Source organism: Clostridium sp. YIM B02555 (assembly GCF_022320955.1).
GTDB classification, from domain to species: domain Bacteria; phylum Bacillota; class Clostridia; order Clostridiales; family Clostridiaceae; genus Clostridium; species Clostridium saccharoperbutylacetonicum.
Map to the genome: position 1 here is coordinate 1 of NZ_JAKJJY010000026.1, position 57671 is coordinate 57671.

The window sequence follows — 57671 nt, forward strand, 5'->3', positions numbered from 1 at the left end:
ATACATTAGCAAATGGAAGTGGAACAGATTATGCAGCAGGAAGTGGAACGTTCAGTATAGCAGCAAATACTACATTATATGCGAAGTGGACACCAGTCTCTACATATACAGCAACATTATCTCAAACTGGAACTCATACATTTACAGGAGCAACAGTGGGATATACATCAATATCACCACGAACTATAACTGTAACTAACACAGGAACAGGAAGTTTAACAGGGTTGGGAGTAGCATTAAGTGGAACAAATGCAAGTAGCTTTACATTAGGATCACTTTTAGCAACAACAGTGAGTACAGAAAATACAACGACCTTTTCAGTAAAGCCAAATGATAACTTAGCAGCAGGAACTTACACGGCTACAGTAACCTTAACAGGAAATAATGGAATTAGTGAAAGTTTTAATGTTAGCTTTACTGTAAGTGCAGTACCAATAGCAACATACACACTTAACTATACAGCAGAAGCAGGTGGAAGGATTGAAGGGAATGCATCACAAACAGTAAATAGTGGAGAAAACGGAACTACAGTAACAGCAGTGCCGAATTCAGGATATCATTTTACAAGTTGGAGTGATGGAAATTCTAATGCAAGTAGACAAGATACTAATGTAGATATAAACATAAATGTAAGTGCAGGTTTTGGACTTAATTTACCTAGTAACACTGATACAACACCTGTGGCAGTAAGAATTATTGGGACTGGACAAGTAAATAATATTTTAGAGGCTCAATTAATTGATGTGAATGGTGCAGATGTTACTACCTCCGCAGCAGTAACCTATAGGTGGTATAGAATTCCAAGTGAAGATTCTGAAGGTGGAACATTAATAGGTGAAGATAAAACCTATAGATTAGTTAGTGCTGATGCAGGGAGTTACATTAAATTAGTAGTATCTTATATAGATGAACACTTTAGAAGAATTACATCTAAGATATTAGGAAATTCCTCAAGTAGTAATACAAATTCATCAGGTAGCAAGAATTCTAATAGCTCATCAACTCAACAAATTACAGTAAAAGTCACAGATGGAAGTAATGACACTCCGGTTTCACAAACTGTAATAGAGAGAATAACTGCAAGTGATGGAACTAAGAAAGACACAATAACTTATACAGCTGATAAAGCAAAAGAAACAATAGCAGCATTAACTAGTGCTGGAAAGGATACTGCAAGAATAGTTGCAGCAGATTCAGATCCTTCTGTATCAGAAACTAAGGTTAATATACCAAAAGAAACATTAAGTGCACTTTCAAGTGGAAGTGTAAATTTACAAATAGAAACAGGTGGTGCAATAGTTTCATTACCAAAAGAATCTGTACAAGGTCTAGCTGGAAGCGGACAATTAAATGGAGATTTATATTTTAGATTAGTTCCAATAAATGATACAGTTAAGCAGACAGAAATTAAAACAACTGCAGATAAAGAAGCAACAATAAAACTAATTACAGGAAATAAGGGAGTACAAGTATTAGGAACACCAATGACTATAGAAACAAATATGAGTCAAAGAGCTGTAGATATTGTATTACCATTAAAAGGGGTTATAATTCCAACAAATCCAAATGAAAGACAAGCTTTTTTAAATGATCTTGGAGTATTCATTGAACATAGTGACGGTGAAAAAGTGCTTGAAAAAGGTCAGGTAGTTGAATATTCACCAGGTGTCTTTGGAATCAAATTTACAGTAAAGAAGTTCAGTGATTTTACAATAGTAAAATTAAATAAGAGCAATCAAATTGGTTGGAAAAAAGACAATGGCTATTGGTATTTCTTTGACAAAACTGGAACTATGATAACTGGATGGTATAAGTCAGAGACTGGCGATTGGACCTTCGATGGTAAAGATACAGTAGGACAATGGTTCCATTTAGGTAAAGATGGAAAGATGGATATGGGCTGGTTTAAAGATACTGATGGTTCATGGTACTTCCTATGTGATGGCAAGGATTATGGTGCTTTAGGTTACATGGAAACTGGATGGAAATTCATAGATGGTAAGTGGTATTTCTTGAAAGGAAATGGAGCTATGGCAACAGGTTGGACATATGTCGATGGCAATTGGTACTATCTACAAGCAAATGGAAGTATGGTAAGCAACACAGTAGTTGATGGCTATACATTAAATGCGAGTGGAGCATGGGTTCAATAAAGTAATAATGTAATAAGGGAGAACTAAATCCAGATGATAATGGAGGAGGTTCTCTTTTTTTTATTTTGTTTAAAGAATATATTTATAATAAATTATGTGAATATAGAAATTGTAAAATAATGTTTAAATGTATGATGGAGACTATTTACAATAACAGACAATTATGTTATTATTTTTTATGAACGTATGTTCTGTGGGCGAAATTTAAATATATAATAATATATTTATTAGTATAACTTTATATTACTTACTAATAACTCTAAATTATTAAAAAATATAGGAGATCTTATAACTATTGGAGGCTAAATACTATGAAAAAAGGCGATAAGTTATTTGTAAGAATTGATTATAAAAATAATGAATTAGAAACTACTTCACAGGATTTTCAAGATCACGTAGAATATTTAAAGGGTGTAGCAGCTGAAAGATACTTTGTTGGGGGTGGCTTCAACAATGCTACAAGTGGTATGATTATATTTGAAGCCAAGGATTTGGAAGATGCAAAGTTGATTGCTCAAAAAGATCCTATAATTGAACGAAATCTTTATACAACTGAAGTGTACGAATGGGAGTTGCTGATATTATCAGATTTTTAATGGCAGAAAGTCAGTAAAACATAAGTTTAATAAAGAGGTGATATCGAGAAATGTTATATGATAGTTTATACATAAAAGAAATTCGTCTCAAGCAGGAAATTAATAAAGAAGAAAGTTACATTAAAGATTTGCCTGTAGTTAATAATTTAAATAGTGTAGCTTTATCTAGCAATGTAACCTTTTTTGTTGGTGAAAATGGTAGTGGAAAATCAACCTTATTAGAGGCCATTGCTGTTAATAGTGGGTTTAATGCAGAAGGTGGAACTAGAAACTTTTGTTTTTCATCACGGGAAACTCATTCTGATTTATATAAGTATATAACTGTAGTGAAAAGTGTTAATAGACCTAAGGATGGATTTTTTCTAAGGGCAGAAAGTTTTTACAATGTAGCAACTGAAATAGAACGGCTCGATTCAGAAAGTTCTATGGGCAATCCTGTTATATATAGTTATGGAGGGACATCCTTACATAAGATGTCTCATGGTGAAAGTTTTATTACACTCATGACTAATCGTTTTAGTGGACATGGACTGTATATTTTAGATGAACCAGAAGCAGCATTGTCACCATTAAAGCAAATGGCTATGCTTACTATAATTAATGAACTAGTTAAGAAAAAATCTCAGTTTATTATTGCAACTCATTCACCTATATTAATGGCTTATCCAGATGCGGATATATTTGTTATAGATGATGATGGAATCACTAAAACTCCTTATAAAAAAACTGATAACTATATGATGACAAGAAAGTTTTTAGAGAATCCTGAAAAAATGATGAAGTATTTGTTTGAATAGATTAGCATTGAAAATTGGTTTAGTGGTATTTTTCTATTTAATAATCAGATCAAGAAAATTTAATTTGAAGATTTTAAAATAAAAAACACGATTATGATTTTACACGTTCTCCAAAGCATAATAGCAAGAAAAATGTTAAGCAATGGATACAATATGCCAAGTGCATGATAAATGGCTATTCCATAAGGAGATGTGCAAAGGAAGTTGGAATAAGCATACCTACATAATTTTATTGGAGGCACAAAATTTTAGACGCTATTAGAACATATATGGGAATTGGTAGCGTTGGTGGAGTTGTAGAAGTTGACGAGGCTTTCTTTAGAGAATCATTTAAAGGAAATCATAAAAAAAGCACAACCTTTATTATGCCTCGTAAAGCACATAAGAGTGGTGTTAAAGGTAGCAAAAGAAGCAAAACTGAAAAGAGAAAAAGAGGTATTTCAAAGGAGCAGGTTTGTGTTTTATGTGCTATAGATAGAGTTGGAAATGTTGTTACTGAACTTTTGTGTAAAGGAATAATGAAGCATACAGATTTAGAAAGGCTTTTTAGGGACAGGATTGAGGATGAAGCCATTCTTTGTACGGACTCCCATAAGAGTTATATTAAGTTCGCACAAAATTTAGGTATTAAACTTCAGCAGATTAAGCGTGGTAAACATAAAGAAGGTATATACCATATACAGCATATTAATGCTTTCCATAGCAAATTAAAGAAGTGGATGGATAGGTTTAATGGCGTTGCAACGAAATATCTTACTAATTATATGTATTGGTTTAAATGGCTTGAAATATTCAATACAGAGAAGGATACTATAAAGAGCAAGAATTTATTGGTACAATCTCATACCTCTCATATTGATACAAAGTTAAAGGATTTTAGAAGTAGAGAAGCAATTTATGTATAATATAAGTGCTAAATGTTTGAATATTTTGAATTATATGATGTATAATTTAGTAAACGTCTAATTATTTTGGCTGTGCGTTAGCTGGATCTAATAAATAGGATTGGGATGATGTATATGGGAAAAAGAAATAAAAAGATAACCACCGTAATGCTATTAATTTTCTGCATTCTATTTATCTTTATGACTGGCTGTATAAAAGGTGGCACACCTAAAAATATCTCAGAGAATGAAATATATCCAAAAGGAGATATAAGTAACGCAAAGGTGTTTGATACCTCTCATAATGAAAAATTAGTTTCATTAAATAAAGAAGATACCGAATATATATTACAAACATTAAAGAACTCTAAAAAAGATTTAGTTACTGAATATGAAGGTGGCTTGGTGGAACTGAACATTGCATTTACAGATTCGGTTATTCAATTAGTTAGAAAAGATGATGAAACAATATACTACGCTTTCCATAATAACAAGATTAATGGTATATGTTATAAAATCAATTCTAAAGACTTATCGAAGTTTATATTAAAAGTCAGTTCGTAATGACTGTATAATCCAAATTAAGGGGACTCTTCAAGTTCCCTTAAAATATAGTATATTATCAGCATTATTCTTTAACATAGCCATTTTTTAAAAGTGAATAATTTATCAAAATACTTATAATTTATTCGTAATATGACATATAGCTGTCTTATTAATCTGAGTATAATAGTATTATCAAATAATATTAGAAAGGAGTTACGATTATATGCATGAGGTGATATCAAAGGGGATACTATCTAGTAATAATGGAATTAATATTTATAGAGGATGTACTCATGGCTGTATATATTGTGATGCCAGAAGTCATTGTTATGGAATGGATCATATTTTTGAAGACATAGAGATTAAGTCTAATGTGCTGCAGCTATTAGAAGATACACTTGGAAAAAAACGGAAAAAGTGTATGATTGGAACAGGTGCAATGAGTGATCCATACATTCATCTAGATGAAAAGCTACAAAACACAAGAAGATGTTTAGAGATAATTGAAAAATATGGATTTGGATTAGCAATACAAACTAAATCAAATAGAATATTAAGAGATTTGGACTTGCTAAAAAGTATAAATAATAAGGCAAAGTGTGTTGTACAGATGACATTAACTACTTATGATGAAGAATTATGCAAAATTATTGAGCCAAATGTTTCTACAACAAAAGAACGCTTTGAAGTGTTAAAGATAATGAGGGATAACAAAATTCCTACAGTAGTTTGGATAACTCCTATTTTACCGTATATAAATGATACAGAAGAAAATATAAGAGGAATTTTAGATTATTGTATAGAAGCTAAAGTTAAAGGAATTATAGTATTTGGTATTGGCTTAACCTTAAGAAATGGGAATAGGGAATATTATTATGAAAATTTAGATAAGCATTTTAAAGGTTTGAAAGAAAAATACATAAGAGAATATGGAAATAGTTATGAAGTAATAAGTAGAAATCATAAAGAAATTATGAAAATTATTAAAGAAACCTGTGATAAGCATAATATTATTTATGATGTTAGAGAAGTTTTTGATTATATGAGAGTTTTTGAAGAGAAAAATAATGAAGTTCAAATAGGGTTTGATATATAGTAATTGCACTAATCAATGGAAGATTGGTGCTTTTTCTTATTAAAAAAGCATAAGTTCTTGAAAATAAAATCATATTATGTAAAAATGTACTATGTAGTCTAATTTTAATTAAAATTAGATATAACTTATAGGGGAGGATAAATAATGAATAACTGTTTTTATTGCGGTAAGGAATTAACCGAAGAAGGCGATTTCTGCGGGAATTGTGGGTTGATTAAATTTTATGATGAGGAGGGTGCTGAAAAAAGATTATTAAAACAATTTAAGTATTTGTTTACTAATCCAATAGCATTTATTCGTACAAGCAAACTTGTAAATCCAATATTTACAGGCGCTGTAGCAATCATAATTATTTTAATTCAATTAATAATAATAAAAGGTATGGGAAGGAAGCTTCACTTAAATTTTGAAGCGCTAGATGCTATCTTAACTACATTGGGAATAACTGCTGTTGAAGCTGCATTTATGTGGATAATAGTTAATGGTATTTTTAAAAAGAAAGTTAACTTCATGTCATTTCTGAATTTAACCTTATCAATACAATTAATTTCCATAATTATAAACATAATTGGTGCAATATTAGGGGTAGCCATAACACCATACTTGTATACAATTGTTTCAGCTTTTGGAGGTATTGTTTCTTTATTATTAATGTATCAAGGAATTAAAGATTTTGTACAAGCTGATTTATTTGTATATTTAATTACTATAGTTGGAAGTTTTTCAGGCACAGCTTTAGTAATATCTATCGTATTAAAATCATTAATGAGAAATGCATTAAGATCAATTTTTTAGGGGGAAGTTTATGAGAATAGTAGAAATATTAAAATCGCCTTTCAAAGGGGTTTTTAGTAATAGTCAATTAAAAATGAAAGAATCGCTTATAGTTAATCTTATATTAGCATGTGTTTCTTCACTAGCTGTGATTATAAGTGCAAAAACTTTAGTTAGTGATTTTGTTTCAGGCATAGTTATGTTGGGATTAGGTAGTATCATTGATCAGATGATGTTGAGAATGTTTATTTTACTTGTAATTAATTTCATACTAATAATCTTAGTTTTTTCAGGAATTATTTTTATAATTAGTAACATGATATTTAAATTAAAAATTTCTTATGAGGAATATGTGTCTATTTGTACATATGCTAATATTATTCCAACCGTCATAATGATAGCTGGATTAATCTGTTCATTATTTAGTGTAACTTTATTTTCAATAGTAGTAATGATTCAAATGTGTGTATTAATAATTTTAACTTATGAAGGTTTATCTTCAATAATTATGGCAGGAAAAGGTAAAGTTGTATATTCTATTGCAATTACATATGTGATAAATGCAATTTTGTTTGTAGCAGCTAATTATTATATTATTGAATCTATGATTGAATCTAGATTTAGAAGTATATTGTAATTAAGTGAGGTGTTATAAATGAAGTGTATTAATTGTAAAAAAGATATAATAGATGGAAGTAGCTTTTGCATATACTGTGGGGAAAAGTTATCAAATAATGATAATTTTAATAATGAAAATAATAATACTGTAGATAATCAAGGGATTTATGATGGGGTTAGTAGTACAGTAGCAGAATGTGGAACAGCAGTTAAGAATAATTTACCTGGATATTATGAAAAAATTAAGACTTTTGTTGCAAAAAATAAGCTTGCTTCAATTATTGGAGCTATTGTTATGGCAGCTATTATTTTAGGCGTAGGTATATTTAGCTTTATGGAGGGAAGACCTGTTAAAGAGGATCAACTCAAAAATTATTTGGTTGGTCAGAATTTAATGTTAGATGGAGCTCCATTTGAAATCAAAAGTGAACAAATAAAGGCCTTAACAATCACATCAAGAAATTCAGTAAAAAAACAAAGTGATAAAGTTGAAGGTTCAATAACCTTAGACTTTGATAATGCAACAGTTGAGGCTAATGTGAAATTTGATCTTTTTTATGATAAAAACAATAATAAATGGATTTTTAATGGATTAAAGAGTTCAGATATTAAAAGTGTTGAACCTAAAGTAGAGTTAAAAGATAACATTAATGATTTGATAAAGAATTCAACAGTTAATTATGATTTTAAGAGTATTGATTTGAAAAAAGGTTTGTTAAAAGAAATAGGAAATGTTGAAATTAAAGGTTCTGGCTTAAATCGAACTGGAACTGCTGCATTAACCTTATCTAATGGAGTTGTTGAAGCAAAGGTTTCTACAGATTTTGATGTTCGTTTTAGTTTAAAAGATGGTAAGTGGCTTTTAAAATCAGATTATTTAAGGGGTAAAGTTATTGACAAGGAAAAGATTTCTAGCAACTTAAGTGATGATGATAAAAAGAAATTTGTACTTACAGCCTTTGATAATGATAGAAGTTATAATTATAAATATAAAATTGAAAGTTTTGATTATGTTGAGAGTATTTATTTAAATAAAGATAACATATCTGATTTAAAAATAAATAATTTTATGGAAGATAAAGATGATTCTATTAGGGTGGAAATTGAAGGACAGGCAGCAAGTGGTGATATAAGCAAAATTAAATTTTCAGGTGTTGCTTATTTAAGTTTATCGTTAGACAAAAATTATAATAATAATATTGAGGTGACTGTAGATTCTGTAGAAGTAGCTAATATTAATCTTGACGCTATTAAGAAAAATTTGCTCGATTTTAAGTTAGATAGTAAACAAATCACAGTTGCAGTTGCAGATACATTTACTCTTGGGACTGAAAATAAAGACAGTAGGATTTTTGATAAGGTTTATGACGGCACAATTACTAGTAATGGGGAAGTAAAAAACATAAAGACTTATATTGATCTTGCTTATAATAGAAAAACAAAGAAATATGAATGGAAAGTAGATAATATGGATATAGTTAAAAAATAATATATACATGACTTTTGAAGCATCTTCTAAATTAAAGAAGATGCTTCTGTATTTTATTAATTCTAAAACAACATAATATATTGAAAATATTGTAAGAAATAAAGTATAATGTTAAAAGATGATTGTTTTGAAAATTAGCTTTTTATTAAGAATTATGTAGAAGTTAATTATAGTTTGGGTTCTGTTGAGAAATTTCGATAGAATTTTTTAGATGAGGATGAGATAGTAAATGAAGAAAAAGTATAGTTTTGATATTTTTCCATTAATTGTAATAATTATATATTCAATATATTTTTATATATTTACAAAAATAGTAGTTGTTAATGGATGGGAGATATCGCTTAGGAATATAACAAATAATAATATAGGAATAAAAATTAGTATTGACTTTGCTACTATGTTGATATTTCCTGGAATACTTTGTGCCATTTATAGAAAAAAACTGAGTGAATTAGGGCTAATTAAATCTAAATTAAGTTTAATGCTATTAGTTGTATATTTGATCTTTTTCATTATGCACGGGGATTTTTCCTTAAGTGGGTGCTATAAGGCTTTTTTCTATATTTTTGCTGTTGCTGCGCCAGAAGAAATAATATATAGAGGATATCTTTATTCAAAGTTAAAAGTATCAAATCGATTAATTGCTATCATAATAAGTGGAAGCTTATGGGGAATAATGCATTCAATATTGCCAGGACTATTAGCAGGACATGGCTTATCAACTATAATGATGTCGATGCTTAATGAAATTGGTGGAGGAATAATTGCAGGTTTATTTTTTATTTGCTTGTTTGAATATAGTGGGTCACTTTTAGTTCCAATTATGGTTCATGCATTATTCGATTACTCTTATAAATGGTGGGGAATTATTATTGGTTTAGTAGTATTTTTCTATTTAATAATTACATCAAGGAAATTTAATTTGAAGATATTAAAATAACAAACGCAATTATAGTGCTTAATTATAAGTTGCCCAAGCACGCATTTATTTCTTAAAAGTGAATAATTTATCTTAGAAATATAAAGGAAAAAGCACTATAGGAAGTGCTTTTTATGAGAAATTTAAACGAACATTATTATATATTATAAATTTATAATCATTTTTGAGTGGAATTAAAGTATTTTCGGTAGAGTTAGGTGCTATTCGTATAAGTTGTTGTATTTTTCTATCAGAGTCAACTATTATTAATAAGCCTTCAACATAAGGTTCATTATTACGAACCTTATAAAGTGTATTTTCATTTAAGCCTAAATCATTCATTGTATAAAAACCTTGTGAGTAAGTTTTAGGTTGAGCTATTGCTGTAACAGTATTTATGCTAAATAATAAGAATAAAGAGATAGAAAAAACAGTTATAAATTTTTTCATTTGTAATACCACCTTTGAATTTAAATTTTATCTCAAAATATATTGTTATTATGTGAAAATAATAAATTAATATTCAAATTTAAATTTAAGTAATACTAGCTAAACGAACAAATGAAGGAATATGGGAAAAGTATATTTACAATTAATTGGATTAAAAGTATAATGTGCTTATGTAATAGTATAATTGAGGAAGGTGGAATGTCATCCGACTAACTTAGTGCTGCATAATCAAAAAGCATAAGGAAGTATGGAGAAGTAAGATGAAATCATTCAGCATAATATTTTGGTAAGTACTGTTTTTTAGACAGTTTATTTAGCATACCAATTTATTATAATATGATTTTATTTTACTCTCCAGGTGATCAAACTGTCTTTTTAAGATAGAAGCTGTAGAGTAGAACTACGGCTTTTTTTATTTATAAAATTATACTATTACATGGGAGTTCGTTAACTAAAGGGCTATTATTAAACTAAGTAAAATTTTGAGAATTAATTTATAAGCTAAGGAGTGTTATAGTTATGCTAAATGAAAATATAGTTAATCAAGTGAAAAAATTAAGTAGAAAACCACCTTTATTTAATAGGGAGTGTGGAAATATATGGACAGAAGAATACCTTGCTAAGCAGATGCTTAATGCACATCTTGATCCAAATTTTGATGGAGCTTCACGAAGAAGCTTAGTTATTGAGAAAACAGTAGAGTTTCTTAATAGTAAGGTTCTAAAATCTAATAGTTCCATATTAGATTTAGGCTGTGGCCCAGGATTATATGCAGAAAAATTGTGTAGAAAAGGACATAAAATAACGGGCGTAGATTTTTCGCAAAATACAATTAATTATGCTAAAAGTAGTGCAAAGCAGCAAGGATTGGATATAGAATATAAGTATGATGATTTTTTTAAGCTTAAGTATTTTAAAGAATATGATGTTGTTATGCAAGTTTATGGAGAGTTCAATACTTTTTCAGATGAAGAAAGAGATAAGTTATTTAAGATAGTATATAATGCTTTAAAGTTAAATGGATTATTCATTTTCGATGTTTCTACACCAGCTTTAAGGAAAAAGTGTGGTATAAAGAAAAACTGGCATATTAGTGAAGGTGGCTTTTGGAGAGAAAAAACACATTTAGTTTTAGAAGAGGGCTTTCAATATGATAATGATATTTGGCTTGATCAATATATAATTGCTGATAATGCTGGTGTTCAAGTGTATAGAAATTGGTTTAAAGATTACTCTGTTGAAACAATTATTGAGATAATTAAAAATAGTGGATTTAAAATTATTGATATTAGAGGGAGCCTTATTGGTGAAGCACTAAAAGAAGATAGTGAATGGATTGCAATTATTGCACAAAAAGTAATGTTATAGAATCAAGTTTTAAAATGATATTTACAAATATGCAATAATAAACAAAAAGATAAATAGTAACTTGTTAGACGCTAAAAATGAATAACAAGAAAGAAAGGAGGATTTAGTGAGAGTTTGGTACATATAATACACTCTCTCACTAAAGATAAAGTATGGATAAAGAATTTACCAATAAAAAGTTCTGGGAAAATGTTGCAAAGTGGTATACGCCAATGCATGAAAGAAAAAACGCAAAATTATATAGAGATTTATGTGAGGTTATATCAAAATCATTGGATAAGAATATGCAGGTTTTAGAATTGGCTTGTGGAACTGGACAACTTACCTTTCCGTTATGTAAAAAAGTAGCTTCTTGGGAAGCAACAGATTTTTCAGAGAAAATGATTGAAGAAGCAAAGTCAAGAGCAGCTAATTTACCTATTACTTTTACGGTGCAGGATGCAACTAACTTGCTGTATGAGGATGGAAAGTTCGACACAGTAATTATTGCTAATGCTCTTCATATTATGCCTAATCCTGATAAGGCACTAATAGAAATTAGACGTGTACTCAAAAAAGGAGGATTGTTGATTGCACCTACATTTGTATATGATGGAAAAATCAACAAGCTGCGAATTTGGTTAATGGAAAGGATTGGATTTCATACTTTTTATAAATGGAAGTCTGATGAATATATAGAATTTGTCAGTAATAGAGGCTTTGATATAATTGATAGTAGTGTGATTGAAGGAGAGATGTTGCCGGAATGTGTATTGCTTTGCAAAACACAAATAAATTAAATAATTATGAATTATGATATAATATACCTTATGGTATTTTGGGGATTATAAAGAAAAAATGTATTGATTGTGAGGTGAATTTTATGAATATTGACTTAGAAAATAAAGTTGCAGTTATTACAGGGGCTGGAAGAGGGATAGGAAAGTCTATTGCAATATCATATGCGCAGAACGGTGCAAAAGTATGTTGTTTATCAAGAAGTCAGAAGGAAATTGATGCTACAGCTAGTTATATTAAAGGGGAAAATGGAAATGCAATAGCATTAGCTTGTGATGTTAGCAATTATATTGAATTAGAGAAAGCGTTTAAAAAAATTTATAAAATTTATGGCCGAATAGATATAGTAGTTATAAACGCAGGGGTTGATTGTGACAAAGCACCAGTTGAAGAATTAAGTATTGAAGCGTGGAAAAAAGTAATGGATGTTAATTTTACAGGAGCCTTCTATACAGCTAAAGCAGCAATTCCATATTTAAAGAAACAAGGGGGTGGAAAGATAATTACTATAGGTTCTGGACTTGGACATAAAGGGAGAGCAGATAATTCAGCTTATTCATGTTCAAAAGCAGGACTTTGGATGTTAACAAGAGTTCTAGCTCAAGAGTTGCATAAATTTAATATTAGCGTAAATGAATTAATTCCAGGACCAGTTGCAACAGATATGGGAAATGACAGTATGAAAGACGGTAGTTCAGCTTTTTCAGTTGACAGCGAATGGATTAAGAAACCAGAAGATGTTACGAATCTCGCCTTGTTTATGGCGGGTCAACCATTAATCGGACCAACAGGTCAGAGTTATAGTTTGATGAGAAGAGATCTATGATTCAGAAAAAATAAAATTACAAAAAAGTTAAGGTTGGGAAACAATTATGAATAAAGAATTGTTAGAAAAAACATTATTATATATTCAAGACAGATTTCAAAATGATTATAGTGGACATGATTATTATCATAGTATTAGAGTTTATAAATTAGCAGCTTCTATTTGTAAAGGAGAAAATGCTGATTTGGAAATAGTTCAATTAGCTGCGTTATTACATGATGTAGATGATTATAAATTATTTGGTGGGAACGTAGGAACTACTTCTAAAGCAGAAGCATTTCTAAAGAATAACGAAATTGCTGATGCAAAAATAAAAGCTATATGTGATATAATTGCGTCAATATCTTTTAAAGGTACAGGTACAAAGGTTCCAGAAAGTTTAGAAGGAAAAATAGTACAAGATGCCGATAGGCTTGATGCAATAGGGGCTATTGGAATAGCAAGAACCTTTGCATATGGAGGCAGCAAAAATAGAAGCATGCATATACCAAATGAAAAGCCCAAAGAAGATATGGATGAGGAAGAATATATTAAGTCTGAAGGAACAACAATTAATCATTTCTATGAAAAATTGCTAAAATTAAAAGCTTTGATGAATACAGCTACGGCTAAGGCAATGGCTGAATCAAGACATAAATATATGGAAGATTTTCTTGATGAATTCTTTAGTGAATGGGATGGGGTATTATAATAATAAAAGACAGAAAGATTATTGATAGTTCCATAAAACAAAGAATTTTGAAAAAATATAATTAAGATAAGGTTTATTTTTATTTAGATAAATATGTTAGCATTTCGCATTAACTTAGAATTATTTCTAGCAATACAGTTCAAGAAGTAATTTTAAAAATAAGATATTATTTTTTTGAGGTGATAACATGGATAACTGGGAAATAGTAAATGCAGTTCAAAGGATGCAGGATTATATAGAGGATCATATTTTTGAAGAAATTACTCTTAATGATCTCTCAAAAGCAGCAGGATATTCTCAATGGCATAGTGCTAGAATTTTTAAGAAATTACTAAATAAAAGTCCATTTGAATATATTAGAGCATTAAGGCTTAGTAAAGCTGCTTTGGTATTACGTGATGAACATCCAAGGGTAGTTGACGTAGCTTTTGATTTTGTATTTAGTTCTCATGAAGGCTTTACAAAAGCCTTTTCGAAACAATTTGGAATTGCGCCAAGAAAATATATCGAAAATACACCGCCAATTGGTCTTTTCATTCCTGATAGTATCCATGATTATTATCTGATATTAAATAAAGGAGTGAATGTTATGGAAGAAAAGAAAGAAAAGAATACTATTTTTGTTCAAGTGGTAGAACGCCCAAGGCGAAAGGTATTGCTAAAAAGAGGCGTCAAAGCAACTGAATATTTTGCTTATTGCGAAGAAGTTGGATGTGATGTTTGGGGAATGCTTTCTAGTGTTAAGGAAGCACTTTATGAACCTATTGGAATGTGGCTTCCTAATCATTTAATTAAGGAAGGAACTTCAAAATATGTTCAAGGGGTGGAAGTGCCACTAGATTATGATAAGCCAATTCCAGAAGGATATGATCTTATAGAGTTGCCACCTTGCAAAATGATGGTATTTCAAGGGGAACCATATGATGATGAAAAATTCATGAATGAAATTTCAAGTGTATCGAAGTCTATTGAAAATTATAATCCTGAATTGTATGGATTTGAATGGGCAGAAGACGAAGCACCAAGGTTTCAGCTTGCTCCAATGGGGTATAGAGGTTATATTGAGGCAAGACCAGTAAAGCAGATAAATAAAAGAAATGAGAGTAACTTTTAACCTGAAATTCTTATAATATAAATCAATAAAAATAAATAACAGCCTGTAAAATCGCATTATTCAAGAAAATTGGAAATGCGATTTTTTATGAGCCATTATAGAATGCACGGTTGCATCTAATATATATTTTATAGTTCTTTATCAACCTTTCCAAGGGTTTCTAAAAAGGTTGAATAAAAAATGGTCACAGGTAATGTTTGACAACCGAACATTTATTCGATAAAATAGAAATTAATTTAGAAAATTAAGTACTAATTTCATAATTATGGAGGAAGCTAAATGGAACTAATAGAAGCTATAAATCGAAGAAGAACCATTAGAGATTTTTCTAAAAAGGAAGTACCTTTTGAAATTATAGAAAAATCTTTAGAAGCTGGATTAAAAGCACCAAGTTACAACCATCTTAAAGAATGGAATTTTATGTTAGTCAAAGAACAAAATATACGATTAGCATTGACACAAACAGAAGAAATGATAGAAAAAGTAACTGATGGATTAAAACGAGAATTCCAAGGTTGTGATAGTCTTGTTAAAGAGATGTATTTAGAGGCAATACCAAAACAAAAAAGAATGATGTTGACAGCACCAGAAGTATTAGTTGTAGTATATAAACCAAAAACACAAGTAAGTGAAAGTAAAAGAATATATGACTTAAATTGTTTAGCTTCCGTTTGGTGTTGTATTGAAAATATTCTATTAAGTTTGGCTGAAAATGAAGTTTTCGGAGTTACATTTATACCTAAAAATACATTAGCAATAAAAGAGGTTCTTAATATTCCAAAGGAGCTTGAAGTAGCAGCAATAATTCCATTTGGATATAAGGATTCTAATGCTAAAATTATTCCTCAAAAGGAAGTGAGATTAGAATCAAGATTGCATATTAATAGTTGGTAAAATGATGTGACCTTTATATTTAACGTTTTAGTTTAGGAGAGAATAAGAATGATTATTTACAATACAGTTGAAAATATAGCCATTGAAAAAATACATAGTACATTTATAGATGCATTTTCAGATTATCAAGTAAAAATGGATCTACCTCTTTTAAAGCTTCAACAGATGCTTAAGCGAAGAGGTTATGTTGCAGCAGCTTCAATAGGAGCATTTAATGATGATGTTTTAGTTGGATTTCTTTTAAATGCAATTAGACCATGGAATGGAAAGTTATCTGCCTATGATACAGGAACAGGTGTTATAAATGGTTATAGAAATAATGGAATAACAAGTAGTATGTTTCTAAAGGCAAAAGAATTGCTTAAAGAAATGGGAGTGGAACAATATGTACTTGAAGTAATCCAGTCTAATACTCCTGCAGTTAGCCTTTATAAAAAACAAGGTTTTGAAATTTTAAGAGATTTTGAATGTTTTATCTTAGATAAAAATAGGTTTAAAGCTATGCCTAAATATAAGGTTCAAAATATCAAGATAATTACAGAAAGTATATGGCTAGAATTAATAAAATTCTGGGATTTCATGCCATCTTGGCAGAATTCTATTGATTCAATTAATGCAGCAGCAGATACCTTTAAATATTCTATAGTAAGCATTGAGGGTACGATTGTTGGTTATGGAATCATTGATATAATTACAGGAGACATTCCTCAAATAGCGGTAGACAAAAACCATAGAGGTAATGGAATTGGAAAGAGCATATTTGCAGATTTATTGAAAAGTACAGAAGCAGATAGTATTAAAGTTTTAAATGTAGATAGTAAGAGTACAGCCATGAAGAATTTTTTACTAAAGTTAGGGTTTGATCAAAATGTTAAACAATATGAAATGAGTTTAAAACTTTAAACTCATTTCATAATTTAAATTTATAGAAATATTATTATGATTTCCTACCAGTTTTAAAAAGAATAATCACTATAATTTGAGTTACTAATCCAAAAATACAAACACCATACCATCCAAAGTGAGAATAACTATAGGTACCTAGAAAAGAACCCATTGCTCCTCCAAGAAAAAAACTAACCATATAAATAGTATTGAGTCTATTACGTGTTTCCTCATTTAAAGCTTGTACTATTGCTTGATTTGATACATTACAAGCCTGCACTCCTAGATCAAGAAAGACAATTCCTAAAATAAGTCCCCATATTTTAAAGCCAAACATAAAGAAGATTAAATAAGCAATTATGACTACAACTATACTGATGCCTATTGCAAATCTAGGCCCTTTCTTATCTGCCATTTTTCCAACTATCGGAGCTGCAAGAGCACCGCTGATTCCAACTAATCCTAATAATCCTGCTGCTTCAGACCCCAGATTGTAATTAGGGCTTTCAAGTAAAAATATAAGTGATGTCCAAAATGCACTAAAAGCTGAAAACATAAGGGCACCGATAAGAGAGGTTTTTCTTAAAATTGGCTCGGTTTTTATCAAATATATCAAGGATTTTAACAATTCAGTATATTTAATGTTAGAGGTAGGTTTACATAAAGGAACTAATTTTCTTAGAATAATCATAAGAATAAACATAGTGATAGCTGCAATAAGATAAACTGTTCTCCAACCAAAGTAGCTGCCTATGAGTCCACTGACAGTACGAGAAACCAAGATTCCAATTAATAAACCGCTCATAATTGTTCCAATTATTTGACCTCTTTGTTTTGGGTCTGATAATTGTGCAGCTAAAGGAATAATAAGCTGAGGAATAATGGAAGTAAAGCCAATAACAAAAGAGGAGAAGCTTAGGATGAAAATATTTGAAGAAAAGAACATACACATAAGTGAAAGGATTGAACAGAAAAGCATTATGATTATTAAGTTTCTTTTCTCTTTTATATCCCCTAAGGGTAATATAAATATCATTCCAACGGCATAACCTATTTGTGTTAGCATTGCTACAAAACTTATGCTTAATTGATTTACATGAAAGGTTTTGGCTATATCAGCTAATAATGGCTGAATATAATATAAATTTGCTACAGTAGCACCACAGGCTATTGCCATAACTAAAATCAATAAACGGCTTAATGTAGTAGAATTAGCTTTTAAATTGTTTGAAGTATAATTAGTTTTTATAATAGTATTATTTGCTTGATACATTTTAAAATCACTCCTATCTCAATAAATTGAGTTATTTTCTTATTTTCTTAAGATTTAAGTTATATCGTTAAATAGTTATAATGAAATAAAGAATTAGAATAACAATTAAATTGAATTTTTAGTATTAAAGATATTGCTATTCTAATAAGTAGGTAAAAATAATAATTTAGCGAATAAGATTAGTGAATATCTTTTCTTCTCTTTCTGGTTTTTGAACAATTCCTTGTCCATTTTCTACAAGCTTCATAAGCCAAGCCATATTTTTACCTAGTATTCTCATTATTTGTATTCCTTCTTCGTCTTGCATTACTTCACCTGGTAATCTACCATTAATAACATTCCAGTAATTTGAAGTGGGGATTAGCATTTCAGAATGATTAAGATAATTATTTAATTGATCGAAGGTTGGAATTCCACCAGCACGTCTTGCAGCGACTACGGTAGCTCCGACTTTAAGTCTTAGCATGCTATCATTAGCTTCTGCAACACGAAAAGCTCTATCTAAAAAAGCTTTCATTGTTCCCGCAATTGCCGAATAGTGTACTGGTGAACCCAAGATTATTCCATCTGCACCTTTCATCTTTTCAATCCAATCATTAACAGGATCAGTAGTAATAGCACATTTTCCATTTTTATTCTTTGTACAATATCCACAAGCAACACATCCTCTAATAGTCTTATTTCCAACGTGGATTATTTCTGTTTCTATCCCTTCTTTTTCAAGTTCCTCAACAACTATTTTTATTCCATGATAAGTATTACCTTCTTTAGATGGACTTCCATTAAAAGCTACAACTTTCATTAATTTTTCCTCCTTAAATTTAATAATTTTATATATGTTATTAATTAACACAGATTTGGATTTGACTAGAATTTTAGTTATTGCATAAATTAACAAAATTCAAATTCTTGCTAAAAGCATTATCAAACTGAACGTTTAGTTTATAAATATATAATATACTAAACGTTCAGTAATGTAAATACTTTTTTTAAAATTAAAAAAAGTATAGTATAATATACGTATAGTTTATTAAATGTATTGTTTTGATTTGATTACAATGGAGGTAAGTACAATGGAAAAAAAATTAGGTCGTCCGCGCAGTGAAAAAACTAAAAATGCAATTCTTACTGCTGCATATGAGTTATTACTTGAAAATGGTTTTGGAGCAGTCACAATTGAAAAAATTTCCGAAAAAGCTGGAGTTAGTAAAGCTACTATTTACAAATGGTGGCCAAATAAAGCAGCTGTTGTTATGGATGCTTTTTTTGATGCGGCTGCTGAGAGACTTCCAATACCTGATACAGGATCAACTATTAAGGATATGACAATTCAAGTAAATAATTTATCAAAATTTCTAGTTAGTCGAGAGGGAAAGGTAATTAATGAGATAATAGCAGAAGGTCAGTATGATCAAAAACTAGCTGAGACATATCGAACAATGTATTTTAATCCTCGCCGACTTGATTCACGACGTATTTTAGAACGTGGAATTTCAAGAGGGGAACTGAAGGAAAATTTGGATATAGAATTAATTATAGATTTGATTTTCGGCCCAGTATTTTATAGATTATTAATTACAGGAGATGTGGTTGATGAAACTTTTATAAAGAAACTAATAAATTATGCATTTGAAGGAATAAAGTAAAATTTAATATTAATAAAGTACTATCCCTTATTTATGATAGGGTGAACCATATCATAAATAAAGGATAATAAGTAAATTTAAGTGAAATAAAAACATGGCAAAACATATTGCAATATGTTTAATCCTAGAGTATATAATTCTAGTTGCTTAGGCAACTGGTATTACTAAATTTTTAGGTTATAAAAATAGTAGCTTCCAATCACGATGCGGGGCTGCTGTTTTTTTTTGAGATTTTTTTCTATAAGTAACGCTATGAATGTTAGTAGTGCTAGTAAAAATAATCCTGTCTGAAATAACAACATTAAATAAAGTATTAATTTGAGTTGGTTAATTTTGACTGCCGGTTAGAATGAATATATTAATTAAAGGTAATAAATTATCGTAATACGATAATTTATTATTGACAAATGAAATGTGTAAGTATACACTTAAAATGAAAAATATGGTTTTATGGAGGTATTTATGAATCAGAAGAATTTGTCAAAATGTATTAAGATTATTGTAATGGCAATGGTGTTGTGTGGTGCAATTATATATTTTGAGGCAATACCATATATAGGGGATAGTCTTGTTAAGCAGGAAAAGGAATTCCAATATTGCTATTGGCCATGGTTGATTTTTATTTGGTGTACAGCGATTCCATGTTATTTGGTTTTGTTTTTGACGTGGAGAATAGCAGATGAGGTAGGGAAGGATAATTCTTTTTCCAGGATAAATGCAATGTATTTAAAGTGGATCATGCTTGCTACACTTACCGATTCAGGATTCTTTTTTATTGGAAATATTGTATTGCTGTTGCTTAAAATGAATAACATGGGGATTTTTCTGCTATCAATATTAATTTGTTTTGTTGGAGTATGTATAGCAGTGGCATCAGCAGTCTTATCTCATCTAGTGCAAAAGGCAGCATTTATGAAAGAAGAAAATGAATCTTATATATAGGGGTGGAGTGTGATGATAATAATTAATGTAGATGTAATGATGGCGAAAAGGAAAATGTCATTAAAAGAATTAGCTGAAAAGGTAGGAATTACAAATGCGAACATGTCTGTGTTAAAGACTGGAAAAGTAAAGGGGGTAAAGTTTACTACTTTGAACGAAATATGTAAAGCATTAGATTGTCAGCCGGGGGATATATTGGAATACAGGGAGGATGAAGATGAAAAAAATTAAGCTTGACATATATAGCGGATGTTGTGTATTTTATTATGAAACCATTAGAATGGCTATTTTTGATAGTACTGTATTTCTGTGATGTGAATCCAGAAAATCGGATTGCGGTGCAGTATCTGCCCAAAAATAAGTAATAAAAATTGGTTGACAGTAAATATGAAAGAGTGGTGGGAATAATGGAAAAGCATATAAAATATATAATTATGTTTGCTGTGTTGCTGATAATTGAAATCCTTATTGGAAGATTCATGCATCACGGTTTTATCCGTGATTATGGAGGAGATATACTAATAATTCCTTTACTATATGCATTTATACGGATATTTTGTCTGGAGGATAGCAAAACTACAAGATTATATCTTCCATTAGGATTGTTCTTATTTGGAGTGTGTGTAGAGCTTTTACAAGCTGTTAATTTTATTGACATTCTTGAAATTGGAAGGAATTCGACGCTTGGAATCATCATTGGTTCTACATGTGATTGGAAAGATATATTATGTTATTTGGCTGGAACTGTATTGATATCAGGCTGGAATTATAAAAACTTATTAAAAAGAATTACATATTGACTAGGTTATGGGTAATACCTGTAGGATGTGTGATTTAAGCAATATAAGTAAATGAGGAATTTACTAAAGTTTGATGTAGAATAGTTAAAACTAACTTGCCATATAAAAATGAAAAATGGTAAGTTTTATTTTATTTATATATAATATAAATATGTTGCAGAATGGTAAATAATTGCGAAGCACAGTTTGCAGTTTGTAAAAGATAGTTTGTTGGAGAGGATATTATGAAAGATAAATTTTTATGTGTTATGGCACAATATGACAAAGAAACAGAATTAAAATTAAAAGAAATTCAAAAATTGTTATCAGATAATGGATTTGTGGGACAACAAACACCTAACTTACCAAATCATATCACGATTGGGAGTTTTGATATATCACAAGAAGAATTGGTTAAAGAAAAAGTGAAAATGGTATCAAAACAATTTCATAGTTTTGATATTAAATTAAATAGTATTGGATTGTTTGGACTTGATGTTTTATTTATAGCACCTTCAGTTAATCATGAACTTTTAAATTTGCAACAATACTTCAATAACGATTATGCTGACGGATTTGGTTGGACAGCACATACAACAATGCTAATAGATGACCACGAAACGATTCAAAAAGCATTACCTTATTTAGCAAATAATTTTAAAAGTTTTACTGGTAAAATAGAATCTATTAGTTTATATGAATTTTGGCCAACTCGCTTTATTTTAAAAGAAAAATTGTTATAGGTATTACACAATCTTCTTATATGGTGTAACAGTTAAAAGTAGAATGATAATAAGTAACTAAGCGGTGCTACTCATTTTTGGTAAAAGAACTTGTTATATAAGTGAGACAGAGAATAGGCTATCACTTGCTACTGATACGGTGAACTATATCATAAATGAGTGAGTTTTTTTCAAAAAGTGAAGATATAAAAAGGCATTACTTAAATGATAAAAGGCAAATAAGGACTTATTCCTTTGATTTGGAATAAGTCCTTATTGCTATTTTGGGGTAATTTTATATTGGATACACCAATTTCATTCGTGCCAAAACGGTTCAGCTTATTTATCTCTATATCACTGATGTGATTCATCAGAAGCACAATGTTTTGTATATAGGTATAGGGTTACTAGATATTATACAATCCTAACCTTGCTTTCTCTGAATTACTACCTTACCCATCTTAGGATTTGTTTCGCACCTACGATATGCTTCCGCTAATCCTTGAGATGTAAATGGGAAAATCCCGCTCAAATGAACCTTCAATTTTTGCTCATGGACGTTTTGAAGAATAGACACTAAATCATCGTGGTTTGGCTCTGCATGAACAAATTGAGCTTTAATTCCGCGAATTTGTGGATGTTCATTAATCTCCATGGCTACCAAAGAAATGAGCTTGCCACCATCCTTCAAAACAGAGTAACTTTTTCGCCCAGTTTCACCTATCTTCGCATCTAGAACTGTAGCTGATCTATCCATAACCATATCCAATACAATATCTACAGGACTACTTATAGCCTTTGTAAAATCAGTTGTGGTATAATCAATTACCTCGTCGGCACCTAATTGTCGCACAAATTCATGGTTAAATTCACGGGCTGTTGCAATCACATATGCACCTGCTTGTTTAGCGAGCTGAACAGCAATATGTCCTACACCCCCAGCGCCTGCATGAATTAGAATACGCTGTCCTGGTTGTAGTTTGCCGTACCTAAACAAAGACTGCCAGGCAGTCAAACCAACCGTTGGCAATGCAGCAGCTTCATTAAAAGACATATCGGGTTGGATTATTGCAAGTGCGTTTTCTTCCATTGCAACATAATCTGCATAGGCTCCACCGTTGTTAGTAGGAATACCCATAACACGATCGCCAGGTTTCAAATGGGTCACTTTACTTCCAACCTCAATGACAACACCGGCAAGATCGGCACCGAGAACATAAGGCAACTGAACAGGTAAAATATCTTTAACAGCCCCAGAACGTAATACAGAATCTGCTGGATTGATTGAAGCAGCATACATTTCTACTAGTACCTGTGTTTCTGTGATTACTGGCACATCTATTTCTTGTTCCTGTAAAACCGCTGGAATTCCGTACTCTTTTAAAACAATTGCTTTCATAATAAATTCCTCCTTGTATTTTCAAAGTTTGTTTCAGCCAATTAATAATTTATAAACATTTGTTTACTTATTAACTATTGTCTGATAATGTGATATTAACAAAGTAACTTGTTAGCTTCAATTGTTAAAATAACTGCAACTGTTCATTAATTAACAAAATTCCATTTATCGTTCATTAACTAATAAATATTTCATATAGCAAAATGCGTATAGTTAATTTTATTGAAAAAATTCACATAATATTTTAAGGAGGGGCTTATGGATAGACGAATACTAAAAACACAAAAAGCAATTATTGGAGCATTTATCCAACTGCTCGCAGAGAAAGAATTTGAAGATATTACAATTAATGAAATAGCAGATCGAGCTGATGTTAGCCGCGGAACTGTTTACTTGCATTACATTGACAAATTTGATTTGCTGGATAAATGTATTGATATTTATTTTAAAAAATTATTTGAAAGCTGCATGACTCTCAACGGTACTACGCTTTTACTTTCAAAATCTTTTATGATTCGCACATTTGAGTATTTGGAAGAACATGCTTTCATATATACCACTTTGCTAGTTAACAAAGGAATCCCTACTTTCAGAAACCTCATGATGGATGTGATTCTAGGCAACCTTAGTGAGGTTATAGATGCCAGCAGCATAAAACGAGATATTAACAAGGAGGTGACGTTACAGTTTCTGGCTTCAGCTATTGTTGGTCTACTAGAGTGGTGGATTATTAAATCAATACCTATTCCAGCTAAGGATATAGCAGAACAGTTGTGGTCACTGTTAGAACGTTTTCAGGTAATCCCGCATTTACCGGATTCTAATTAATCATGCTGAGGATTTCCTTGCAGCCTCACAAGTTATTATAAAAAATAGCACTTACTAATGATACGATGAACCATATCATAAATAAATGATAATAAGTAAACTAAAAGGAAATTGATATGATATAAGTGAGATTCTAAATCTATGATTTAGTTAATCGAACTTACACACAGTGCAAGTAAATTATAACAAAATAAAAAATAGGACATAAAACGTACGGGGATATGTTTTATACCCTATTTTTTATAATTATAGTTGCCTATTTAACAGGTATCACTATAATATAATTAAATCATGATATGGTTATACAACCAAGTTTTCCCCATCTTTAAATGCTCTTAAAGATAACTCATTAAAAACTTCCTCGTCAGTTCCACAGTAATGAATGCAATCCTCCAAGTTCCAACCAAACACGTTGAAAATATTATTGACATATTTAATGGCTTCTGCACCCTTTTTAGGATCTAAGCTTCCTTGAGCAAATATAGTTATTAACTTTTTACCTGGATGTCTAGGAATAAATTTATGTGGAAGCTCTTCAACCATTGGAAATGTACGGTCTAACCAAATTTTTGCCTGACCTGTAATTTGATACATATATATTGGAGAACCAAATACAATAGCATCTGCCTCAGCAATAGCTTTATACATTGGCTGTAAATAATCATTAACAGCACAGCCATCATGAGTACGACAATAAAAACATCCTTGACATCCACGGATTCCAGGGTTATTTAAATCAAATTCAATAACCTCAGCGCCTTTGGATTTTGCTCCTTTTGCTACTTGATCTAATAATTTTGTTGTATATCCATTTTTTCTTGGACTACCTTTAAAAATAACTACTTTTGACATTTCGCATCTCTCCTTATAATATAAAAATTTAAATTCTATGCTATCTATATACCCTTAAGAATCTTTTCAATCCAACTGAAAATACGTTCATTTGCGATTAATTTAGCTCCAGCTTGGCAGTGGAATTCAGCACCTTCTTCAGCTGTAAATAAAATAAAATCTTTGTGGCAGGTAAGCTCCTCATACAACTGCCTTGCTTGATCTCTAAGCAGTTTGTCATTTTCCGAATCAACGATTAAGGTAGGGCATTGTATTTTTTCTGCTAATCCTTTCATATAAAAATCTCCAACCTTTAGAATGAATTCAGCAGGGGTATTTACACCAAATACATACATTCCATGTGAAAAGCTCCATTTTGCTTTTGAGTTTAATTCCATTTTTTCCTTAACAGTTTTATTAAATCCCTCTGAATTAGAAAGTGCAAAATTTAAAAATTCTTCTCTTGGCATATTAAAGATACTTGTAAATCCTCCTAAAAAGTCATATACTCCTCCATTTGCTACACAGCCTGCAAGTCGATATTCAAAAGCTGCAGCTCTAGGAGCAAGATACCCGCCTAAACTTTGTCCCCATAAGACAATCTTCTTTGGGTCTACTTCTTTTTTTGTAAGCAGATAGTCTACCACTGGAGTTATAACATTCTCGTAGTCATGTCTGAAAAATAGTTGCTGTTTATGTACAGCCTCTCCTTGTCCTGGTCCCTCAAAAGTAATACAATGCATACCGTGTTCAAGTGCATCCATTGCCATTCCGTAAAATGCTTCTTTTGTTCCATCAAAGCCAGTCATAGCAATTAAAACTGGTTTAGGTTCCTCTGAATCCTCTAATTTATAAAAATGTCCTGTAAGTGTTGTATTTTCATAGGGGATTTTCACTTCTTCAATAACAGGCTTATTAAGTTTCATAACATGGGAAAAGCAATCTAGGCTCGCATTGTATAATTCCTCTATCTTTGGGTCTTCTGGATTTTCATGAAGGTAGAATTCTGCAATTCTATAATAATTAGAAGCTCTAAGATAAGCTTTTCTTGCACTGATTAAGTGGCCATCTGAATAGCTATCTTCTGCAACTTTTTGCAAACGCTTGGCTGTTTTGGCCCATTCTTCACACCAGCTTTGATAGTCTCCTTCTTTAATCTTTTCTGCTGTTGAAACCACCTCTCCTATATCAGCAGCTTTGAAAGCAGTGTCTCCAAGAAGTCCCAATACCTTGGATGCGAATTGATCATCTTTAAAAATCAAATTATTCATAGTAATTCTCCTTTACAGTATTTATTGTTTATGCAACACGTTGTTGCTATAATTAAAATATATCAGATACAGATTTGTATTCAACCAACAATACTTATAGTTTGTTTTATATACAACAAAGGAGTGAAAATGTTGCAGAATAAACATGATATTCGAACAAAACGGACACACCAACAGATAAGAGATTCACTTATTGATCTTATTTTTGAAAAACATTTCGATAATATTACGGTTGGTGATATCACTAATCGAGCTATGATTAATCGTTCTACCTTTTATAGGTATTATCAGGATAAATACGACGTTGTACTAAAAATTTTTGAAGACGCAATGGAAAAAATGAAGAAAGATTTAGGCATTCCAAAATCCAGCCTTAAGTATCTTAATGAAGAACAAAGATCTGATCCATGGGTGAAACTATTTGATCACTTTGCTGAAAACAGTAGATTATATCTGGCAATGCTGGATGATTCATGTAACATATGGTTTATATCTAGACTGCGCAGCTACATCATCTCAATGTTAAGAGAACGTGAAAATTTACGAAGCTCCTTCATTGTAAGCAACGAAGACTGCCCCCCTGAGATACAAGAAATGGCATTCTTATTTACCGCTAATGCTTTAATAGGTACTATTGATTGGTGGTTAAAGTCAAAATGTACTCCTGATTCAGAAAAAATGTCTTATTTATTTAGATCTTATTTTAAGAATGGCTATGTAGGAATGTTGAATAAAAATTAATGTTGCGACTTAAATTCTGCGTTTATAAAATTATAATACTAGAGAGTATAGAATTTTTTATATTTGAAGTAGTTCTATTGAGAGAACAAAAGTGAATTTTAGTGAAATATATAAATTGGATACCGCAATAAAGGTAATATTTTTTATTGGATAAAGGAGGAAGTAGGGTATGAGCATTAATTTTTTGACTTTTACATATAAAATTGCACGAGAGCCATCGAAGAACAGAGTCTATGTGTGGCGAGCGATTAAATTTAAATAGGTTCTGTTTCATAACTTCAATAGAAATATAGAAAGACTTGTTGAAGGAAAACAATATTAAATAGAAACTGCCCCTGAAATACAAGTTCAAGAGCAGTATGTAAGTAAATAAAAGCGCTATGTAAATGATCCAGAAAACCTAATAAATTCTATCTCATTTGAATTTAAAGATACAGTTGTATTTTTACCAATAAAGGTAAAGTGTTTATTGTACAGATAGAAATTTTCGAATGTTTTTACAGTCGTTATATCTTTCTTATCAGTAGAACTTGGATATGTAACATACTGAAAATCGTTTATTTCGATTTGTCTGCCTGATTTTAGAGAAATATACACATTGTTTTCCATAATAACACCCCCTTCAATTATATTTTACCATATGTTGATAAAAAAAGAAAAAAGAGGAACGAAAATTAAGTAATAAGATTGCTGATTGGGATCAGTGGAATAAGATTTCATAAGTTATTGAAAGTGCGTGGTAATTTAGTGTTCTTTGAAAATTAAACAATACATTTTTTACCATAAAGTGGTATAATTGATGTATGGTTAATTTGATTCCTTAAAATATGCAAAGGAGTGAATAGAATGAGAGTTTTAATTGCACCAATGTCAGCAATGGTTGAAACAAAAGGCCCTTTTTCAAGAACAGTATTATTAGCAGATAAATTTATTAAGAGAGGTCATGAAGTTGCATTATGTGCAGCAGAAGATCCTAATTATCATAGTATAGAAAACGTAAAAAATTATTATGCTCCGATTCCTTCTATACTAGGAATTCCTAAATTAGATAATAAAAATATATTAAAAAAATCGGAAGAAAAAACGATGAATAGCTTTGAAGAAGTTTTAAATTTCATAGGAGCAATTAATGAGGACTTTTTTGCAAAAGATGTGTATTACATTAGAACAGCAATACAAGAATTTAAGCCAGATGTTATCTATTCAGAATTTAGAATATCAGCTATTGTTGCTGCTAAGTTAGAACATATAAAAGTTGCTACAGGGTTTAGCTTTACGGTTCGAAAAAGTTATGCCTGCAATCCTGAGTATAGTGGAGGAGTAAACAAATATTTAGAAGAAAATAACTTGAGTAAAGTAGAATCTGTTTTAGAGATTTTTGATTGGGCTGATTTAAAGATTGTTCCAAGTTCTTATGAAATAGAACCAATAGATGGAGAAAATATAGTTTTCGTTGGACCTCTTTCTTCACCAAATGCCATAACTATTAAAGAAGAAAAAAATAAAATAATAGCATATATGGGAAATGGTACTATATATCCGATGAAGTTAATAGAAGAATTAACTAAGGCTTTTCAAAATTCTAAATATCAAGTTTATATTGCGACAGAGCAAGTAGAACCGTACAAGAAAAATAATATAAATGTTAATAAAAGATTTGACTTTAATAAGCTAATGCCAGAAGCAATAGTTTATATAAATCATGGTGGTCAAAATAGCATTATGACAGGTTTAATATATGGGGTTCCGCAAATAATATGTCCAGGCAAAGTATTTGAAAGAAAGTATAATGCATCTTCGGTCGTTAAGCTAAATGCAGGAAAGATGTTAGAAGTAAATAATTTTGATTATAAAATAATAAAAGGACTAGTTGAGGAATTTAATGAAAACTCAACGTATGCAAGTAATTCCAAGAAAGCAGGAGAGAGGTTGTTGAGTCTTGGAGGAGTTACAAAAGCAATTCAAGCTATTGAGAAGTTAGTATAGTTTAAAAATTTATTGATATTGGACTATATAATAAATTATTTTTAATACCGTATTATTCAAGGAATTTTACGGTATTTTTCTTGCACAATTTTAAAACCAAATAAAAAAAGCCCCATTAAAGGGGCAAAAACTTAAAAGTTTTTTATGATAATTGAGCAAAATTATTCAAATTATATATAGTTAATATAAACATTAATATTTTAGAAGTATTGCGTTACGCAGAGTGAATTTATGAGATTTTTATACGTAGCTCTAAAAATAGATAAAAAAGTCCCCTGAATAGGAAGCTAAATATAAGAGTTTAGAATTAATAAGAATGGAACAAAAAATTAAACGCAAGAGGTTACTTTTAATTATATTAAGAGAGTTTATTAATTATGTATAATACTAAAAACATAAGTATCACATCTTATTGAAGTTTGGTGTTCTTCGTTATAGAATAAAAGAAAATACCGAACAAGGGTTCTTGTGATGAAATGTATTATTGAATATAATGGATAGGTTAATTGATTCTGTACTTGTAAAAATATATAAAAATATAAAACAATATGGATTTTTTTGAAATATTATGATAATATATTAATGATAAAACAACTCGTTAAAATTTAGAAAACACAGATTAGAGGTAGATTGAGTAGAATTGCTTGGTCTACCTTTATTTTTTTAATAAATGGTATTATAATAATAATTTTGTATTTTTCACAGTAGTTATAGGTTTATATATTAATTTTAAGTGTATACGTATTCTGTAATTGACATAAAATGCCATAGTGGTAAAATGTATACAAATTGATAAATGGAAGTGAAGTTGAGTTATGTCAAAAGTTCTTTTTTTAAGTATTTCTGCTCATGGTCATGTTAATCCTACATTAGGATTAGTAAATGAATTAATAAAACAAGGAGAGGAGATTACTTATTTTTGCTCAGAGGATTTTAGAGAAAAAATTGAAAAAACAGGTGCTGAATTTAAAAGTTATAGGGTAGAAGCAAAAAAACATAATACGTCTGGCAATATGGGGATAGATAAAATTCTTGATTATATAAATGAAATACTTAAATTAAACGATAAAATTATAAAAGACATTCTAGATCAAATTAAGGATAGAAAATTTGATTATATTATCTATACAGCTATGTTTCCTTTTGGAAATGCCATTGCTCAAATACTAAGAATACCTTCTGTTTCTTCTTTTGCAGTGTTTGCTACCCCTAAAGAATTGATGTATCAACACAAAGAATTGGCAGATGAAAAGTTAATAAGGAGTCATCCAGCTATAGATACTTACAAAAATGTTTCAAAACAATTAAAAGAATTTTATAATGTTGAAATGCCTCATAACATTTTTGAATTATTTTTTAACAAGGGTGATATAAATATTGCATATACTTCTAAATATTTTGTTGCACATCCAGAATATTATGATGAGAGTTTTAAATTTATTGGTCCACCAATATATGATAGAAAAGAAAACTTGGATTTTCCTTTTGAAAAATTAGAAGGAAAGAGAGTTGTTTATATTTCACTGGGTACAGTGTTTAATAATACGGATAGTAATCTCTATGATATCTTTTTTAAAACATTTGCTAATACTGATAATATTGTTGTTATGGCAGCATACAATGTGGACTTATCTCAATTTGATATACCTCATAACTTTATTGTAAGAAATTATGTTCCTCAATCAGAGGTTTTAAAGTATACAAATGTAGCAATAACTCATGCAGGAATGAATAGTACGAGTGACTTATTGTATAATAATATACCTTTTGTAGCAATACCTATTGGTGCAGATCAACCATATATGGCAAAAAGAGCCGAAGAGTTAGGGGCAACTATTTCTCTTGATAAGGATAATCTTACTCCAGAAATTTTAAGAAATTCTGTTGAGAAGGTTCTAACTGAACCGAGTTATCTTGAAAATATAAAAAAGATAAGCAGTTCTTTTAAAAGAGCTGGTGGTTATAAAAAGGCAGTTGAAGAAATTTTTAAGTTAAAAAGAAAAAAAGAATTATGATATATACGGGTATAGGAGTAATCCTGTACCCTTTATTTTTTATATACAGTTATAACTTTCTGACCAAGTAAGAAAGTTAAACTGCAATCCGGGTTAAAATCATGTATAAATATATCATTTAGTGATATACAAATATTCCTATATATGTCCTATCTTATATTCCTCATTGGTCATCACATCAATAAGAATTGCGTTGCTATCTTTAACATCAGCTCCAATGCTTCATCGGGGGACAGACTTTCACTTATAAAGACTTTGCCATCAGTTTGAGGAATACGTTGCTCCGTATCAAGCATTCTTACAACAATTGCCGCAGCTTCGGCTTCCCTGTACATCGAACAAGTTATTCTCACGCTCAAGCATTATGCCTTTAACATATATCTGTGCTATATGTATAACGCAAGTGTGGCATGTGTATAAGTCTCTAAGCTTTTCTGCCGCCGACCATTGGCCTTCATCTTTTTTTTCTGAGTTCCGTTAATAGCGTTTCATGAACTATTTTTGCAGCGGAACGGCGCTCAATGGGACTATTTATATTTGTCATATCATAGTCCTCTATTATACACTTATGCAAAGCATAATCCATCTTGAAATAGCAACATTAAATATATTGTGAATAAATATAAAACTTAGTATAAAATTAAGAATTCTTAATAATTTTCTTAGTAAAATCTTAGTAGTCATTTTTTATACTTTATTTATAAATTAATTTTGCAATCAAAAATCAAGAAAATTAATAAAAGATAAGAAATGAGGAGGATTAGTTGCATGAAATGGATGAAATTTTTAATAGAATATATTAAATCACCAAGGAGTATAGGTGCTGTAGCACCAAGTTCACAAAAACTTGCAGAAAAAATGGTTAATAGTGTAAACTTTGAAAATTCCGAATGTATAGTGGAATATGGAGCTGGCACAGGTGTATTTACAGAAAAATTAATAGCAAGGAAGAAAGAGGATACATTACTAATTGTTTTTGAGAACAATCGTGAATTTTATAACATTCTTTTAAATAAGTATAAAAACAAGAAAAAAGTTTGGATAATAAATGATGGAGCTGAAAACATAAATAAGTATATAAATAAATTAGGCATTGAGCAAGTAGACTATATTGTTTCAGGGCTTCCATTTACATCGTTGCATAAAAACATTTCAGATATAATATTAAACAATACAAGAGATATATTAAAATCTGATGGGGAGTTTATAACTTTTCAATATTCATTAGTAAAGAATAGATTATTTAAAAGCTACTTTAAAAGTATTAAAATTACAAAAATAAGATTAAATTTACCACCTGCGTATGTGTTAAGTTGCCGAGCATAGCATCAAAAATTGATTTAAGGTAGCGGTTCTATAGTTTTATACCAACTTTTTATTATATACGGAGGGAAGATAAGTATGAGAAAAAGATACTTAATAATTACGATGCTATTAATTTTTTTTATTATGCTAGGTATTTCTATATACAGAAGTGTTAAGTTAATTTCAGGAATATCAGAAATGTTTAAGTTAAATGCAGAGCTTCAATCGGAAGGTTATTATATGGGTGAATTTGAATTTAAAATGCTAGGTTGCGCCTATTATGTTGATAAGGGACAATATTATACTGCATTTACCAGATTAAATGAAATTAATAACCAACTAAAGTCTAAAAGTGGGTTAATTAAAATACCTAAATTTCAAAATAAAGAGGAAGAACTAGAATTTTATTTAAATCTTCAAAATCCAAGGACTGGCGCATTTATGGATGATTCTTATCCGCTTTTTACGTATATAGGTCCCACTTTAAATATGGTGGAACACATTGAAAATTTGGCAAATGAAACTGGACGACCTCTGCAACTTAAATATCCAATAAAGTTTTTAGATAAAATTAACACAAGTGAAAAGTTAACAAGTTTTTTAGATGATTTATCTACAATAGGAATAATAGGCTCTAAATTACCTAAAACACCTTATATAGAAATAGCAGAATTATGCTCCTATCAAGATTTAGAACGTAATAATTTATATACTTTTTCTTCAGAGTGGAAACAAGCGCTATTAAAATGGCTTTATGAAAATCAAGATAGTAAAACAGGCTTTTGGGGATCGAAATTAAGGAGTAATGGAGAATTGCTTAATCAAGGAGATTTAGGTCCAACCTTTCATATTATTAAATTGTTTATGGACAAGAATGGTAAAAATATTAATCCAGAATTTCCACTAAAATATAAAGACCAACTATTCTCAACTATACTTCAAAAGATTTCTGAGCCTATGCCAGCTGATGCAGATTTAAGTGAAATTCATGATTGGTCATTGACAAGGGGGCAAGGAATAAAGTTACTTACAAATTATTTATGGAAAGATGCTTCAGTTAAAAATAAAAGCAACGCAAAGAAATTTATGGTTGAGCTTATAATAAATAGATTTCAAAATTTCTATGTAAAAGATCAAGGAGGCTTTAGCCTTTATTCTAAATCACAAGATGCAACTTTAGATGGTACGGGAACAGCTCTAAGTTTATTTAATTCTACGGGAATGTTATCACGAGATAAACAAAGTTTATTGTGGGGAAACTCTAATGATGCGCTAATAGATTTAGGAATAAAACAGACTTCTACTACTCTGAGGGAAAGTGATTTTCCTTCACTTATAAATGGGAAAGATATTAATTCAATTCGTTTATACAAGGGGGAATTAAATTCTAACAACTATGAAGAGAATGTTGCAGGAATTATTTATCCTAAAGAAACAACAGTTTTAGATGTTGTAGATTTATTACCAAGAGTAACAAAATGGATTAACACAACATCACAAAATATAGGAAACTGGGAATCAAAAGAAAGTATTAAGCAACAATTTTTAAATATAAATATTCAAGAAGTTCCAATTTATAATTCTGATATTTCAATAGATGCAGCCAATCAGCTCTTGCAAAAAAACGGTAAGTTAACTATAGTTGGCTTTGATATGTTACAAATTCCTAAATATAAGATTACATTTTACATTAGATAGGATTTGCTCATGGGGATAGTTAATAATTTTATAAGGGGCTTTATGCTATAATAAGTAGCAGGAATATGTGCTAACATAAGCAATGTTTAAGTTTAAATGCAGATTGTTGTTAGGAGGAATATAATTATGAGAGAAAGAATATTAGTGGTTGATGATGATCCCGCAATAAAAAATTTAATTGAGGTTTATTTAAAAAGTGAAGGTTATGAGGTAAATAAGGCTTCTAATGGAGAAGAGGCTTTAAAGTTAGTAGAAGCTTGTAATTATGATTTAGTAATACTAGATATAATGATGCCAAAGCTAGATGGAGTATCTACATGCATAAAAATCAGAGAAAAATTTATAATGCCAATAATATTTCTATCTGCTAAAGATGAAGAACTTGATAAGATACAAGGTTTGACAGTCGGAGCAGATGATTATATTTCAAAACCATTTGGTTCTATGGAACTCTTAGCTAGAGTTAAAGCACAAATAAGAAGATACAAAAAGTTTAATAACACATCAAATAGTAAAAATATAATTGAGATAGGCGATTTAATTATTAATATAGATACTCATGGAGTTAAGGTAAGAGGTGAGGAAGTTAAACTCACCTCAAAGGAATTTAGTATTTTAGAATGTTTGGCTAGAAATAAAGGAATAGTATTTTCAGTAGAAAAACTTTACGAAACTGTCTGGAAGGAGAATTTTGTAGTATCAGATACTTCTGTAGTGGTTCATATAACCAACCTAAGGCAGAAGATAGAAATCGATCCAAAGTCTCCTCAATATATAAAAACAGTTTGGGGAGTTGGGTATAGGATATGAATAAAGATACTATAATCAATAACTTGATAAAATTATTGATAATTCAATTAATAATCTTTTCAATAAGCAATCTAATAGTAGTAATTATAAATACATATGAAACACTTTTTGGAAGTTATGATTTAAATTTATTACATCTTTTAAATCTTAGAGTTTTCTTAATACCTATTTGGGTTCAAATAGGTATAATCTATGTATTTTCTTGTTTTTACAAAATAAAAAAGACACAATTAATGTTAAGGCTAATGAATATTAAAGTATTTCTATGGGTCGTGGTACCTTTTTTAGTAAGTACTTTCATAGTATTTTTAGTAAATATATATAAGAATCAAATTATTTATATAAATTATAATTTAATTGAAATTAATAAATATAGTATATCTTTACTAGTTGCTTTTGTATTAGCTACTATACTTATAATTTATATTTTGATTAATATTATAAGAAATAGAGCATTGTTTATTAGTAAAATAGGATCAAGACTTATTATTATAATAGGAATAGCTTTTATTGCAAGTATGTTGTTTCTTAACACTATAAGTAAATTTGTAGAAAGTTACTTGCTGGATTATGGTAACATTAAGCCAAAAAGATTTGTTGAAATATATAATACAATTTCCTTAGGATTTATCACAGTAGTGCTTATAGCCTTTATACTAATTATATTATTTGTTGTAAATAAGTGGGTTGAATATCTAAATTATATGACAGGGAAATTGAGTAGAATATCAGAAATTCAATATGTAGATTATCTGGATATTAAAGGAAAAGATGAATTTTCAGAACTTGCACATAGTATAAATATAATGTCTAAAAGGCTCAAGGATAATTATGAAAGAGAAAAGAAAATTGAAAAAGAAAAGAATGAACTTATAATTTCTGTTTCACATGATTTAAAGACGCCTCTGACATCCATAATAGGATATTTGGAACTTCTAAAATATGAAAAGGAAAAAAATAAATATGATAAAACTAATAGGGGATATTTGGATATAGTGTATGAAAAATCTATTGATTTAAAAAAATTAATTGAAGAGCTTTTTGAGTATACTAAGATTTCTAATAGTTATATTTCTTTGGAAAAAGTCAGATTCAATATAGCAATATTAGTAAATCAAATTCTTGGTGAGGAAACATTATTCTTTAAAGAAAAAAATATAGATATTAAATTTGAAACTGAATCAAGTGAAATATATTGTGAAATTGATATTAAAAAAATGACTAGAATAATAGAAAATATTGTTAAAAATGCCCAGAAGTATAGCTTTGCCGATACAATATTTAAGGTTAATATAAGAGAAAATAATAAAGAAGTGCTAGTTTTATTCGAAAATATTGGGGAACATATGGGAAAAGAAGAATTGGAATTGATTTTTGAAAAGATGTATAGACTTGATAAATCTAGAAGTTCAGAAAATGAGGGGTCAGGATTAGGTCTCGCAATTGCTAAAAGGCTCGTAGAACTTCATAATGGAAAGTTATGGGCTGAATGTGAGGGAAATACTATAAGTTTTATTATGTCGCTTCCTAAAGAGGAGATATAATTAGTTAATATTTTTTAGTATAGTAGAATAAGTTAGGAACAACAATTTATGGTTTGTAAAATAATAAAAAGACTATATCCTTTATTTATGATATGGTGAACTATATCATAAATAAAGGATAATAAGTAAAAAACAAGTGATAATAAATATAAGAGATAGATTTATAGATTTATAATACCTTAAATGTTACTATAGAAAATAAAGGTAAGGCGCAACAAAAGAGATTGTTGAATATGCTAATTTCAAAAATAACTATAAGCAAAACTAGGGAGATTGAATCAATAGAACTTAAGTAGAGAACTCAAATCTATGATTTGATGTGAATCACTTACTCAGCGAACGAATGTGAGTCGAGTTTCCTTTAAAAATGATAACTTACTAATGTATCTAAGTAACGGAGGAGAACCAAGTCCAGAGGGAGGAGGTTCTCCTTCTTTTGTTGTTTCAAGAAGAATGTTGATGATAAATCCTGTGAATATAAAAAGTTGTATATAATAATTTCATAGACAACATTTTCCACAAAAACCATGCCAAGACAAAAATAAGAATGGACTAGTCAAAATATACATGCTACAATATGAATGAATATATTTTTATTCATTCATATCGCTATTAATTATCGAAACATCTTTTATTTAGAGGTAGTATCGGCATCTGTATCATTAACTATAATACAAAAAATTTATTCTTATATTATAAAGTAATACCAACGAATAAAAGCTTTTTATTTGTAAACATGAGGAGGTATCAAATGAAAAAGGTTACTGTGTTTATGGGGACTTCACAAAAGCAGGCAACTTACCAAGCAGTTCAGGAATTTGAAAAAAATTTAAAGTCATATACAGATATTGACTTTGAGTATGTTTTTTTAAAAGACTATCACCTTAAATATTGTAATGGCTGTAAGGTATGTTTTGAAAAGGGAGAAGAAAATTGTCCTTTGAAGGATGATAGGAATTTACTTATTGAGAAGATGAATAATTCAGATGGAGTTATTTTTGCCACTCCCAATTATTCATTTCATGTAACTGCACCATTGAAGAACTTTTTGGATCGACTAGCTTTTGTTTTTCACCGACCTCAATTTTTTGGTAAGACTTTTACAACTATTGTTACTCAAGGTATATTTGGAGGAGCCTCTATTGTAAAGTATTTAGAAAATATTGGAGAAAACTTAGGGTTTCACGTAACAAAAGGATGCTGCTTGAATACATTAAAACCTATAACAATGCGTCAACAGAAAAAAATAACACAAGAAGTCAAAAAAGCATCCGCAAGATTTTATAAGGAACTTATGCGTCAAACGTCGCCAACTCCTTCTATTTTCAGATTGATGATGTTTCGGATATCCCGTACAAGTATTATGAATATTTTGAATGAGACGTACCGGGATTATATTTATTTTAAAGAAAAAGGATGGTTTGAATCTGATTATTATTATGATGTTTCTTTAGGATTATTCAAAAATATTGCAGGTAAATTTTTCGATTTCTTAGGGGGATGGATGGCTAAGCATAGATAGGGTATAATTGTTATTGATAGAAAAATGGAGGGTGGTTAATTGAACGATAAAAAAGAAGTTATATTTAATTATGGGAGAGAGCTATTTAGTTCCAAAGGATTTAAAGATATAAATGTGTCTGATATTACAAAAAAGGCTGGAATAGGGGTAGGTACGTTTTATAACTACTATTCCTCGAAAGAGAAGCTTTTCATGGAGATTTTTTTAGAAGAAAATGTAAAACTCAAAAAAAGTATTTTGGAATCTATCGATATGAATGGTGATCCCTTAAAAGTAATTAAAGAATTAATGTTTATGAACATCAGTGGCATAAACTCAAATCCAATACTTAGAGAATGGTATAACAGGGATGTCTTTAGTAAAATAGAGCAAAATTACAATGAGGAGAACGGAATAAAATATGTTAATTTCGTATATAACAGTTTTGCAGAGTTAATAAAAAAATGGCAGGTTGAAGGGAAAATGCGAAATGATATCGATTGTGAAATTATTATGGCTATTTTTACTGCAGTGATAAATATAGATACCCATAAGGACGAAATTGGGATTCAATATTTTCCACAAATTTTAGATTACTTAGCTGAATTTATAATTAAAGGTTTGATTGATTGCAACCAATAGGGATATGACTAAGATTCATTAACATAAAGAGCTGTATGCCTTAATTGGGCACGTACGGATCTGTGATGGGAAAAGTATCATAAGTAAATGAGATTTGAATAATAGGGCAGAAGGAGGAACAACCCAATAAGGCGGTATCCTCCTTCTTTTTATGATAACCATATTAAATATTGCATAGCTTGGCGAAGGAAATTTTGTTTATAAAGCTGCCTTTATATCTGATGAAAAGATTGAGCACTAAAAGCCATTTGCTAAATAATTAATAATTTTGAGTGGGAAGTGATAAATGCAGAAATCTTAGAAAGTCCTTTTTAATGTATCAAATTGCTTAAAAAATTCCATTATTTCTTGGAGCGGTTTTTGCTGTCCACTTAGAAACCATTTTCGCCAAACAGCATAAACGCCTGCTGACATGAAAGTTGTCCAGTATTCACCACTATCAGGAGCATAAAATTTGTTTATTTCTTCTATGAAAATCTGCTGAATTATTGGTTCATATCCACGGTCAACAGATGAAAGTAAATCATCACTAAAGGTGCTGAAAAACTTTAATTGGATATCAAATTTATCAGAGAAGGATGGATTCTGATGAATCGTATAAAATACAGCTGCAATCTTTGGCTGGTAATACTCATACAAAATCTGTTCGAGATCGTTAAAATTTCGGTAAAAAGCCATACGGCTTACCCCTGCCCGTTTACAAACTTGTGAAACTGTTAATTCCGACAATTTTTCTGTTGCAAGCAACTGCAGCATGGCTGTTGTTATAAAATCCTTTGTATCTTTTTTGATGGCTTGCGAGTGATTTGTTGCTGCCATTACAATACCTCCCTTATTGTCACATATGATCGTTTATGTGTTGATTTCACCTTGATAATAGTATATGCTAATGGAACAGAGGTTACAAGTGAAACATTAGTTAGGAGGAATTAATTATGGAAAAAGAGTTAGTTTTAGTAACAGGCGGAAGTGGCTTCATTGCCGTACACATAATATTAAAGCTTTTGAAACTGGGATATCGAGTTCGTACAACACTTCGCACATTGTCACGCCAGGATGAGGTTAAATCAATGCTTGCAAAAGGTGGAGCAGTTGATTTTGAAAATCTGGAGTTTATACAGACAGATTTGACAAGTGATACAAACTGGATGAAGGCGGTGACTGATGCAAATTATGTTATTCATGTAGCATCACCAACACCAGCCACACGTCCAGATGATGGTGATGAAATGGTGAAAATGGCTGTTGATGGTACATTGAGAGTAATGAAGGCAGCGAAAGAGGCAGGTGTTAAACGTGTGGTTCTAACTTCTGCTTCAGGGGCAGTGATTGCAGGCCATAAATTTCATCAGGAGATTTTCACAGAGGAGGATTGGACAGATTTGTCAAGCAATATCGATGCATACCAACGTTCAAAAACTATGGCAGAGCTTGCGGCTTGGGAATTTGCAAAGAGAGAGAATATGGAACTTTCTGCTGTTAATCCTGTGGCGGTCATGGGACCTGTACTTGGACAGGATTATTCTCACTCTAATCAGATTATTCGTGCGATGCTCAGAGGAGATATGCCATTTCTTTTAAATATTGGATTTGATTATGTTGATGTGCGAGATGTTGCAGAATTGCATGTACTTGCGATGACATCTCCAGAAGCAGCGGGAGAGAGATTTATTGCTACTACAGGTGAAAATCTGACATATAAAGAAGAAGCGAAAATTTTACAGAAATACTTAGGAAGTAAAGCAAAGAAAGTATCGACTAAGGTACTGCCGGATTTTATAATTAAATTTATGGCAATTTTTAAAAAGGATTTGCGTATGCCAGCAACATTTTTAGGACAAAACACAGCTTGTAGCAATGCAAAAGCTAAAAAGTTACTTGGCTGGCAGCCAAGATCAGCAGAAGAAGCAATCGTGACAACTGCAAAAAGTATGATTGAACTTGGATTAATTGATAAATAGATATTAAACTCCACCATGAAACCCACAACAATGAAGAAAATGTGTTGTCGTGAGTTATTTATTTTGAATTAAGGATAATAAGCATGTCATAAATGGGTTATTTTATTACTATTTGGGGATAATAATATATTAATAAATATCGCTAATATTTTAATTAAATTAAGTATTAACGGTATTTTTTTAGAATAAAGAGAAAGTTTAAAATAAGTTATTATAGTCGTTTATTAGTGATCTTTTAAATTGACATTCAAAATTTATCATGTTATACTTACGATAGTTAGCCGGCTAACTATTATAAAGGAGATTATTTATGGATAACTTTACTTTTATTGATCGTCCTGATAATCAGCGGTTACAGTTGATGAAAGATGTTTATTCGGAAGTAAATTCAGATATTGTAAAATTATTTATTGATTTTCAATGGGCATATCGTAATATGCAAAAACAATATAATTATATCCTTGATAAAAACGATTTAAGTGAATCAAGATTTATTATTTTGATGTTTTTATATCAAGCTCCAAACCAAACATTGTTGCCTTCAGTTATTTCTGAGAAATTGGGAGCCACTCGTGCAACAGTTAGCAAATTATTAAAAGGAATGGAGATGAAGGGTTGGATTTTAAAAAGTACTTCCACTACAGATAAACGTTCATTATCTGTCCAACTTACTGAAACAGGAAATTATGTTTTAGAGAAATTTTTACCAGAAAATTTTAGCATCGTTAACAATTTGCTGGGTAGCCTGTCTAATGAAGAAATTCAGCAACTCTCAAATTTATTAAAAAAAATTAATGATAGCACTCAAAAATATACCCAAGAAAAGGAGAAATAAAAGATGCAAACAAAAAAAATTGAATTATTAGAAACATTCCTTAGCTTATATATAAATCATTTTACTGTGTTAGAAAACATTGGAAAAGAAGATTCGCCATATGTCATATTAGACGTTCGTAACGCTCCGGCACATGTAAAACAAGACCAAATAAAAGGTGCTATTGCAATGCCTGCAAAAGAATTAGGAAACCATTTAGATGAATTAGATAAAAGCAAAACATATGTTGTATATGACTGGACTGCTGGTACCACGCTTGGAAAAACAGCATTACTTATTTTATTATCAGAAGGTTTTGAAGCTTATGAGCTTGCAGGAGCACTTGAGGGTTGGAAAGGAATGAACCTTCCTATTGAAACATTAGAATAAGAATGAAGAATTTTAATTTGTTTAAAAAGAGCAATTAACAAAAGTTAGTTGCTCTTTTTTTATATGTTTTGAAAACCACCTGCTATTGAACTTTACTCTAAAAAGTAGACAATAAAAACAAAACCCTTTGACAGCATTGAAAGTAAGATAAATGATTCACTAAAGAAATTGGGTGAGTTAAAGGCAGAAGTTTGGAATAGTTTTGATGGGGGTGTTAAAATGTATGAAAAAATACAGAACAAACCAGAGATAGATAGAAATGTATCTAAAGAATCAATTGCTCTTACTAAAGTAGAATTAAATAATATTAAAGGTTTAGCTTTGACATTTAGTGATATAGTAAAGAATGTTGCTGGGGCAATTGGTGGGATTCTTCTTAATTTTAAAGGAAATTCAAGTTTAGATAATGCACGCGATATTAGTGATAATGCTGATGAGGCTATAGGAAAAACGGATGAAGGTAGAAATCTTATTAAAAAAGTAAAGAAATTAAGTGAAAATATTACTATAGAATTAAAAAGCTTAAATAAAGCATACATAGTATTATTATCTTCAATGGAGAATATCGTTGCCAATAAAACCAACTATAGAGATTTTAAATACGAAGAAAGAAAAGCACTTGAAAAGACAATGCTATCGATCACTCTCTTGAAAAGATTAACGATGACAAATATTTTGGATAGCAAGAATAATAATTCATTGCTTGAATAATCTGTTAACAAAACAGTTAGTGAAGTGAAAATTCAAAGAGAAGAAAAACTTTAAAATAAAAATAGAATGATTTAAAAATAATTAGAAGTATTAAGAATAGTAGTAAATAAATATATATTATAATAGTGAATAAAATTTAAAGGGAATACTTAAAGCAATAAGAGCTTTGAGTATTCCTTTTTCTATTTTGAGGAGGTATTGAACATGAAAAAATTGTACAAACTTGAACAGCTAGAAGTAATAAGAACAGAATATACAAAAGAAGTACTAGCAAGCATAGAAGAAGTAATAATAACACTCAATGAAAACTATGGAGTAGACAGAGAGGTAGATAAAGATCTTGGAGGATATGTTGCAATATTAGAACCAAAAGTGACACTGAATCATCTAAAAGCATTAGATTTCAAAGTAGAGGGTGCATTGCTCGATGTCATCAATAAGAGATGGCTTTGTCAATGAAAATGAACAACGGAGAGCTTATACAGAAATAAACATAAGATTATAATAGTGAATTTTCTTTAATTATTTTATAGAATATTAGATGCTAAAACCAATAGCAATCCCATTGTATAAATGTGCTACACCTTGTTGTGACTGATTTTACATAGCGTAATTATTAAGTGAGTAGTAAATATTTTGTATAAAGTAGCAAGTTGATAACCATTTCATAATATGCTATAATTACATTACTTGTTCGGTGAATAAGCAATGTATAGAAGGAGATGGTACAATATGTCAAATAAATATGATTCACTATTTACTCCGTTAAAAGTTGGCAGTACTACAATTAAAAACCGAATTGTACTTTGCGCAATGGAAGGGACGAACCTTGTAGAGGGCATGATGGGTTATGAATTTAATAAACATTGTCATGATTACTATGTAGAGAGGGCAAAAAATGATGTAGCTCTTATGGTTCCAGGTATGGTGACAGTAAAAAGTTTATTTGGTGATAGCTGGCTTGGAGATCAGGAAGAAATCTTTATGGGACCTGTTAAAAAGCTTATGGATGAAATTCATTCATATGATGCAAAGGTATTTATGCAGATTGGTGCTGGAATGGGACGTGCTATGGTTGCCATTCCTATGTTGCGAGAACAATACTATGCACAAAAGCAGGGTAAAACGCTTGATAGTCCAGTGAATATTGATGTTGATAGAATATTTCGTTCACCGTCGGCAGGTTTGCCAAATGTTTGGGATCCGGAGATTAAAAGTACAGAGATGTCAAAGGAGGAAATACATGATATAGTCAAGGGTTTTGGTAAAGCCGCTGCACTTTGTAAGAAAGCTGGAATAGATGGAGTAGAAATACATGCTGTGCATGAGGGATATTTACTAGATCAATTTACCATTGCTGCCACAAATCATCGTACTGATGAGTATGGGGGGAGTCCAGAAAATCGCTTCCGCTTTGTAACTGAAATAATTCAAGAAATCAAAAGAACCTGTGGTGTTGATTATCCAGTAAGTGTACGATATAGTGTTGAAAGTAAGATGTTAGGATTCAATAAAGGAGCGCTCCCTGGCGAGGAGTATACTGAATTTGGTCGTAATTTAGAGGAAGGTATAGAAGGTGCAAAACTGCTTGAAGCTGCTGGAGCTGATATGCTCAATGCCGATAATGGTTCTTATGATTCATGGTTTTGGGCTCATCCACCTCTTTATATGCCACTAAGTTGTAATCTTGATGCTTCGGCAGCAATCAAACCACATGTAAATATTCCTGTCGTTTGCGCAGGCCGTATGGAAAACCCTAATACAGCAGCACAGGCCTTATTAGATGGTAAGATTGATGGTATCGGAATTGCTCGCCAGCTGCTTTGTGATGGTGAGTACGTTTCCAAAATTCGTGAAGATAGGATTAAGGATATACGTCCTTGCTTAGCTTGCCATAATGGATGCTTTGGAGTTAGTAAATATAAGGGAAACCCAGGGTCTCTTCCTAAAGGGCAAATGGGATGTTGCGCTATTAATCCTACAACTCTTCAAGAACAAAAATACCAAATTACACCATCAGGACATAAAAAGCATGTCGCTGTTATCGGTGGTGGAATTGGTGGAATGGAAGTGGCACGTCTTTGTAGTATGCGAGGACATGATGTTACATTATATGAAAAAACCAATGAACTCGGTGGCGTATTTATAGCGGCAGGTGCTCCTGATTTTAAAGAGAAAGACAAGATGCTGATAGAGTGGTATAAGCGTCAAATTGATATCTTAAACATTGATGTCAAGCTGAACACGGAGATAAAGGAAGAAAATCTTCTTTCACTTGGTGCAGATGAATTAATTATTGCCACTGGTGCTACTCCAAGAAAATTTGCTATACAAGGTGCTGATCGTGATAATGTAATGGAAGCTATTGAATATCTGCGTGGCAAAAAAACTATTTCTGGAAACAGAGTTGCAGTAATTGGTGGTGGCTTGACAGGTTGTGAGATTGCTTATGATTTAATCCTTAAAGGGAAAAAACCAGTTATTATTGAAATGATGGATGATATTTTGAAAATTGATGGTTTAAGTGCTGCAAATTCAAACTTTTTACGTGATGTTTTCCGAAGATATGAAACACCACTATATTTGGAAGCAAAAGTTGTTCAAATTAATGCTAATGGTGTAGTTGTTGCTACTCCTCAGGGTGAACAAACTATTGAAGTGGATAGCGTAGTGACATCTATTGGTTATATCACGTCGCCAATCGTCGAAGTAGGTAATGCGACTACTCATATCATCGGTGATGCTCTTAAGGTAGGTAATTTGATGAATGTAGTTTGGGGAGCCTATGATGTTGCCCTTTCAATTTAGGCATATTTTTCTAAAATGAACGTCGTTGCATTAGGTTATTTTCTGTGCTACAATGCCTAAAGAGGTGGCACTTATGAAAATAAAAAATAAGCGGCAGTTACAAGCTGAAAAAACCAAAGAAGCTATACTGGAATCAATTAGTGAGATGGTTCAGGAGCGTCCAATTTCACAGATAACAATAAGAGAAATTTGTAATCATACAGGAATTTCGGCTGGAGCTTTCTACCATCACTTTGATAGCAAAGAGGCTGCAATACTCTATAATTATCGGTCTGCAGACCATGAGTTTGAAAAGCTTGAGCGTAACGGTACTCCACTTGAAAATATTCGTAGTATCATAAATACCCACATTGGGTTAATGTCTGATAAAAATATTAATTCTGTAAGGTCGATTTATATTAGCCATTTAGTATATCACGATGAGTATTTTTTCAGTGAGAATCGCCCTATATTTCAAGTTCTGAAAGAGGAAATTGCTGCGTTTACAGGTTTAGAACAAGATAGCGTAAAAGTACGTAAGCTTGTTTGGCAGGTTCTTTGGTTCTGTAGAGGTATGATGTATAACGCATGTATTGATCGAAATGAAAAGTGGAATAATTGGCCTACTGAACAGGTTGATGATGCTCTACAATACTTCTTGTTTTATGAAAAACAAATATAATATAGTAAAGCCTGCATAAATCAAATTGTGCAGGCTTTACTCATATATTTATTTATCTATCTTAATTTGCCCAATATTATTTCTTATACTTCAAGAAACCTTATAAACATTAGTGTACAGTAATTATAAACATCTTTAGACTTTTAACTTTTATGTTAAACCATAAATTAAAAGTAAATAGTGTGTATATCATATGGATTGGATTAGTAGTTTCTATTGTATTTAAGGCTATGGGGATATTAAATCGCGTTCAATTTCAGCAACGTTATTATTCTGGTTAAGCTAAATATTAAACTTAATACCAGTAAGTTCTTCGCTAAGTTGCCACAATCTCCTAGCTAAATCTGTGTCTATGGCCCAAGGACGTACCCCATTTTCCTTTAAGCTATCAGCTGTAACAGCCTCGGAGATATCGCAATCCTCACAATATACACCACCCATCTCATTTAGTAAAGGGCTGGTTGCACACCATACTGGTGTGGCTGCACCTTGCTCAATGTTTTTAAATTCATTTACAGGTTGCTTATCAACAGTTTTTTTATCTTTATTCTTAAGCTCTTGTGTAGTAACTTTTCCGTCAAGAGAAAATCTACCAAGGTCTGTAGTTGGAATTAACCCTGGGTGAACTGCAAAAGCTCTTACTCCATATTCCTTACCTAATCTATCAAGCTCAACAGCAAAAAGTATATTGGCAGATTTTGATTGGGCATAGGCTTTCCATTTATCATATTCTGTTTTTTGAAAATTAGGATCTTCAAAATTAACACCTCCAAGACGTTGAGCTCTTGATGAAACTGCAATAACCCTAGCACTACCAGCTTTTTTTAAAGCAGGCCAAAGTCTTGCTGTTAATTGAAAGTGTCCTAAATGGTTTGTAGCAAATTGAGCTTCATACCCTCTACTATCTCTCATTAAAGGTGGAGCCATGATTCCAGCACTATTTACTAAGATGTTAATTGGCCTTCCGGAAGCTATAAATTTTTCTGCAAAGCTATTTATAGAATCAGAGTCCATAAGATCTAAAGTTCCTAGCTCTATATTTTTAATTCCATCTATAGCTTTCTGTGCTTTTTCAATATTTCTTGCTGGTACTATAACTGTGGCGCCAGCTTCGGCTAAAACTTTAGCAGTTTCCAATCCGATTCCCGAATAACCTCCAGTAACAATTGCTATCTTACCTTGTAAATTAAGATTTTCTATAACTTCTTTTGCAGTTGTAGAAAAACCATATCCTGAATTTATTGGTGATTGAATAGTATGTTTCATATCTTTCTCCTTTTTTATGCATGGCATATTTTTAAAATAAATTTAACTCGCTAGCGTTACATTTAGTATATTTCTTAGAGTGCAGTGTAAGTCAATAGGGAATTTCAAACTATCTGCTAAAATGAAAAAGTAACTTCATGATTGCAATAGTAAATTCATCTTACAAGAAGTTAGTATTGCACATAAATCTAGTCGAACTATTTTTATCATGCATTTGAGATGGTTGATCCAGGTAGTGGCTTAACTATTTCCTAATTATCTAAATAGAACTATTGAATAGAACCGTATATGCAGTTCTGCTGTTAGTCTTACCATTGACATTCTATTGCCGTTGTGTTATTTAAATCATAGTCTTATAGCAAAATACTAAGTTCAAGAATTTAGTATTACAATAATAAGGTAGGCGGAATTTAGTCTTGCACAGAAAGTTCGGCTACCTATTTCTGATGCCCAAATATGCTGATAATGATAAAATAACTGCATTATTTGGCATTTAGCTAACTTATTTTATCATCTAAAATTGAATTTAGTGTTGCATTTTCAATGCCTTATCTAAATCACGAATTTAACTTTTCACTTAACGATTTCAAACTATCTCAAAAATATTCGTATAATATTGAATAATAAGTATTGTAACCTTTATAATAATAACAAAGATATTAGTTAATACTATAGATTGTTATTTAGAGGGGTGCGGGTATGAATTTATCAATAAAAGAAGTAGCAGAAAAATTTAATATAACACCTTATACATTAAGATATTATGAAAGAGAAGGCTTGATACCATCTGTACAACGTAAAGATAATGGTAGGAGGGTTTACACAGACGTTGATTTAGGATGGCTTCAAATTGTGAGCTGTATGAAAGCTACAGGAATGTCTATTTCATATATAAAAAATTATGTTGAGCTTTGCACTAATGGAAAAGATACATTAGAAGAGAGGCGTAAGATTATGTGTAAGCAAAAAGAAATAATTAATGAAGAGATAAAAAAATATACTGATCTTCTTGAACTCGTAGATATGAAGTTAGACTATTATGATGAGAAAATCTCCAAAGATGAATTAAAAAAGATAATTACTGAAAAAAAGAAATAATCTATTTTAGATTAATGAATCAAGGCAAGATTATGAGTTTAAAGAAAGGCTATATTAGAAGAGTGAAAAGTAATTAAAAAATAACAATAGGTAGGATATTCAAAGAAATGTGGATTATATTTTAATAATGGTTGTCACTTGCTACTGATACGGAGAAACATAAAATAAATAAAGAATAAAGATTAAGTTTTAGGTAGAATAAATATAAAGGATAAACATGAACAAAATATGCGTTTACTTATTATTGAAAAGTTAGTAGTTTTCTAAGTTGCGTTAGGGACTACTATTTTTTTGTTAATAAATCTACTATAGATATCCAAAGCGAGAATTAGACTTATGCAACAATTACCGAAATCAAATACATTTATCTTCCACAGGACTAGTGAAATTTTCGCTGGAAGGTTCTAAATGGCGCCTTGTCGTCATTTTAGCGTGTTCCAGATGTAAAATCTTGACAAGCTGTAAATGAAACAAGCCCCCATTAATAACCATCATCAGCTCAATTTCACATGCCTGCTTCCAGAAAAATGTCTCTGATTTCTAGTGTAGTGTTACGATTATAATTTCTCAATAATACATATATATTACATTTATAAGTTTGATTATTAATTTGGATATCTATAAATATAAAAAAATATACACCTTAAAAAAAAGCAGCTATGCTGCAAATAAGATCATTATATGAGGCCTTAAAAAAAAGCAACTATGCTGCAAATAAGATCATTATATGAGGCCTTAAAAAAAAGCAGCTATGCCGCAAATAAGATCATTTATATGAGAATCTTAAAAAAAGCAGCTATGCTGCAATACGGAACTATCTGCAAATAAGAACATGATACAAGAACCTTTAATAATTTTGTGTGAATTAATAGAGACAGAAGAAAAAAATGTTGACATGGAAGAAATAATATTATAATATTACTTCCAAGGAAGAAATATTAAGAGGAGAAGTTGAGATGGATATTGTTAATGAGATTATATTATCACTAAAGAAAATACAAGAAAAGAATGAAATAAGTGTACCAAATGTTAAGAATAAACTTAACTTTTCACAAATTCATTGCATTGCCGCTATAGAATATATTGAAGATGCTAACATAACAAAATTAGCACAAGAATTAAGCATGACAACAGGTGCTATAACTAAAATGTGTAGAAAGTTATTAAATGAAGGTTATGTTTCGAAGTATCAAAGAGAAGGAAATAATAAAGAAGTGTATTACAATTTGACTGAACTAGGAATGAATGTGTGTGAAATTCATAAAAAAATTCATGATAAATCATATAATAAGAAAAAAGCTATTATAGAGCAATATAATGATGAAGAAAAAGCTATTATATTAAGGTTTCTAGATGATGTGAATTTAATAGTTGAAGATACATTTTCTGATATAAGGAGGAGAGCTTATGAGTAACATTACTATGATAAGTTTAATTTGGGGTTTATTTTGGGGATATTGGGTATTGGCAGCTATAAAAACTAGATCAAAAGTAAAAAAAGAAGCAAGTGGTCAAAGAAGTATGCAGAGAGTGCTTCATGTCATGTTTGTGGTTATTGCTTATGTTATTACTTTCTTTCAATTTAAAAATACATTTTTGGAAAATAATATAATACCTAATTATGAATATGTGGAATATACAGGGCTTACAATTTTAGTATTATCTCTTTTGTTTGCAATATGGGCTAGAATAGAATTAGGAAGAAATTGGAGTGGGGCGATTCAAAAAGTTGAAGGGCAAAGGCTAGTCCGTAGTGGACCATATAAGTACATAAGGAATCCTATTTATACAGGAGTGGTATTTGGATTTTTAGGGACTTTTATTACATTTGGAAACCTAGCTTCCCTTATAGGCTTCTTTATGATTTTACTTGTTTATATTATAAAAATAAGTAGGGAACAGAAATTTTTAATAATGGAATTTGGGGAAGAATATAAAAAATATATAGAAGAATCATGGGCATTAATTCCTTTTATATTTTAAAACTATATTGTTAATGACAAGGTGTTGAATTAATTGATGTTATCATAGTTACTAAAAAAATTGAAAACTTGAGAGTAAAAATGAAATTTTGAGGTGAAAGGTGTATCTATGACTTATATTATATTGATTATTATCATATTAAAATTTTTTAGGATAATTAATGGAAAGAATAAACGAATTAAGTTTCCTAATCTATGGTTGTTACCTATATTATTTATACTAATGCTTATTGAGGATTACGCAAAAACATTGAATTTTACATTGAAAGAAATTCTGCTAATAATAATTTTTTCAATTATTGGATTAGGAGTAGGAATAATTCGTGGAAGAACATTAAAATATAGTAAGGATGAATCTAAAGACGAAGTTTATTATAGTGAGTCATATTTAAGTCTTGGAGTGTATATTATTCTTATTTTCATGAAATGGTTTCTTAAATATGTTGGTGGAGATATAACAAGCTTTATAAGTATAGGAATTCTTATATTTGGATGTGCTTCTATGATAGGAAGAAGTATATGGCTGTCATATAAATATTTTCAATTTTCAGGTGATGCTAAATAGTTTTCAACGTTTTTTCATTAATATTTTACAAAATATTAATGTTATCTTACTCCAAATAGTGTTAGGAAAATTATTATGGAATATAAAATGTATTACAAATAAAGTATTAGAGCATGTATGCTTATGGATAGTATGCGGAAAAAATGATACATAAACATTTATGTACTAACTGCATGTTTAAAATGCATGATACTATTTAAGTAATTAAATTATTACCTTAAATATGCTTTAAAATGATTACAAAAAAATGGAACACTGCTCCAAAATCTTCTATAATTGTTTTAAAGAGGAGGGCTTATATCTATTCTTGTTATTTTAAATTAAATTATCAAAAGAATTTAGATTATAAAATTAAGCAGTCTAAAAAATTAGAGAGTACACATTTTTCATCAAATGAAATTATTAAAGAGTAAAGGAGAATCACAATGGTATACAGTGAAATATTAGAAAAAGCAAGGACATGTATAGGAGATTATTGTAAAGCTTGTCATGAATGTAATGGAAGAGCTTGTAAGAACAAAATTCCAGGACCTGGTGCTAAAGGAATTGGTGATGTAGCCATGAGAAACTATGATAAATGGAAAGAAATAAGAATTAATATGGATACTTTGGTAGAAAATAAACCAGTTGATACAAGTGTTCAATTATTTAATCAAAAATTTAAATACCCAATTTTTGCTGGACCAGTTGGAGCAGTGAATCTTCATTATGGTGATAAATATGATGATATGTCTTATAATGATATTCTAGTTTCTTCTTGTGCAAAAAATGGTATACTAGCATTTACTGGTGATGGGACGAATCCAGAAGTAATGAAAGCAGCAACTGAAGCGATCAAAAAAGAAAATGGACTAGGTATACCAACTATTAAACCTTGGAACTACGAAACTATTTTAGAAAAAATGAAATATGTTAAAGCATCAAATGCCGTTGCTATTGCTATGGATATTGATGCAGCAGGATTACCTTTTTTGAAAAATATGACACCTCCTGCGGGAAGTAAATCTGTAAAAGAATTAAAAGAAATCATAGAAGCTTGTGATAAGCCATTTATTGTTAAAGGAATTATGACTGTTCAAGGAGCCTTAAAAGCTAAACAAGCTGGTGCAAGTGCCATTGTTGTATCTAATCATGGAGGAAGAGTCTTAGATCAATGTTTATCAACTGCTGAAGTGTTAAAAGATATTGTTGATGCTGTAGGTACTGATATGAAAATCTTTGTTGATGGTGGCATCCGTAGTGGTGTAGATGTCTTTAAAGCACTTGCTATTGGAGCAAATGGTGTTTTAATTGCTAGAACATTTGTAACAGCACTATATGGTGGAGAAGATGAAGGTATTCAAACATATGTTGATAAAATTGGAAGTGAATTAATGGAAACCATGACAATGTGCGGGGCACATAGTCTGGATGAAATTACTCGTGATATGATTTCAATTCCTTGGTAAGGGACTGATGAAAAACGAATACTTGTTAATTTGACATGATAATGTAAGGAATTCGCTAAACACGGGGCAGGGATATTGCAAAACGAATATTTGCTAATTTAATATGAATATAACCATGCAAAATTGAAAAATAATATCTTAATTTATGCATGGTTCTTTGTATTAATATTCTAGAAAGTAAAGTCAGTAAAAAAAGCTTACCATATAAAAATTAATATGGTAAGCTTTTTGCTATTTATATCGGTTAATGCGCATTATGTCTAGTTAGTACTATGCTTTTTTATTTTACAAGATTATTTGCAGCCACTATCTAGATGAGAATAATATTTAATAGACCAAGTCTCAATTTCTTTAATGATTTTTGTAAGGTCTCTTCCTTTTTCAGTAAGGTAATATTCAACTTTCGGCGGAATTTCAGCATATATTTGCTTATTAACTAAGTCTTCAGTCTCTAATTCCTTAAGTTTTTCATTTAATACCTTCTGACTTATTCCGTTAGTTATTCGTTGAAGCTCTAGAAATCTTCTAGGTTTATCATATAAATGGCATAATAAGACTGCCTTCCATTTACCTCTGATAAAATCCATTGCAAAATCTAATAAACATATGTAGTGTTTGCCATTATACTGTATCATTTTCTTACCTACCTTTAATCTTTTATGTTTAACAGGACTGTATTAAATATATATTAGAGTTATAGCCATATATTGAGTGCTTTTATAATAACAAATTTTTAGAATAAAATAAACCTATACAATTATAAACTAAAATTTTATTTTTCATTAGAGTTTAGATATTATAATAAATCTTACTTAAAAGTAAGTAGTCTAACAAAAAAGTACGTACTTGTTACTAAAATTATTTAACTATATAATAATCACATATTAAAAAAATAGGTTATATATGGAGGTAAATATATGAAAGTAGTAGCTTTTAATGGAAGTCCTAAAAATAATGGAAATACCTTTGAGGCAATAAAGGCTGTAGCAAAAGAGTTAGAAAAGGAAAACATTGAAGTAGAAATTGTTCATGTTGGAAATAAAGTAATACGTGGCTGCATGGGCTGCGGTGGATGTGGTAGAAATATGAACGAAAGATGTGTATTTCAGAATGATGAAGTTAATGATTGGATTCAAAAAATGAAAGAAGCAGATGGGATTATTTTAGGTTCTCCTGTACATTATTCAGCTATAGCAGGAACTATGAAATCATTTTTAGATAGGGCATTTTATGTTACATCTGTGAATAATGGAATGCTTAGGCATAAGGTAGGGGCTAGTGTAGTTGCGGTTAGGAGATCTGGTGGGGTTCCAACATTTGAACAATTAAATAATTACATTAATTATTCAGAAATGTTAATGCCATCATCAAATTATTGGAATGTAGTTCATGGTGCAAAACCAGGAGAAGCATTGCAAGATGAAGAAGGAATGCAGATTATGAGTGTTCTAGGAAAAAATATGGCATGGTTAATGAAGCTTGTTAATTCAGGAAAAAATAACGTAGAAGAAAACGAAAGAGAAGATAAAATATTTACAAACTTTATAAGATAATTATTTAGGAATAAAAAATGAAAGATGTAGTAATAGTGAGTGCAGTAAGAACTGCAATAGGAGCTTATGGAAAGACTTTGAAAGATGTACCGGCAGTTGGATTAGGTGTAATAGTAATAAAAGAAGCTGTTAAAAGAGCAAACATTAAACCGGAGGAAATTAAAGAAGTTATCTTTGGAGATGTATTCAAGCAGGCCTTGGACAAAATCCAGTTACCTTATTTATCATCTTTATACTTATTACTAGGGATTGCTTACTGACGAGATAACTTTTTACCCCATTCATTTAAAATTTCTAATGCAGGAATCAACTCTTCACAAATATCTGTCAGTGAGTATTCCACATGTGGTGGAATACTGCTGTACTCTAATCTTTTTACAAGACCTTGTTCTTCTAGGGATCGTAAAGAGCGAGTCAGCATAATATTAGTGATTCCGGGGATATTTCGCTTAAGCTCATTATATCTAATACTTTTTTTGTTGTATATTACCGACATAATTGGTATTTTCCATTTTCCTCCAATCACTTCGAGCGCATCAATAATAGGGCAAGTTTCATGATAATTAGGTTGATTTGCATTTAGTTCATTTTTCATATGTAAAACCTCCATATTAGGGAACAAAAATGTGCGTACTTGTACTTATGTTTCTTAATGAATAAAATAGTAACATATAAGATAATTAAATACAAGGAGGCAAAATATATGAAAAAAGATTTAGGCGCAAAAACTTTGGTTTATCCTACACCGGTTTTGGTTATATCTACTTATGATAAAGAAGGTAATTCCAATGCCATGACTGCCGCTTGGGGTGGGATTTGTTGCTCATCTCCACCTTGCGTGGCAATCTCATTACGCAAAGCTACGTATACCTACGATAGTCTTATGGATAGAAAGGCCTTTACAATAAATATTCCTTCAGAAAAATATATTAAAGAGGCTGATTATTTTGGAATGGTGTCAGGGAAAAAGGAAGATAAGTTTGCAAAGACCGGGCTTACACCGATAAAAAGTGAATTTGTTGATGCTCCTTTTATTGATCAATTTCCAATAAATATAGAGTGTAAAATTATACAAATTAATGAGCTTGGCCTACACACTCAGTTTATTGGTGAAGTTATGAATGTTAAGATAGATGATATTGTTCATGAAGGCGATGTCAATCAACCGATTATAGAGCAAATAAGGCCTTTACTATTTGCTCCAGATAGTAGAAATTACTATGGAGTTGGAGAACAAGTTGCCAAGGCGTTTTCTATAGGTAAGGAGATTAAATAATATAACAAAAAAGAGAAGTCGATCTTATTAAATAAACCTCTCTTCTCAACTTAATTATAGCATAGGTAAAATAGAAATATAAGTCTATATTTCTCACTGTATATATATTAAGATAATGTAACTATAATAAAATATGAGGAGAATTTATATGAGTATTGAAAATAAAGCACCAATTCAAACTAAAATAGATATGACTTTGGATAAAGGACCATTTTATCATGGAACGAAGGCAAAACTCGAAGTAGGGGCTTTGATTAAAATAGGATTTTCATCTAATTATGGTGTAGGTAAGAAAGCTAATTTTGTTTATATGACAGCAACTTTAGATGCTGCAATTTGGGGAGCAGAGCTAGCACTTGGTGATGGCGATGAAAGAATCTATATAGTTGAACCTACTGGCGAATTTGAAAATGACCCTAATTTGACTGATAAAAAATTCCCTGGAAATCCTACACGTTCTTATCGTACAAGGTTTCCTTTGAAAGTTATTGGTGAAATAAGTAAATGGAAAGGGCATTCACCAGAAGTTCTTAAAAATATGAAAGATAATTTAAATAAGCTTAAAGAACAGGGAATTGAAGCTATAAATGAGTAAAAATTATATTAAGAAATGTTAAAATGTGTATATATCAAGGATATAAAAGATTACACAATAGAGGAGAACCAAGTCAAGATAATTTGAGTGGTTCTCCTCTTTTTAAATATAGATATCCAATTTAAGAATCAAACTTATAAATGGAATATACATGAATCATTGAGAACCTTCCAGCGAAAATTTCACTAGTCCTGTGGAAGATAAATGTATTTGATTTAGGTAATTGTTGCATAAGTCTAATTCTCACTTTGGATATCTTTAATATTAAAATCTTTTCTTACTAATTCAATAAATAAGGACATTGCAGGGCTAATCCACTTATTTTTGTGATAAGCATAAATTGCTGTGACTTTAGCATCTAAAGAGTCTAGTTTTATTTCCTTTAGCTTTCCACTATCAAGCTCTTCTTCTACTGTAAAACGCGGTAAAAATGAAATTCCAAGATTACTTGCAACACATTTTTTTATAGCTTCTATACTCCCAAGTTCGATTGTATTATCTAAGAATATATTTTTATCAAAAAAATAACTTTCAAGGATTTTTCGATAAATAGATTCAACTTCATTAATGATAAGGCTTGTATTTATTTTTTGATTAGGTTTGCTGAAATCTAATTTTTCTTGATCAAATTGAGGGGAGCAGACTAAAGCTACACCAAAATCAGAAAGTTTAACAGCATTTAAGCTTTCATTCTTACTTCCTACATTATACATTAATCCAAGGTCTGCTTCACCACTAGCTAACATATTTTTTATGTCATAGCAATTGAGGGAAACCATAGAAAGTTTTACATTAGGAGCTTTTTCTTTAAACATATATAATACGTTTTGCAATTTATAAGACATTAAAGATTCTGCAACAGCAATTTTTAATTCTCCAGTAATATTATTACCATATTTGCCAAGACTCTCAATCTTTTTCACTGTATTAAGTAGTTCATCAGCATATGGGATTAGTTCCTTTCCTACAGGAGTCAGTACCATATTACGTCCTATTTTTTCAAATAACTTGATTGAAAGTTCTTGCTCTAGCTGCTGAATTTGTGAGGTTACAGTGGATTGAGTATACCCTAATTTCATTGCTGCATTTGAAAAATTACCTTCTTCTATAATGCCTTTAAAGGTTTTAAAATGTCTGATATCCATTAACTTCACTCCAATCTCTATATTAAGTTAATGATATATTGAAAAAATCGAATTGTCAATTCAAATATATCAATTTTACAAATATATAATCCTCTGATAATATAAAGTCATAGAGCAGGTGCAAGTTAATTTAGCAAGTTTTAGGAATGCTCTTACATTAGATATATTGCAATTATAAACGTTCAATACTCAATGGGCTATGATCAATAAAGGTTGATTTGTATTATAAATCCTTATTGAACAGTTCTCTTTGCAACATATATTTATATATTCTTATATCGATATTTGTTAAAAAAATAACAAATAAAATTTTCATTATGGGAGGAATAAAAAATGAAAGATGTAGTAATAGTAAGTGCAGTAAGAACTGCAATAGGAGCTTATGGCAAGACTTTGAAAGATGTACCAGCAGTTGAACTAGGCGCAATAGTAATAAAAGAAGCTGTCAAAAGAGCAAACATTAAACCAGGGGAAATTAATGAAGTTATCTTTGGAAATGTACTTCAAGCAGGACTTGGACAAAACCCAGCAAGGCAAGCTGCTGTGAAAGCGGGATTACCTGTAGAAATACCTGCGTTTACAATTAAT

General features: G+C 30.4%; 60 protein-coding genes and 3 pseudogenes (1 of these 63 running past the window's edge). 50 read left to right on the forward strand and 13 right to left on the reverse strand.

Features of this window, described 5'->3' with window-relative positions:
- The 10 genes and pseudogenes from L3B98_RS24740 to L3B98_RS24785 form a co-directional block, all read left to right on the forward strand.
- A pseudogene (locus L3B98_RS24740) lies at positions 1-2153 on the forward strand (hypothetical protein); the annotation flags it as partial.
- Positions 2154-2464: 311 nt separating this feature from the next.
- Complete coding sequence (locus L3B98_RS24745; protein WP_238918621.1) at positions 2465-2749, forward strand: YciI family protein; 285 nt, start codon at positions 2465-2467, stop codon at positions 2747-2749.
- 50 nt (positions 2750-2799) lie between these two features.
- Positions 2800-3546, forward strand: coding sequence for an AAA family ATPase (locus L3B98_RS24750; RefSeq protein WP_238918622.1), 747 nt, complete (start codon positions 2800-2802; stop codon positions 3544-3546).
- Between the two features lie 239 nt (positions 3547-3785).
- Positions 3786-4451: pseudogene (locus L3B98_RS24755) on the forward strand (IS1595 family transposase); the annotation flags it as partial.
- A 180-nt stretch (positions 4452-4631) separates the two neighbouring features.
- Positions 4632-4994 carry a hypothetical protein gene (locus L3B98_RS24760; protein ID WP_238918624.1) on the forward strand — a complete coding sequence of 121 codons (363 nt, stop codon included), beginning with the start codon at positions 4632-4634 and terminating at the stop codon, positions 4992-4994.
- A gap of 205 nt (positions 4995-5199) precedes the next feature.
- Entirely contained in the window at positions 5200-6072 is an 873-nt protein-coding gene (locus tag L3B98_RS24765; RefSeq protein ID WP_238918625.1) for a radical SAM protein, read from the forward strand.
- A gap of 144 nt (positions 6073-6216) precedes the next feature.
- Positions 6217-6867, forward strand: coding sequence for a hypothetical protein (locus L3B98_RS24770; protein WP_238918626.1), 651 nt, complete (start codon positions 6217-6219; stop codon positions 6865-6867).
- Positions 6868-6877: 10 nt separating this feature from the next.
- Positions 6878-7483, forward strand: a complete 606-nt coding sequence (locus tag L3B98_RS24775) for a hypothetical protein (protein WP_238918627.1) — start codon at positions 6878-6880, stop codon at positions 7481-7483.
- 18 nt (positions 7484-7501) lie between these two features.
- On the forward strand, positions 7502-8953 hold the full coding sequence (locus L3B98_RS24780; protein WP_238918628.1) for a hypothetical protein: 1452 nt from the start codon (positions 7502-7504) through the stop codon (positions 8951-8953).
- 229 nt (positions 8954-9182) lie between these two features.
- Positions 9183-9893, forward strand: coding sequence for a CPBP family intramembrane glutamic endopeptidase (locus tag L3B98_RS24785; protein ID WP_238918629.1), 711 nt, complete (start codon positions 9183-9185; stop codon positions 9891-9893).
- 111 nt (positions 9894-10004) lie between these two features.
- Here the strand turns inward: L3B98_RS24785 and L3B98_RS24790 are convergent, their stop codons facing one another.
- Entirely contained in the window at positions 10005-10322 is a 318-nt protein-coding gene (locus L3B98_RS24790) for a hypothetical protein (RefSeq protein WP_238918630.1), read from the reverse strand.
- A gap of 519 nt (positions 10323-10841) precedes the next feature.
- On the opposite strand from L3B98_RS24790, the gene L3B98_RS24795 reads away from it, so the two are divergent.
- The 7 genes from L3B98_RS24795 to L3B98_RS24825 all read left to right on the forward strand — a co-directional run bounded on the left by L3B98_RS24795 (position 10842) and on the right by L3B98_RS24825 (position 16895).
- The gene (locus tag L3B98_RS24795; RefSeq protein ID WP_238918631.1) at positions 10842-11690 is read left to right on the forward strand and encodes a class I SAM-dependent methyltransferase; all 849 of its coding nucleotides are present in this window, start codon (positions 10842-10844) and stop codon (positions 11688-11690) included.
- A gap of 152 nt (positions 11691-11842) precedes the next feature.
- Positions 11843-12469: a class I SAM-dependent methyltransferase gene (locus L3B98_RS24800; RefSeq protein WP_015392101.1), complete on the forward strand. Its 627-nt coding sequence runs from the start codon at positions 11843-11845 to the stop codon at positions 12467-12469.
- Between the two features lie 83 nt (positions 12470-12552).
- Positions 12553-13293 (forward strand): SDR family oxidoreductase, encoded by a 741-nt coding sequence (locus L3B98_RS24805; RefSeq protein ID WP_238918632.1) that lies wholly within the window; start codon positions 12553-12555, stop codon positions 13291-13293.
- Positions 13294-13339: 46 nt separating this feature from the next.
- On the forward strand, positions 13340-13984 hold the full coding sequence (locus L3B98_RS24810) for an HD domain-containing protein (protein WP_238918633.1): 645 nt from the start codon (positions 13340-13342) through the stop codon (positions 13982-13984).
- A gap of 187 nt (positions 13985-14171) precedes the next feature.
- Positions 14172-15098, forward strand: coding sequence for an AraC family transcriptional regulator (locus L3B98_RS24815; RefSeq protein ID WP_238918634.1), 927 nt, complete (start codon positions 14172-14174; stop codon positions 15096-15098).
- Positions 15099-15377: 279 nt separating this feature from the next.
- Entirely contained in the window at positions 15378-15992 is a 615-nt protein-coding gene (locus L3B98_RS24820) for a nitroreductase family protein (RefSeq protein WP_238918635.1), read from the forward strand.
- A 48-nt stretch (positions 15993-16040) separates the two neighbouring features.
- Complete coding sequence (locus L3B98_RS24825; RefSeq protein WP_238918636.1) at positions 16041-16895, forward strand: GNAT family N-acetyltransferase; 855 nt, start codon at positions 16041-16043, stop codon at positions 16893-16895.
- A 34-nt stretch (positions 16896-16929) separates the two neighbouring features.
- Here L3B98_RS24825 and L3B98_RS24830 read toward each other — a convergent pair whose 3' ends face one another.
- A complete protein-coding gene (locus tag L3B98_RS24830) occupies positions 16930-18150 on the reverse strand; it encodes an MFS transporter (protein WP_238918637.1) in 1221 nt (406 codons plus the stop codon).
- A gap of 166 nt (positions 18151-18316) precedes the next feature.
- Positions 18317-18952 carry a flavodoxin family protein gene (locus tag L3B98_RS24835; RefSeq protein ID WP_238918638.1) on the reverse strand — a complete coding sequence of 212 codons (636 nt, stop codon included), beginning with the start codon at positions 18950-18952 and terminating at the stop codon, positions 18317-18319.
- 271 nt (positions 18953-19223) lie between these two features.
- Here L3B98_RS24835 and L3B98_RS24840 point away from each other — a divergent pair, with 271 nt between their 5' ends.
- Positions 19224-19796, forward strand: coding sequence for a TetR/AcrR family transcriptional regulator (locus tag L3B98_RS24840; protein WP_238918639.1), 573 nt, complete (start codon positions 19224-19226; stop codon positions 19794-19796).
- Positions 19797-19960: 164 nt separating this feature from the next.
- Here L3B98_RS24840 and L3B98_RS29175 read toward each other — a convergent pair whose 3' ends face one another.
- Entirely contained in the window at positions 19961-20098 is a 138-nt protein-coding gene (locus L3B98_RS29175; protein WP_343073708.1) for a hypothetical protein, read from the reverse strand.
- Between the two features lie 160 nt (positions 20099-20258).
- Here L3B98_RS29175 and L3B98_RS24845 point away from each other — a divergent pair, with 160 nt between their 5' ends.
- The 5 genes from L3B98_RS24845 to L3B98_RS24860 all read left to right on the forward strand — a co-directional run bounded on the left by L3B98_RS24845 (position 20259) and on the right by L3B98_RS24860 (position 22260).
- Complete coding sequence (locus L3B98_RS24845; RefSeq protein WP_015392109.1) at positions 20259-20738, forward strand: DUF2975 domain-containing protein; 480 nt, start codon at positions 20259-20261, stop codon at positions 20736-20738.
- A gap of 9 nt (positions 20739-20747) precedes the next feature.
- Positions 20748-20969, forward strand: coding sequence for a helix-turn-helix transcriptional regulator (locus tag L3B98_RS24850; protein WP_026106414.1), 222 nt, complete (start codon positions 20748-20750; stop codon positions 20967-20969).
- 35 nt (positions 20970-21004) lie between these two features.
- On the forward strand, positions 21005-21103 hold the full coding sequence (locus L3B98_RS29180) for a DUF6688 family protein (protein WP_343073709.1): 99 nt from the start codon (positions 21005-21007) through the stop codon (positions 21101-21103).
- 42 nt (positions 21104-21145) lie between these two features.
- Positions 21146-21538 (forward strand): DUF2809 domain-containing protein, encoded by a 393-nt coding sequence (locus tag L3B98_RS24855; protein ID WP_238918640.1) that lies wholly within the window; start codon positions 21146-21148, stop codon positions 21536-21538.
- Between the two features lie 224 nt (positions 21539-21762).
- The gene (locus tag L3B98_RS24860) at positions 21763-22260 is read left to right on the forward strand and encodes a 2'-5' RNA ligase (protein WP_238918641.1); all 498 of its coding nucleotides are present in this window, start codon (positions 21763-21765) and stop codon (positions 22258-22260) included.
- A gap of 403 nt (positions 22261-22663) precedes the next feature.
- Here L3B98_RS24860 and L3B98_RS24865 read toward each other — a convergent pair whose 3' ends face one another.
- On the reverse strand, positions 22664-23638 hold the full coding sequence (locus tag L3B98_RS24865) for an NADP-dependent oxidoreductase (RefSeq protein WP_238918642.1): 975 nt from the start codon (positions 23636-23638) through the stop codon (positions 22664-22666).
- A gap of 258 nt (positions 23639-23896) precedes the next feature.
- On the opposite strand from L3B98_RS24865, the gene L3B98_RS24870 reads away from it, so the two are divergent.
- Complete coding sequence (locus L3B98_RS24870; protein WP_077361914.1) at positions 23897-24466, forward strand: TetR/AcrR family transcriptional regulator; 570 nt, start codon at positions 23897-23899, stop codon at positions 24464-24466.
- Between the two features lie 300 nt (positions 24467-24766).
- On the opposite strand, the gene L3B98_RS24875 is transcribed toward L3B98_RS24870, so the two are convergent.
- Positions 24767-25318, reverse strand: a complete 552-nt coding sequence (locus tag L3B98_RS24875) for a flavodoxin family protein (RefSeq protein WP_238918643.1) — start codon at positions 25316-25318, stop codon at positions 24767-24769.
- 44 nt (positions 25319-25362) lie between these two features.
- Positions 25363-26568, reverse strand: coding sequence for an alpha/beta fold hydrolase (locus L3B98_RS24880; RefSeq protein WP_238918644.1), 1206 nt, complete (start codon positions 26566-26568; stop codon positions 25363-25365).
- 129 nt (positions 26569-26697) lie between these two features.
- Here L3B98_RS24880 and L3B98_RS24885 point away from each other — a divergent pair, with 129 nt between their 5' ends.
- On the forward strand, positions 26698-27309 hold the full coding sequence (locus tag L3B98_RS24885) for a TetR/AcrR family transcriptional regulator (protein ID WP_238918645.1): 612 nt from the start codon (positions 26698-26700) through the stop codon (positions 27307-27309).
- A 378-nt stretch (positions 27310-27687) separates the two neighbouring features.
- Here the strand turns inward: L3B98_RS24885 and L3B98_RS24890 are convergent, their stop codons facing one another.
- Entirely contained in the window at positions 27688-27918 is a 231-nt protein-coding gene (locus L3B98_RS24890; RefSeq protein ID WP_015392118.1) for a hypothetical protein, read from the reverse strand.
- A 237-nt stretch (positions 27919-28155) separates the two neighbouring features.
- On the opposite strand from L3B98_RS24890, the gene L3B98_RS24895 reads away from it, so the two are divergent.
- From L3B98_RS24895 to L3B98_RS24930, 8 genes are all read left to right on the forward strand, one after another.
- A complete protein-coding gene (locus tag L3B98_RS24895) occupies positions 28156-29295 on the forward strand; it encodes a nucleotide disphospho-sugar-binding domain-containing protein (RefSeq protein WP_238918646.1) in 1140 nt (379 codons plus the stop codon).
- An 815-nt stretch (positions 29296-30110) separates the two neighbouring features.
- On the forward strand, positions 30111-31310 hold the full coding sequence (locus L3B98_RS24900; protein ID WP_238918647.1) for a macrolide family glycosyltransferase: 1200 nt from the start codon (positions 30111-30113) through the stop codon (positions 31308-31310).
- 768 nt (positions 31311-32078) lie between these two features.
- Positions 32079-32636, forward strand: a complete 558-nt coding sequence (locus L3B98_RS24905; protein WP_238918648.1) for an rRNA adenine N-6-methyltransferase family protein — start codon at positions 32079-32081, stop codon at positions 32634-32636.
- A gap of 75 nt (positions 32637-32711) precedes the next feature.
- Positions 32712-34313, forward strand: a complete 1602-nt coding sequence (locus L3B98_RS24910; protein ID WP_238918649.1) for a hypothetical protein — start codon at positions 32712-32714, stop codon at positions 34311-34313.
- Positions 34314-34439: 126 nt separating this feature from the next.
- Positions 34440-35123, forward strand: a complete 684-nt coding sequence (locus L3B98_RS24915; protein WP_238918650.1) for a response regulator transcription factor — start codon at positions 34440-34442, stop codon at positions 35121-35123.
- Positions 35120-36667 (forward strand): HAMP domain-containing sensor histidine kinase, encoded by a 1548-nt coding sequence (locus L3B98_RS24920; protein ID WP_238918651.1) that lies wholly within the window; start codon positions 35120-35122, stop codon positions 36665-36667. The genes L3B98_RS24915 and L3B98_RS24920 overlap by 4 nt, the downstream gene beginning before the upstream one ends.
- Before the next feature lie 751 nt (positions 36668-37418).
- The gene (locus L3B98_RS24925) at positions 37419-38189 is read left to right on the forward strand and encodes an NAD(P)H-dependent oxidoreductase (protein ID WP_077361925.1); all 771 of its coding nucleotides are present in this window, start codon (positions 37419-37421) and stop codon (positions 38187-38189) included.
- A gap of 39 nt (positions 38190-38228) precedes the next feature.
- Complete coding sequence (locus L3B98_RS24930; protein WP_077361927.1) at positions 38229-38810, forward strand: TetR/AcrR family transcriptional regulator; 582 nt, start codon at positions 38229-38231, stop codon at positions 38808-38810.
- Positions 38811-39107: 297 nt separating this feature from the next.
- Here the strand turns inward: L3B98_RS24930 and L3B98_RS24935 are convergent, their stop codons facing one another.
- Positions 39108-39629: a TetR/AcrR family transcriptional regulator gene (locus L3B98_RS24935; protein ID WP_015392124.1), complete on the reverse strand. Its 522-nt coding sequence runs from the start codon at positions 39627-39629 to the stop codon at positions 39108-39110.
- Between the two features lie 116 nt (positions 39630-39745).
- Between L3B98_RS24935 and L3B98_RS24940 the strand changes: the two genes are divergently transcribed.
- The 7 genes from L3B98_RS24940 to L3B98_RS24970 all read left to right on the forward strand — a co-directional run bounded on the left by L3B98_RS24940 (position 39746) and on the right by L3B98_RS24970 (position 46155).
- Positions 39746-40771 (forward strand): aldehyde reductase, encoded by a 1026-nt coding sequence (locus L3B98_RS24940; protein ID WP_238918652.1) that lies wholly within the window; start codon positions 39746-39748, stop codon positions 40769-40771.
- A 310-nt stretch (positions 40772-41081) separates the two neighbouring features.
- Complete coding sequence (locus tag L3B98_RS24945; protein WP_238918653.1) at positions 41082-41606, forward strand: MarR family transcriptional regulator; 525 nt, start codon at positions 41082-41084, stop codon at positions 41604-41606.
- A 3-nt stretch (positions 41607-41609) separates the two neighbouring features.
- On the forward strand, positions 41610-41975 hold the full coding sequence (locus L3B98_RS24950) for a rhodanese-like domain-containing protein (RefSeq protein ID WP_077361934.1): 366 nt from the start codon (positions 41610-41612) through the stop codon (positions 41973-41975).
- Between the two features lie 219 nt (positions 41976-42194).
- Positions 42195-42686 (forward strand): hypothetical protein, encoded by a 492-nt coding sequence (locus tag L3B98_RS24955; RefSeq protein ID WP_238918654.1) that lies wholly within the window; start codon positions 42195-42197, stop codon positions 42684-42686.
- A gap of 204 nt (positions 42687-42890) precedes the next feature.
- Complete coding sequence (locus L3B98_RS24960) at positions 42891-43145, forward strand: hypothetical protein (RefSeq protein ID WP_238918655.1); 255 nt, start codon at positions 42891-42893, stop codon at positions 43143-43145.
- 273 nt (positions 43146-43418) lie between these two features.
- Positions 43419-45494 (forward strand): FAD-dependent oxidoreductase, encoded by a 2076-nt coding sequence (locus L3B98_RS24965; RefSeq protein WP_238918656.1) that lies wholly within the window; start codon positions 43419-43421, stop codon positions 45492-45494.
- 73 nt (positions 45495-45567) lie between these two features.
- Positions 45568-46155 carry a TetR/AcrR family transcriptional regulator gene (locus tag L3B98_RS24970; protein WP_238918657.1) on the forward strand — a complete coding sequence of 196 codons (588 nt, stop codon included), beginning with the start codon at positions 45568-45570 and terminating at the stop codon, positions 46153-46155.
- Positions 46156-46437: 282 nt separating this feature from the next.
- On the opposite strand, the gene L3B98_RS24975 is transcribed toward L3B98_RS24970, so the two are convergent.
- On the reverse strand, positions 46438-47421 hold the full coding sequence (locus L3B98_RS24975; protein WP_238918658.1) for an oxidoreductase: 984 nt from the start codon (positions 47419-47421) through the stop codon (positions 46438-46440).
- 699 nt (positions 47422-48120) lie between these two features.
- Between L3B98_RS24975 and L3B98_RS24980 the strand changes: the two genes are divergently transcribed.
- From L3B98_RS24980 to L3B98_RS25000, 5 genes are all read left to right on the forward strand, one after another.
- Positions 48121-48519, forward strand: a complete 399-nt coding sequence (locus tag L3B98_RS24980; RefSeq protein WP_015392127.1) for a MerR family transcriptional regulator — start codon at positions 48121-48123, stop codon at positions 48517-48519.
- 956 nt (positions 48520-49475) lie between these two features.
- Entirely contained in the window at positions 49476-49934 is a 459-nt protein-coding gene (locus L3B98_RS24985) for a MarR family transcriptional regulator (protein WP_238918659.1), read from the forward strand.
- Positions 49927-50502, forward strand: a complete 576-nt coding sequence (locus L3B98_RS24990) for an isoprenylcysteine carboxylmethyltransferase family protein (RefSeq protein ID WP_238918660.1) — start codon at positions 49927-49929, stop codon at positions 50500-50502. Before L3B98_RS24985 ends, L3B98_RS24990 begins: the two co-directional genes overlap by 8 nt.
- A gap of 222 nt (positions 50503-50724) precedes the next feature.
- Complete coding sequence (locus L3B98_RS24995) at positions 50725-51066, forward strand: DUF1453 domain-containing protein (RefSeq protein WP_238918661.1); 342 nt, start codon at positions 50725-50727, stop codon at positions 51064-51066.
- A gap of 425 nt (positions 51067-51491) precedes the next feature.
- On the forward strand, positions 51492-52514 hold the full coding sequence (locus L3B98_RS25000) for an alpha-hydroxy-acid oxidizing protein (RefSeq protein ID WP_238918662.1): 1023 nt from the start codon (positions 51492-51494) through the stop codon (positions 52512-52514).
- Positions 52515-52807: 293 nt separating this feature from the next.
- Here the strand turns inward: L3B98_RS25000 and L3B98_RS25005 are convergent, their stop codons facing one another.
- Positions 52808-53149, reverse strand: coding sequence for a helix-turn-helix domain-containing protein (locus L3B98_RS25005; RefSeq protein WP_015392132.1), 342 nt, complete (start codon positions 53147-53149; stop codon positions 52808-52810).
- Between the two features lie 282 nt (positions 53150-53431).
- Here L3B98_RS25005 and L3B98_RS25010 point away from each other — a divergent pair, with 282 nt between their 5' ends.
- Entirely contained in the window at positions 53432-54067 is a 636-nt protein-coding gene (locus L3B98_RS25010) for a flavodoxin family protein (protein ID WP_015392133.1), read from the forward strand.
- 17 nt (positions 54068-54084) lie between these two features.
- Positions 54085-54278 (forward strand): annotated as a pseudogene (locus tag L3B98_RS25015) (acetyl-CoA C-acyltransferase); the annotation flags it as partial.
- Positions 54279-54320: 42 nt separating this feature from the next.
- Here the strand turns inward: L3B98_RS25015 and L3B98_RS25020 are convergent.
- The gene (locus tag L3B98_RS25020; protein WP_238918663.1) at positions 54321-54662 is read right to left on the reverse strand and encodes a helix-turn-helix domain-containing protein; all 342 of its coding nucleotides are present in this window, start codon (positions 54660-54662) and stop codon (positions 54321-54323) included.
- 108 nt (positions 54663-54770) lie between these two features.
- Between L3B98_RS25020 and L3B98_RS25025 the strand changes: the two genes are divergently transcribed.
- Both L3B98_RS25025 and arr read left to right on the forward strand, forming a co-directional pair.
- The gene (locus tag L3B98_RS25025; protein WP_015392136.1) at positions 54771-55343 is read left to right on the forward strand and encodes a flavin reductase family protein; all 573 of its coding nucleotides are present in this window, start codon (positions 54771-54773) and stop codon (positions 55341-55343) included.
- Between the two features lie 148 nt (positions 55344-55491).
- Positions 55492-55938: an NAD(+)--rifampin ADP-ribosyltransferase gene (gene arr, locus L3B98_RS25030; protein ID WP_238918664.1), complete on the forward strand. Its 447-nt coding sequence runs from the start codon at positions 55492-55494 to the stop codon at positions 55936-55938.
- A 236-nt stretch (positions 55939-56174) separates the two neighbouring features.
- Here the strand turns inward: arr and L3B98_RS25035 are convergent, their stop codons facing one another.
- The gene (locus L3B98_RS25035) at positions 56175-57083 is read right to left on the reverse strand and encodes a LysR family transcriptional regulator (protein ID WP_238918665.1); all 909 of its coding nucleotides are present in this window, start codon (positions 57081-57083) and stop codon (positions 56175-56177) included.
- Between the two features lie 333 nt (positions 57084-57416).
- Between L3B98_RS25035 and L3B98_RS25040 the strand changes: the two genes are divergently transcribed.
- Positions 57417-57671 carry the 5' end (the start) of an acetyl-CoA C-acetyltransferase gene (locus L3B98_RS25040; RefSeq protein WP_238918666.1) on the forward strand. 924 nt of this gene lie beyond the right edge of the window, so 255 of the gene's 1179 nt are visible here — the first part of the coding sequence; it begins with the start codon at positions 57417-57419; the stop codon falls past the right edge of the window.

Excerpts from the sequence above, each read along its gene's own strand:
- L3B98_RS24920 (WP_238918651.1), top strand. The coding sequence starts at position 35,120 with ATGAATAAAGATACTATAATCAATAACTTGATAAAATTATTGATAATT.
- L3B98_RS24810 (WP_238918633.1), top strand. The coding sequence starts at position 13,340 with ATGAATAAAGAATTGTTAGAAAAAACATTATTATATATTCAAGACAGA.
- arr (WP_238918664.1), top strand. The coding sequence starts at position 55,492 with ATGAGTATTGAAAATAAAGCACCAATTCAAACTAAAATAGATATGACT.
- L3B98_RS24910 (WP_238918649.1), top strand. The coding sequence starts at position 32,712 with ATGAGAAAAAGATACTTAATAATTACGATGCTATTAATTTTTTTTATT.
- L3B98_RS24830 (WP_238918637.1), bottom strand. The coding sequence starts at position 18,150 with ATGTATCAAGCAAATAATACTATTATAAAAACTAATTATACTTCAAAC.
- L3B98_RS24895 (WP_238918646.1), top strand. The coding sequence starts at position 28,156 with ATGAGAGTTTTAATTGCACCAATGTCAGCAATGGTTGAAACAAAAGGC.
- L3B98_RS25035 (WP_238918665.1), bottom strand. The coding sequence starts at position 57,083 with ATGGATATCAGACATTTTAAAACCTTTAAAGGCATTATAGAAGAAGGT.
- L3B98_RS29180 (WP_343073709.1), top strand. The coding sequence starts at position 21,005 with ATGAAACCATTAGAATGGCTATTTTTGATAGTACTGTATTTCTGTGAT.
- L3B98_RS24985 (WP_238918659.1), top strand. The coding sequence starts at position 49,476 with ATGGATATTGTTAATGAGATTATATTATCACTAAAGAAAATACAAGAA.
- L3B98_RS24980 (WP_015392127.1), top strand. The coding sequence starts at position 48,121 with ATGAATTTATCAATAAAAGAAGTAGCAGAAAAATTTAATATAACACCT.
- L3B98_RS24780 (WP_238918628.1), top strand. The coding sequence starts at position 7,502 with ATGAAGTGTATTAATTGTAAAAAAGATATAATAGATGGAAGTAGCTTT.
- L3B98_RS25020 (WP_238918663.1), bottom strand. The coding sequence starts at position 54,662 with ATGAAAAATGAACTAAATGCAAATCAACCTAATTATCATGAAACTTGC.
- L3B98_RS24775 (WP_238918627.1), top strand. The coding sequence starts at position 6,878 with ATGAGAATAGTAGAAATATTAAAATCGCCTTTCAAAGGGGTTTTTAGT.
- L3B98_RS24790 (WP_238918630.1), bottom strand. The coding sequence starts at position 10,322 with ATGAAAAAATTTATAACTGTTTTTTCTATCTCTTTATTCTTATTATTT.
- L3B98_RS24765 (WP_238918625.1), top strand. The coding sequence starts at position 5,200 with ATGCATGAGGTGATATCAAAGGGGATACTATCTAGTAATAATGGAATT.
- L3B98_RS24880 (WP_238918644.1), bottom strand. The coding sequence starts at position 26,568 with ATGAATAATTTGATTTTTAAAGATGATCAATTCGCATCCAAGGTATTG.
- L3B98_RS24875 (WP_238918643.1), bottom strand. The coding sequence starts at position 25,318 with ATGTCAAAAGTAGTTATTTTTAAAGGTAGTCCAAGAAAAAATGGATAT.
- L3B98_RS24845 (WP_015392109.1), top strand. The coding sequence starts at position 20,259 with ATGAATCAGAAGAATTTGTCAAAATGTATTAAGATTATTGTAATGGCA.
- L3B98_RS24820 (WP_238918635.1), top strand. The coding sequence starts at position 15,378 with ATGGAACTAATAGAAGCTATAAATCGAAGAAGAACCATTAGAGATTTT.
- L3B98_RS24960 (WP_238918655.1), top strand. The coding sequence starts at position 42,891 with ATGAAAAAATTGTACAAACTTGAACAGCTAGAAGTAATAAGAACAGAA.
- L3B98_RS25005 (WP_015392132.1), bottom strand. The coding sequence starts at position 53,149 with ATGATACAGTATAATGGCAAACACTACATATGTTTATTAGATTTTGCA.
- L3B98_RS24795 (WP_238918631.1), top strand. The coding sequence starts at position 10,842 with ATGCTAAATGAAAATATAGTTAATCAAGTGAAAAAATTAAGTAGAAAA.
- L3B98_RS24840 (WP_238918639.1), top strand. The coding sequence starts at position 19,224 with ATGGAAAAAAAATTAGGTCGTCCGCGCAGTGAAAAAACTAAAAATGCA.
- L3B98_RS24825 (WP_238918636.1), top strand. The coding sequence starts at position 16,041 with ATGATTATTTACAATACAGTTGAAAATATAGCCATTGAAAAAATACAT.
- L3B98_RS24865 (WP_238918642.1), bottom strand. The coding sequence starts at position 23,638 with ATGAAAGCAATTGTTTTAAAAGAGTACGGAATTCCAGCGGTTTTACAG.
- L3B98_RS24925 (WP_077361925.1), top strand. The coding sequence starts at position 37,419 with ATGAAAAAGGTTACTGTGTTTATGGGGACTTCACAAAAGCAGGCAACT.
- L3B98_RS24915 (WP_238918650.1), top strand. The coding sequence starts at position 34,440 with ATGAGAGAAAGAATATTAGTGGTTGATGATGATCCCGCAATAAAAAAT.
- L3B98_RS24855 (WP_238918640.1), top strand. The coding sequence starts at position 21,146 with ATGGAAAAGCATATAAAATATATAATTATGTTTGCTGTGTTGCTGATA.
- L3B98_RS25000 (WP_238918662.1), top strand. The coding sequence starts at position 51,492 with ATGGTATACAGTGAAATATTAGAAAAAGCAAGGACATGTATAGGAGAT.
- L3B98_RS24835 (WP_238918638.1), bottom strand. The coding sequence starts at position 18,952 with ATGAAAGTTGTAGCTTTTAATGGAAGTCCATCTAAAGAAGGTAATACT.
- L3B98_RS25010 (WP_015392133.1), top strand. The coding sequence starts at position 53,432 with ATGAAAGTAGTAGCTTTTAATGGAAGTCCTAAAAATAATGGAAATACC.
- L3B98_RS24970 (WP_238918657.1), top strand. The coding sequence starts at position 45,568 with ATGAAAATAAAAAATAAGCGGCAGTTACAAGCTGAAAAAACCAAAGAA.
- L3B98_RS24905 (WP_238918648.1), top strand. The coding sequence starts at position 32,079 with ATGAAATGGATGAAATTTTTAATAGAATATATTAAATCACCAAGGAGT.
- L3B98_RS24995 (WP_238918661.1), top strand. The coding sequence starts at position 50,725 with ATGCTTATTGAGGATTACGCAAAAACATTGAATTTTACATTGAAAGAA.
- L3B98_RS24975 (WP_238918658.1), bottom strand. The coding sequence starts at position 47,421 with ATGAAACATACTATTCAATCACCAATAAATTCAGGATATGGTTTTTCT.
- L3B98_RS24800 (WP_015392101.1), top strand. The coding sequence starts at position 11,843 with ATGGATAAAGAATTTACCAATAAAAAGTTCTGGGAAAATGTTGCAAAG.
- L3B98_RS24955 (WP_238918654.1), top strand. The coding sequence starts at position 42,195 with ATGTATGAAAAAATACAGAACAAACCAGAGATAGATAGAAATGTATCT.
- L3B98_RS24870 (WP_077361914.1), top strand. The coding sequence starts at position 23,897 with ATGGATAGACGAATACTAAAAACACAAAAAGCAATTATTGGAGCATTT.
- L3B98_RS24900 (WP_238918647.1), top strand. The coding sequence starts at position 30,111 with ATGTCAAAAGTTCTTTTTTTAAGTATTTCTGCTCATGGTCATGTTAAT.
- L3B98_RS24770 (WP_238918626.1), top strand. The coding sequence starts at position 6,217 with ATGAATAACTGTTTTTATTGCGGTAAGGAATTAACCGAAGAAGGCGAT.
- L3B98_RS24940 (WP_238918652.1), top strand. The coding sequence starts at position 39,746 with ATGGAAAAAGAGTTAGTTTTAGTAACAGGCGGAAGTGGCTTCATTGCC.
- L3B98_RS24885 (WP_238918645.1), top strand. The coding sequence starts at position 26,698 with ATGTTGCAGAATAAACATGATATTCGAACAAAACGGACACACCAACAG.
- L3B98_RS24745 (WP_238918621.1), top strand. The coding sequence starts at position 2,465 with ATGAAAAAAGGCGATAAGTTATTTGTAAGAATTGATTATAAAAATAAT.
- L3B98_RS24965 (WP_238918656.1), top strand. The coding sequence starts at position 43,419 with ATGTCAAATAAATATGATTCACTATTTACTCCGTTAAAAGTTGGCAGT.
- L3B98_RS29175 (WP_343073708.1), bottom strand. The coding sequence starts at position 20,098 with ATGTTGTTATTTCAGACAGGATTATTTTTACTAGCACTACTAACATTC.
- L3B98_RS25025 (WP_015392136.1), top strand. The coding sequence starts at position 54,771 with ATGAAAAAAGATTTAGGCGCAAAAACTTTGGTTTATCCTACACCGGTT.
- L3B98_RS24990 (WP_238918660.1), top strand. The coding sequence starts at position 49,927 with ATGAGTAACATTACTATGATAAGTTTAATTTGGGGTTTATTTTGGGGA.
- L3B98_RS24890 (WP_015392118.1), bottom strand. The coding sequence starts at position 27,918 with ATGGAAAACAATGTGTATATTTCTCTAAAATCAGGCAGACAAATCGAA.
- L3B98_RS24760 (WP_238918624.1), top strand. The coding sequence starts at position 4,632 with ATGACTGGCTGTATAAAAGGTGGCACACCTAAAAATATCTCAGAGAAT.
- L3B98_RS24935 (WP_015392124.1), bottom strand. The coding sequence starts at position 39,629 with ATGGCAGCAACAAATCACTCGCAAGCCATCAAAAAAGATACAAAGGAT.
- L3B98_RS24785 (WP_238918629.1), top strand. The coding sequence starts at position 9,183 with ATGAAGAAAAAGTATAGTTTTGATATTTTTCCATTAATTGTAATAATT.
- L3B98_RS24860 (WP_238918641.1), top strand. The coding sequence starts at position 21,763 with ATGAAAGATAAATTTTTATGTGTTATGGCACAATATGACAAAGAAACA.
- L3B98_RS24815 (WP_238918634.1), top strand. The coding sequence starts at position 14,172 with ATGGATAACTGGGAAATAGTAAATGCAGTTCAAAGGATGCAGGATTAT.
- L3B98_RS24750 (WP_238918622.1), top strand. The coding sequence starts at position 2,800 with ATGTTATATGATAGTTTATACATAAAAGAAATTCGTCTCAAGCAGGAA.
- L3B98_RS24945 (WP_238918653.1), top strand. The coding sequence starts at position 41,082 with ATGGATAACTTTACTTTTATTGATCGTCCTGATAATCAGCGGTTACAG.
- L3B98_RS24950 (WP_077361934.1), top strand. The coding sequence starts at position 41,610 with ATGCAAACAAAAAAAATTGAATTATTAGAAACATTCCTTAGCTTATAT.
- L3B98_RS24805 (WP_238918632.1), top strand. The coding sequence starts at position 12,553 with ATGAATATTGACTTAGAAAATAAAGTTGCAGTTATTACAGGGGCTGGA.